Source organism: Paenarthrobacter sp. PH39-S1 (assembly GCF_030063245.1).
Classification (GTDB): domain Bacteria; phylum Actinomycetota; class Actinomycetes; order Actinomycetales; family Micrococcaceae; genus Arthrobacter_M.
In genome coordinates this window covers 114,065-158,293 of sequence record NZ_JASISR010000006.1, presented here as the reverse complement: position 1 = coordinate 158,293, position 44,229 = coordinate 114,065, and the positions used below count along the sequence as shown (strand labels likewise).

Annotated in this window: 38 protein-coding genes and 1 pseudogene (1 of these 39 running past the window's edge); 27 read left to right on the top strand and 12 right to left on the bottom strand. The window is 62.5% G+C overall.

The window, feature by feature from the left end; translation table 11 throughout:
• The 6 genes from QMG52_RS06045 to QMG52_RS06020 form a co-directional block, all read left to right on the top strand.
• Positions 1 to 968, top strand: a 968-nt coding sequence (locus tag QMG52_RS06045) for a hypothetical protein (protein ID WP_283559522.1), incomplete at its 5' end; no start/stop codon positions are given.
• A gap of 648 nt (positions 969 to 1,616) precedes the next feature.
• Positions 1,617 to 2,237, top strand: a complete 621-nt coding sequence (locus QMG52_RS06040; protein WP_283559521.1) for a DUF8453 domain-containing protein — start codon at positions 1,617 to 1,619, stop codon at positions 2,235 to 2,237.
• 21 nt (positions 2,238 to 2,258) lie between these two features.
• Entirely contained in the window at positions 2,259 to 2,867 is a 609-nt protein-coding gene (locus QMG52_RS06035) for a hypothetical protein (RefSeq protein WP_283559520.1), read from the top strand.
• Entirely contained in the window at positions 2,857 to 4,068 is a 1,212-nt protein-coding gene (locus QMG52_RS06030) for an IS4 family transposase (protein WP_283559519.1), read from the top strand. Before QMG52_RS06035 ends, QMG52_RS06030 begins: the two co-directional genes overlap by 11 nt.
• Before the next feature lie 138 nt (positions 4,069 to 4,206).
• Entirely contained in the window at positions 4,207 to 4,890 is a 684-nt protein-coding gene (locus tag QMG52_RS06025; RefSeq protein WP_349361662.1) for an ATP-binding protein, read from the top strand.
• The gene (locus tag QMG52_RS06020) at positions 4,887 to 6,254 is read left to right on the top strand and encodes a DUF6414 family protein (protein ID WP_283559518.1); all 1,368 of its coding nucleotides are present in this window, start codon (positions 4,887 to 4,889) and stop codon (positions 6,252 to 6,254) included. The genes QMG52_RS06025 and QMG52_RS06020 overlap by 4 nt, the downstream gene beginning before the upstream one ends.
• A gap of 443 nt (positions 6,255 to 6,697) precedes the next feature.
• Here the strand turns inward: QMG52_RS06020 and QMG52_RS06015 are convergent, their stop codons facing one another.
• The 5 genes from QMG52_RS06015 to QMG52_RS05990 form a co-directional block, all read right to left on the bottom strand.
• Positions 6,698 to 7,465 (bottom strand): SCO1664 family protein, encoded by a 768-nt coding sequence (locus tag QMG52_RS06015; RefSeq protein WP_283559517.1) that lies wholly within the window; start codon positions 7,463 to 7,465, stop codon positions 6,698 to 6,700.
• On the bottom strand, positions 7,465 to 8,019 hold the full coding sequence (locus QMG52_RS06010) for a DUF3090 domain-containing protein (protein WP_283559516.1): 555 nt from the start codon (positions 8,017 to 8,019) through the stop codon (positions 7,465 to 7,467). The genes QMG52_RS06015 and QMG52_RS06010 overlap by 1 nt, the downstream gene beginning before the upstream one ends.
• Positions 8,020 to 8,043: 24 nt before the next feature.
• Entirely contained in the window at positions 8,044 to 8,736 is a 693-nt protein-coding gene (locus QMG52_RS06005) for an MSMEG_4193 family putative phosphomutase (protein ID WP_283559515.1), read from the bottom strand.
• A 1,012-nt stretch (positions 8,737 to 9,748) separates the two neighbouring features.
• Positions 9,749 to 12,262, bottom strand: a complete 2,514-nt coding sequence (locus QMG52_RS05995) for a YrzE family protein (protein WP_283559514.1) — start codon at positions 12,260 to 12,262, stop codon at positions 9,749 to 9,751.
• Positions 12,263 to 12,872: 610 nt separating this feature from the next.
• The gene (locus QMG52_RS05990; RefSeq protein ID WP_283559513.1) at positions 12,873 to 13,082 is read right to left on the bottom strand and encodes a hypothetical protein; all 210 of its coding nucleotides are present in this window, start codon (positions 13,080 to 13,082) and stop codon (positions 12,873 to 12,875) included.
• Between the two features lie 632 nt (positions 13,083 to 13,714).
• Here QMG52_RS05990 and QMG52_RS05985 point away from each other — a divergent pair.
• From QMG52_RS05985 to QMG52_RS05925, 13 genes and pseudogenes are all read left to right on the top strand, one after another.
• Positions 13,715 to 14,287: a cupin domain-containing protein gene (locus tag QMG52_RS05985; protein WP_283559512.1), complete on the top strand. Its 573-nt coding sequence runs from the start codon at positions 13,715 to 13,717 to the stop codon at positions 14,285 to 14,287.
• A gap of 301 nt (positions 14,288 to 14,588) precedes the next feature.
• Positions 14,589 to 14,840 carry a type II toxin-antitoxin system Phd/YefM family antitoxin gene (locus tag QMG52_RS05980; protein ID WP_283559511.1) on the top strand — a complete coding sequence of 84 codons (252 nt, stop codon included), beginning with the start codon at positions 14,589 to 14,591 and terminating at the stop codon, positions 14,838 to 14,840.
• The gene (locus QMG52_RS05975; RefSeq protein WP_283559510.1) at positions 14,841 to 15,095 is read left to right on the top strand and encodes a Txe/YoeB family addiction module toxin; all 255 of its coding nucleotides are present in this window, start codon (positions 14,841 to 14,843) and stop codon (positions 15,093 to 15,095) included. It begins immediately after the preceding gene.
• 225 nt (positions 15,096 to 15,320) lie between these two features.
• Complete coding sequence (locus QMG52_RS05970; protein ID WP_283559509.1) at positions 15,321 to 15,881, top strand: Abi family protein; 561 nt, start codon at positions 15,321 to 15,323, stop codon at positions 15,879 to 15,881.
• 725 nt (positions 15,882 to 16,606) lie between these two features.
• A pseudogene (locus QMG52_RS22170) lies at positions 16,607 to 16,759 on the top strand (helix-turn-helix domain-containing protein); the annotation flags it as partial.
• 81 nt (positions 16,760 to 16,840) lie between these two features.
• A complete protein-coding gene (locus QMG52_RS05965) occupies positions 16,841 to 17,644 on the top strand; it encodes an ImmA/IrrE family metallo-endopeptidase (protein WP_283559508.1) in 804 nt (267 codons plus the stop codon).
• A gap of 709 nt (positions 17,645 to 18,353) precedes the next feature.
• Positions 18,354 to 20,141 carry an ABC transporter family substrate-binding protein gene (locus QMG52_RS05960; RefSeq protein ID WP_283559507.1) on the top strand — a complete coding sequence of 596 codons (1,788 nt, stop codon included), beginning with the start codon at positions 18,354 to 18,356 and terminating at the stop codon, positions 20,139 to 20,141.
• A gap of 75 nt (positions 20,142 to 20,216) precedes the next feature.
• The gene (locus tag QMG52_RS05955) at positions 20,217 to 21,758 is read left to right on the top strand and encodes an ABC transporter permease (protein WP_283559506.1); all 1,542 of its coding nucleotides are present in this window, start codon (positions 20,217 to 20,219) and stop codon (positions 21,756 to 21,758) included.
• Positions 21,755 to 24,670 (top strand): dipeptide ABC transporter ATP-binding protein, encoded by a 2,916-nt coding sequence (locus tag QMG52_RS21890; RefSeq protein ID WP_349361660.1) that lies wholly within the window; start codon positions 21,755 to 21,757, stop codon positions 24,668 to 24,670. The genes QMG52_RS05955 and QMG52_RS21890 overlap by 4 nt, the downstream gene beginning before the upstream one ends.
• A 182-nt stretch (positions 24,671 to 24,852) precedes the next feature.
• Complete coding sequence (locus QMG52_RS05940) at positions 24,853 to 26,499, top strand: peptide ABC transporter substrate-binding protein (RefSeq protein ID WP_283559505.1); 1,647 nt, start codon at positions 24,853 to 24,855, stop codon at positions 26,497 to 26,499.
• A 125-nt stretch (positions 26,500 to 26,624) separates the two neighbouring features.
• On the top strand, positions 26,625 to 27,551 hold the full coding sequence (locus QMG52_RS05935) for an ABC transporter permease (protein ID WP_283559504.1): 927 nt from the start codon (positions 26,625 to 26,627) through the stop codon (positions 27,549 to 27,551).
• Positions 27,544 to 28,518 carry an ABC transporter permease gene (locus QMG52_RS05930; protein ID WP_283559503.1) on the top strand — a complete coding sequence of 325 codons (975 nt, stop codon included), beginning with the start codon at positions 27,544 to 27,546 and terminating at the stop codon, positions 28,516 to 28,518. Before QMG52_RS05935 ends, QMG52_RS05930 begins: the two co-directional genes overlap by 8 nt.
• The gene (locus QMG52_RS05925; protein ID WP_283559502.1) at positions 28,515 to 30,233 is read left to right on the top strand and encodes a dipeptide ABC transporter ATP-binding protein; all 1,719 of its coding nucleotides are present in this window, start codon (positions 28,515 to 28,517) and stop codon (positions 30,231 to 30,233) included. Before QMG52_RS05930 ends, QMG52_RS05925 begins: the two co-directional genes overlap by 4 nt.
• 187 nt (positions 30,234 to 30,420) lie before the next feature.
• Here QMG52_RS05925 and QMG52_RS05920 read toward each other — a convergent pair whose 3' ends face one another.
• Positions 30,421 to 31,374 (bottom strand): SGNH/GDSL hydrolase family protein, encoded by a 954-nt coding sequence (locus QMG52_RS05920; RefSeq protein ID WP_283559501.1) that lies wholly within the window; start codon positions 31,372 to 31,374, stop codon positions 30,421 to 30,423.
• A gap of 363 nt (positions 31,375 to 31,737) precedes the next feature.
• Here QMG52_RS05920 and typA point away from each other — a divergent pair, with 363 nt between their 5' ends.
• Together typA and QMG52_RS05910 are read left to right on the top strand one after the other, a co-directional pair.
• Entirely contained in the window at positions 31,738 to 33,654 is a 1,917-nt protein-coding gene (typA, locus tag QMG52_RS05915) for a translational GTPase TypA (protein WP_283559500.1), read from the top strand.
• A 45-nt stretch (positions 33,655 to 33,699) separates the two neighbouring features.
• Positions 33,700 to 35,232, top strand: coding sequence for a PIG-L family deacetylase (locus QMG52_RS05910; RefSeq protein ID WP_283559499.1), 1,533 nt, complete (start codon positions 33,700 to 33,702; stop codon positions 35,230 to 35,232).
• 95 nt (positions 35,233 to 35,327) lie between these two features.
• Here the strand turns inward: QMG52_RS05910 and QMG52_RS05905 are convergent, their stop codons facing one another.
• Positions 35,328 to 35,555 (bottom strand): putative acetyltransferase, encoded by a 228-nt coding sequence (locus QMG52_RS05905; protein ID WP_283559498.1) that lies wholly within the window; start codon positions 35,553 to 35,555, stop codon positions 35,328 to 35,330.
• 120 nt (positions 35,556 to 35,675) lie between these two features.
• Here QMG52_RS05905 and fdxA point away from each other — a divergent pair, with 120 nt between their 5' ends.
• From fdxA to QMG52_RS05890, 3 genes are all read left to right on the top strand, one after another.
• A complete protein-coding gene (gene fdxA / locus QMG52_RS05900; protein WP_283559497.1) occupies positions 35,676 to 35,999 on the top strand; it encodes a ferredoxin in 324 nt (107 codons plus the stop codon).
• Positions 36,000 to 36,135: 136 nt separating this feature from the next.
• Positions 36,136 to 37,290: a succinyldiaminopimelate transaminase gene (dapC, locus tag QMG52_RS05895; protein WP_283559530.1), complete on the top strand. Its 1,155-nt coding sequence runs from the start codon at positions 36,136 to 36,138 to the stop codon at positions 37,288 to 37,290.
• Positions 37,291 to 37,477: 187 nt separating this feature from the next.
• On the top strand, positions 37,478 to 38,761 hold the full coding sequence (locus QMG52_RS05890; protein WP_283559496.1) for a citrate synthase: 1,284 nt from the start codon (positions 37,478 to 37,480) through the stop codon (positions 38,759 to 38,761).
• 148 nt (positions 38,762 to 38,909) lie between these two features.
• On the opposite strand, the gene galE is transcribed toward QMG52_RS05890, so the two are convergent.
• On the bottom strand, positions 38,910 to 39,950 hold the full coding sequence (gene galE, locus QMG52_RS05885; RefSeq protein ID WP_283559495.1) for a UDP-glucose 4-epimerase GalE: 1,041 nt from the start codon (positions 39,948 to 39,950) through the stop codon (positions 38,910 to 38,912).
• Between the two features lie 156 nt (positions 39,951 to 40,106).
• Between galE and QMG52_RS05880 the strand changes: the two genes are divergently transcribed.
• Together QMG52_RS05880 and QMG52_RS05875 are read left to right on the top strand one after the other, a co-directional pair.
• Complete coding sequence (locus tag QMG52_RS05880) at positions 40,107 to 40,736, top strand: TetR/AcrR family transcriptional regulator (RefSeq protein WP_283559494.1); 630 nt, start codon at positions 40,107 to 40,109, stop codon at positions 40,734 to 40,736.
• Between the two features lie 73 nt (positions 40,737 to 40,809).
• The gene (locus tag QMG52_RS05875) at positions 40,810 to 41,421 is read left to right on the top strand and encodes a hypothetical protein (protein WP_283559493.1); all 612 of its coding nucleotides are present in this window, start codon (positions 40,810 to 40,812) and stop codon (positions 41,419 to 41,421) included.
• Between the two features lie 71 nt (positions 41,422 to 41,492).
• Here the strand turns inward: QMG52_RS05875 and QMG52_RS05870 are convergent, their stop codons facing one another.
• The 4 genes from QMG52_RS05870 to QMG52_RS22165 all read right to left on the bottom strand — a co-directional run bounded on the left by QMG52_RS05870 (position 41,493) and on the right by QMG52_RS22165 (position 43,939).
• Complete coding sequence (locus QMG52_RS05870) at positions 41,493 to 42,362, bottom strand: hypothetical protein (protein WP_283559492.1); 870 nt, start codon at positions 42,360 to 42,362, stop codon at positions 41,493 to 41,495.
• Between the two features lie 29 nt (positions 42,363 to 42,391).
• A complete protein-coding gene (gene dapD / locus QMG52_RS05865) occupies positions 42,392 to 43,402 on the bottom strand; it encodes a 2,3,4,5-tetrahydropyridine-2,6-dicarboxylate N-succinyltransferase (RefSeq protein ID WP_283559491.1) in 1,011 nt (336 codons plus the stop codon).
• Between the two features lie 164 nt (positions 43,403 to 43,566).
• Entirely contained in the window at positions 43,567 to 43,821 is a 255-nt protein-coding gene (locus QMG52_RS05860) for a VOC family protein (protein WP_349361658.1), read from the bottom strand.
• On the bottom strand, positions 43,715 to 43,939 hold the full coding sequence (locus QMG52_RS22165) for a VOC family protein (protein ID WP_434613927.1): 225 nt from the start codon (positions 43,937 to 43,939) through the stop codon (positions 43,715 to 43,717). The genes QMG52_RS05860 and QMG52_RS22165 overlap by 107 nt, the downstream gene beginning before the upstream one ends.
• Before the next feature lie 89 nt (positions 43,940 to 44,028).
• Here QMG52_RS22165 and dapE point away from each other — a divergent pair, with 89 nt between their 5' ends.
• Positions 44,029 to 44,229 carry the 5' end (the start) of a succinyl-diaminopimelate desuccinylase gene (gene dapE, locus QMG52_RS05855; protein ID WP_283559490.1) on the top strand. Its footprint extends 972 nt past the window's final position, so 201 of the gene's 1,173 nt are visible here — the first part of the coding sequence; its start codon is at positions 44,029 to 44,031; its stop codon lies beyond the right edge, outside the window.

Genomic DNA, 44,229 nt, shown 5'->3' with positions numbered 1-44,229 from the left:
TAAGCGAAAAAGTCACACGTTTATTATCTCACATCGGGGGCATGATTAAAAGACTTGAGCGAGCAAGAATCCCCGGAAACTCAATACATCACCCGCACGGCCGTCCTGTCATGTCAGGAGCCCTGGGCCCGAAGACGGACATTGTTGACCTTAGAGAGGACGGGAACGGCTGGAAGCTCTACACCCGCTTCCACGACGGGAGTGGGATGAAGCCGCGGACTATTCCCGTTCCGTTTGACCTCTTGCCTCGGGTGGGCACTGCGCTCGTCGATGGTGCGATCGAGTGGATAGATGCCGAAGGTGGGGCGCACCGGATGAATGCAGTTGAGATTGCCCGCCAGGTCTTGCAGCGCGAGTGGCGGCCGGGTGAGACGCTCGACAGGTGGCACGCCTGCACCCTGAGGAAGTTCTTCACCTATCGGGTGGAGTACATCGGACAGTCTTACGGGAAAGACGGCGAACGAACCGCTGCTGAGCGCATCGGTGAGGGTCACAAAACGGTCCAGCAGGTTCTGGCTGAGAAGATGGCGCACTATCCCAACGTTGATGTTGCCCTCGTCGTCATGGATGCACACGTTCAGGGACGTGAGGCATCCTTCAGTATCGGTCCCGATAACATTGACGAGATCTCGCAGGTCTTCACCCAAATGATGAGTGAGGCGGACGGTCCGCTCATGGACCGTGCCAAACTCGTTACGGTCGCAGAGGCGATGCTCATCCGGTCCTTCCCCACCACGCGTAACATCCAGTACAAGAACTTTCCTCTCAAGGATGCCCCCACATTGATAAATGAACTGACCGCCGCAGGGATTTCCCACCTTGGTGTTCAGATCGACGTCTCTCGAAGCATGGCCTTGCTGGAGCACCCAGACGAGGGAAAATCGCCCTCCGCTCATCTTCGGTTTGGCGTCAACCTGTCCACGGGCGAGCGGGAGACGCTCTCCACGACATCCCCGTTGGCGTGGTAGGGATGACATGCTCGCTCGGGCATGCCCGTTTCTGAGTCGGGATGATAGTGATGGTGTGCTGCAGTGCTGCAGTGCGGCCCATGTAGCGGAGCGCAGATAGATCGGTCGACGTGTGGGCTCCGCGAATGCATTGCCGCCTTGAATTCCCGATTAGTGGGACTTCCGATGGCAAGGCTGACGGTGTGCAGATGAGCGCGGTGTTGTGGGGGAGGCACCCGGTCGTAAGAGGTTATTCGGCTACGGAATGTGGTGGTGGAGTTTAGGCTTAAGGCTTGAACCAGGCAAAAAGTACGGCCCCAGAGTGACGTACGAGGCGGCATTTCTATTCGCTGTGTGTCGACAGTCTTAGTGCCGGACTTGCTCCGGGGAACCGAGCCCCTTGGCGTACAAAGTATTGGGGGCAGTGGAGGAGGGGTGCCCGTTCGGAATCGGGTAGCCCTTCGGATATGCAGCTGTCACCGATGCGCCGGACGCGGTATGGATGTGGTTGGTTGACAGTCAGGTGGACGCCGAGAACATTCGCCCGGAAGTCAGAAACTCTGAATGTTCGAATCTTTGGAGACTGAAGCTTGCTGGCTCTTGGCATTGCTGATGGTGCAATAGAGGAAGGGTAGGTTTAGCGAGCAAAGAACGAGGAGGAAAGAACCTATGGATATGAACGCGATTGCGGCGATCGTTGCTGCTGTGGGTGCCATTGCGGCCGCGTCCGCTGCATTTGTAGCTCTGAAGCCAGCTCAGCGAGCAGCGACAGCGGCAGAAGACCAAACGGAAATTCAACGTGATCTTATGCGCCAGGCTGCGCAACCCTACGTTTGGGCGGACATACAACCGGACATGCAACAGGGTACGATGCTTCATCTCGTAGTGGGCAATGCCGGTCCGACAACGGCGCGCAACGTTCGGCTTGTGATAGACCCACCCATCCCGGAAAGTCCGGAATACCCAGGAATGACAGCTGCTGCGCAAAGGAGGGTCAGTGACGGCGTGCTCTCGCTTGCTCCGGGACGTGTCATTCGTTGGTCGCTTGGGCGTGGCTTCGACCTGCTTGCGGATGAAAATAGTACGACGACATACCGCCTAAGGGTAACGGCAGATGGGCCGTACGGAGCGCTCCAGCCAGACGAGTTCGAGATTCGGCCTAATGACTGGCGTGAAGCAAGGGATGCGCCGGACGGAAACCTTCACTTCGTTCGTAAGGAAATAGAGAAACTCGCCCAAGAAGCGGAGAAAATCAGAAAGCATATTCAGCAGGAGAACACCGAGGTTTGAGCCAGCTGGGGAGGAATGGTCATGAGTAACCAAGTGTTTGAAGGGCAGCTCTTCAATGTGCTTCGTGTGGATGCGGCCGACGGGACTATTCACTTCCAGACGCAGACTGGAAACCACGGGCGCGCCTCTGGTCTCCAAAACATGGACCGGATCGCCGTAGGCGATGTTTTGTTGGTTGGCCAGAATGGCTGGGAGTTTGCGCCGGACGACCTCTGGCATCAGTCAAACCAGATTACGACTGTCAGGCGAGTGCTTGATAATGGTTCAGTGCTCGTGGATAGCGGCGTTGGTTTTCAGAAGGTGACGAACCCGAGTGCGCTGGAGCTTGCTGCCGGCAATATGGTCGAGTACAACGACGCCCAGGGCGTACTTTCGATCGTGTCTGAGAAGCCTATCAGAAGCGGCATCTTCGGCGATGAGAACGAAAGCGTTGAATCCGAATACCTTATTGACAAAGCAGGGGAAGGGCCGACCTTCGAAGACTTCGGCGGCTACCCGGACGTCATCGCGCGCGCAGAGGAACTCATCGAGACGCAGCTCGAGCGCCGCGAGCAACTAGATGCCATTGGTGCTAGACCCAATGCCGTTTACTTAGGATTTTGTCTGTTAATCTTTTTTTATGGCACGTAGCGGTTGGGTGAAGCCCGAAAGTTCTGAACGGTTGAGTGATCACGTCTCTCTGGGCGTGCTGACGCGTGTCTTCGCCCCTGATGTGGTGGACAAGGTGATCGCCCGGACCGGTGCCGGGCAGCAGCGCACCCGGCTGCTGCCGGCGCGGTTGATGGTGTACTACGTGATGGCGATGGCGTTGTTCTCGGCCGGGTCCTATGAGGAGGTGATGCGGTCGTTGCTGGCCGGGCTGGACTGGATCACCGGGCGCTTCGACGGCTGGGTCATGCCGACGAAGGCCGCTATTTTCAAGGCCAGGACCAGGCTTGGCTCCACGGTCATGATCGAGCTCTTCACCGAGGTCGCCCAACCGCTGGCCGTTGCGGGTGGTCCTGGTTTCTACAAGTCATGGCGGCTGGTCAGCGTGGACGGCACGACCTTGGACATCGCCGATACGACGGTCAATGAACGCGCTTACGGCCGTCCCGGCACCAAATCCGAGGCCAAGAGCGCCTTCCCGCAGGCCAGGGTCCTGGGTCTCGTGGAGTGCGGCACGCACGCTGTGATCGGGGCGGTCGCTGCCAGCTGCACGACCAGCGAGCACGACATGTATCCGGCCCTGCGCCACCGCCTGGATCCGACCATGTTGCTCATGGCCGACCGCGGGTTCTTCAGCTACACGGCGTGGAAGGACAGCGCCGGGGACGGGGCGCAGCTTTTGTGGCGGATGAAGTCCTCGGCCCTGCTACCCGTGGTCCAGGAACTGCCGGACGGGTCATATCTTTCGGTCCTGTATCCCGATACCAGGGGCCGCCGGAACAAAACCGGTGGGATTGAGGTCCGGGTGATCGAATACACCGTCACCACGGGTGAGAGCACGAGCGATTTCCGGCTGATCACCACCATCCTGGACCCTGTCCTGGAACCGGTGGAGGACCTGGCCGAGCTCTACGCAAAACGCTGGGAAATCGAATCATGCTTCGATGAGCTCAAGACCCACCAGCGCGGACCATCGATCGTGCTGCGTTCCAAAACCCCGGACGGAGTGCTCCAGGAAATCTACGGCTACCTGTGCGTGCACTACGCCCTCAGGTCACTGATCGCCGGCGTCGCCCAACACTTCGAGGAAGACCCCCTCAGGATTTCCTTCACCAGGACCCTCCGGGCTGCCAGGCGTTCCCTCGCCGACAGCCCGGCCTTTCCCCCCTCACCATCACGCTAAAAACAGCTTCGTGGCCTTCGCCACCGAAATCCTCCACGAGCTGCTCCCCCCGCGAAGACCCAGAACCAACCCACGGGCCATCAAACGCAAAATGTCCAACTGGCCACTCAAACGAATTCCCAAACCTAAGTAAACGGCATTGGTGCTAGACCCGTCAAGGGTATTCTGTTTACGGGCGCTCCTGGTACAGGTAAGACACATCTGGCTCGAATTATTGCGCAAGAGTCTAAGGCTGACTTCTACCTCATTAGTGGACCGTCAATCGTGAGCAAGTTCGTCGGCGACACTGAGAATACCCTGCGACGGATCTTCGATGCAGCCACGAATGCAACGAGTGGCAGGGCCATCATCTTCTTCGACGAGATCGACAGTATTGCTGAAAAGCGGACCGGCGAGTCGCACGAAGCTTCAAAGCGTCTGGTTGCCCAGCTCCTGACCCTCATGGACGGCTTCGACGACAAGGGTAAGAGCGTGGTGGTCATTGCGGCAACTAACAGAGTCGATGCGCTTGACCCCGCGCTAACTCGGCCCGGTCGGTTTGACTGGGAGATCGAGTTTGGCCTGCCCACCATCGCTGACCGCTACGAGATCCTAAAGGTGCGAGCCCGTCAACTTACGACGTCAGGGGAGCTCCCACTTGAGGACGTCGCTGCACTGTCCGAAGGTTGGTCGGCGGCCGACCTGACTTCGATCTGGACGGAAGCGGCACTCTTGGCCGCTGGCGACTCGCGCGGTGTAATTGTGGCCGAAGATGTTGCTCAGGCGTTTGAACGCGTGGCGCTGAGACCGCGTCGTTCAAACGGAACTGAGCTGAGCGCGTGAGCGCCCCAAAGTGGTGGCGACGGCTGTGGAACGAGCCGATTGCGGTTGAGCCAGGACGTAACGCAACCGACCAAGACAAGCCGAACCTACGCGAGTTTGTGTACCTCGACGAGGTTAGCCTTCGCAGCTTGCTCTCGTCACAAAAGGGTGGGATAACCGACTCAACCTCGGAAGAAGCAACCGATGTACGCGAAGCGGGTCTTTCGGGGACGGTAGGCGTGAGCTCACCGCTCATTGCGAAGGCCGAAATTGAATCTCGGTTTCAAACCAGCAACAGCAGCACGATACAGACCTCGCGTAAAGCTACCGTGCAGTCCTGGTTCCGAGAGTTCCATGAGATCAAGGGATTGCGCCTTATCGAAGTAGTAAAGTCGTCGACCGCTGCCAGAGATTTGGCGGCCCTAAAGGATGTCAACGAGCCCTCTCTGATTGTCGCTGCTGAGAAGCTTCAGCGTGGAGCGCTCGTCGAATATCGCGTGCGATTGTCTGCGGACTCTGTATTTCACCTTGGGACGATGGTTTCCGAAATCACTGGGATGGCCCAAGACTATCCGGAGATGTTTAGCGGAGTTAACGGTATTAATTCACTGCAGGAGGTGCAGCCCATAAATAAGATCCTCCAGAGGTTACTCGCTGGGCTCATACCGATCCGTGCGACTTCGATCGATTACGTTGTGGTCGAGGTGGAAGGGAATGAGTACGTCGCCCATAAACAGCTGATCGAAGGGCTCAATCTGGCGACAAGACCGCTCCAGATCGTGGGAGTTACTGAGCACCTCGCGTACTGGAAAGATATTCGTCGGGTCCTGTTCTCCGACGCAGAGTTCACAATGCTCTGCCGTGTCTCTCGGCCGAGCCTTCATGGCAGCTGGACGCCGGTAAAACTGGCCGACTTATTCCTATCGGTCACGCCAGACTTGGTTGAGAAGATCAACTCGGCTGGGACTGTCCCGTTCGGTACCGTCGGCACGGGTAGTGCCGAGAATGTCAACCAGGCGCGGCTCGGGACAGCTCTTCGAACCTATTGCGACGCAGTTCTAGCCGACATCGGAAAGCAACTGACCGACGATCAGACAGTTGCAGTTGACCAGCTCATTGCAGAACTCAAGCCAGGCGCTACAACAGTTTCTGGGCAACGGGCAGCCTTCGGTGTGCTAACGGACACACTGGAGGAGCTGCTTGGGTGCCGTCCCGAGGCTGCCCGGGCGCTGGTGCTGCGTGACGGGGCCCGGCAGAGCGCAGGGTTGTCGCTGTTTCCATCCGTACCGGCAGCAGCAGTTACGGAAGTTCCGACTCAGACGACTGACGACCCAGCGGATGGACCGCGCCTCCTCGACGTCGATGTTGTCGCCATCTATTGGTAGGTCGAGCGTAAGCGCGCTTTTGATCGCAGGAGCCCGAGCGTGCCTAACAAATGCAGGATCATCATCGAAGTGCAGACCTGAACCGCACTGATGGTACGGAATGGGGACCCTGCCCTGCGTCGCAGGTCGTAAACGTTATTCGGCTACGGAACGCGGTTGAATTTAGGTTCAATGTGTAGGTTCTGACCTCCCGGAAACCTTTTGCGATGGCCGCTAAGAACACGTGTTCTTGGCGGCCATGCGCTTTTGCGGACGCTTGCCTAGTCCAAATGATGCCGCCAACACTTTGCTGCTGAGCCTGCCGGGCTGAAATCGTGGCCGCAATCAAAGTAGGTCAAAAGACTTAAGGCACCGTTCTTGCCTGGCGTTGGATCCGCTCTGCGGGCGCGCCCGCAGAGGACGACTCAACGCGATAGCCTGCGGAGCCCGTAGCCGTAATTCCCTTAGAACAGCGGCCAGGGCACCGCCGACATCTCACCGCTCGGAGCCGGAAACCGCCCTGCCAAGCCCAACCGGGCGCAGCGCGCGGCGAGCGATGCGATTTCTTCGGCGCTGAGCAAGTCCGCCAGGTTTCGGCCCAGCCCACCGTGCAGTCCTTCGCTGACACGATCGATGCCGTCGCGTTCCTCGGCGGTCAGAGCGTCGCCCAGCCATCCCCACAGCACTGTGCGCAGCTGGTGGTCACGGTGAAAGGTGAGCCCATGGTCCACGCCGTGCCGGTGTCCGTCCGTCATGGCAAGAATGTGGTCGCCTTTGCGGTCGGCGTTGTTGACGATGATGTCGAACACCGCCATGCGTCTGAGGGCTGGCGAGTCTTCGTGAACGAGGGCGACCATCCGTCCGTTCTCATCTCGTCCTTCGAGAACGTGTTTCCAGCCCGTCTCCGGCACGTGGTCCTTCGCGACCAGGTTCACGGCGCTTTGGGCGGGGTCTTGCTCCTGCCAGAGCTGCACCATTCCTTCGCCCATCGGACCATCGCGCAGCCAGGTGTGCGGCACGACGTCCCAGCCGAAGACCTGCGAGACGAGGTAGGCGGCCACCTCCCGGTGAGCCAGGGTGCCGTCGGGAAAATCCCACAGCGGACTTTCGCCTGCTATCGGCTTATAGACGACCATCACGTCGCCGATGCTGCCCAGGAATGTAGCGTTTGAAGCCGTCGTGATGCGGCCGGTGAGTGTCAGCTCGGCGGTCACTAGGTCCGGCGCTGGCATTAGACCTCGGGAAGGGTGCAGATGTGCCCGTCGGCGTCTATGGGGTAACCGCAGAGGGAGCACGTCGGACGCCCGGCGCCCACGATCTCACGGGTGCGCTTGGCGAATGCGCGGGCGGTGCCGACCGGCATTCGCACGAGCAGCATTTCGGGCTCGTGAGCACCGTCCTCATCAAGCGATTCGTCGTTGTCATCAGCATCGACATCGGTGATGGGGTGGGCCTCTATTACGACCTGGGCCGTGATTGGGTCCCAACCTAAGCTCATGGCGCCGGCGCAAAACTGTTCCTGGACGGACTCGAGCTGGTCATTGTCGACAAGTTCAATGGGAGTACTCGTGGGAACGCTGAAGGGGTTGCCCTCGACGGTGATGAGCTGGTCGAGAATTTCGTCGATCTTCTCCGCGAGCAGAGCCGACTGCTGCTTCTCCAGGGCAACACTCACGATCTGCGTCCCTGCGCGCACCTGCAGGTAGAACGTGCGCGCCCCCGGAAGGCCAATGGTGCCAATGACGACCCGATCAGGCCAGGCAAACTCGTGAACACGTGTAGGCATGTCAGTATTTTAGGCACATGAGGTTCATGGCGCCTTTTGCCCTGCACCGCCGCCCACCGGCGCATCGCCAGAGTGGATGCCGTTCGACAGCCACGACAGATCACCCGCGTCGGTGTTGGTCGCGTAGACGCTCGGCCGACTGGCTCCGTAGCGCACGATCGATACGGAGGCAGGGCCCACGTTAATGCGCTGGAACAGGTCGAGGTGCATGCCGAGCGCGTCGGCGACAATTGATTTGATGACGTCACCGTGACTCACCGCCACCCACACGGCTCCTGGCCCGTACTCGGCTTCGAAGGCTGCATCGTGGCGGCGAATTGCTGCTACAGCCCGCGCCTGCATCGCGGCCATGGATTCACCTCCGGGAAAGATGACGGAGGACGGCTGAGATTGCACAGCCGACCACAGATCTTCGGTTGCGAGATCACTCAGCGTGCGGCCCTGCCACTGGCCGTAATCGCACTCGGTAAGATCGGATTCCAACGGCGCGTACGGAGTGCCAGCCTGGCGATAAAGGATGAGCTGGGCGGTCTGCTGACAACGCTCGAGAGGGCTCGATACCACCCCAACGACGGGCACGGCCGCGAGCCGCTCTCCGGTCAAAGCCGCCTGCTCGCGCCCGATCTGGTCCAGGCTGACACCGGCGGCCCGACCGGCCAGCAGTCCAGTGGCATTGGCTGTGGTTCGGCCGTGCCGCACGAGAATAACTGTTGCCATCCACCCAGCCTAGCCACCCGGTCGAGGGGGGTGTGAACCGTACAGGGTCGCGCGTCGAACACGCACACAAAGCACTGAACCCTTCAAGCACGCCGACGCGCTCAAAGCCGCCCAGACGGACTCGGCACGCACTGACCAGCTCATGGCCGACGCAGCAAAACCGGAAGAACCGGCACAGCAAGTGCTCCCGACCGAAGTGGCCCCCCCGTATGGAGGACAGGCGGTCGAGGGTGGTCACGACGCGGGTGTCCCCGTTTCGGCAGGCGGCCAGCGCTTCCCCGAGGCCCGGCTGTGCCCGGTTGGCACCGGTGAGGCCCAGTGGACGGCCCCAAGTTCGAGGTTTCGGAACGCTAACCTTGCGGGTTCTGACCCGGCCAGGCCCTCGCACACATCACCGACTCGACCCCGCGGCCCGCCGGGCGTTCCCGAGACGCATCCGGCGTGTCGAGGTTCGCTACGCAAACCTCCCGTCTTGGGGTCTATCGTGTGGGAAGCAGAGGCTATTCCACGACTGAACGTGGTTGAATTTAGATTTAATGTGTAGTTTCTGACCTTCCTGAGGCCTTTTGCGATAGCCGCTAAGAACACTGTTCTGGCGGCTATCGCACTTTTCGGGCCGCCCAGTCAAAGTGATGCCGTCAGCATTTTGTCGCACAAGGAAGTGGCTTGGTGTAATCCTGAGGCGACCGTGCCCCTCCCCCTAAAGTTTGGCGCAGTGTTTTTTGGAGACCCTTATCCTTCCCAGATTCGACCAGGGTTCGTTGCAGCTGGGCCGATGGGCGGCGTGGAGTGGCCATCCATAGAGCGCAAGTTGTACCGCTACGGCCGCAATAACCTCGTCGCCGCAGCCAAGGACGACCAGCGGGACAACGCCCGCTGCGGCCGTAAAGGAACCGCAGCATGAGCTGGCCACAAAGAAGCCCTTCCCGGTGACCCCGGGAAGGGCTTTTTTGGCACTGGCTTACACCGCCACAGGCGTAGTGCCAGGGGCCCGGTCGGGCGATTTGTCGTCCTAATAGTTGCTGTAGGTCAGCTTCACTATGCCGTCCTCCACGGTGACATTGGCACTCATGGAAACCGAGGTTGTGTCAGTAGCGGGCTTCCATTCAGCTGTACCGAAACCGTATGAGTTGTCCCGTTCATAGCTGACTGTGGCTTTCCCGGGTGTCTGCGTACGAAGACGCCACGGGGAAGAACCATAGGGATCCTTGTTCAGGCTGAACGTGGGCTTCGTCGTGAGCGTCCAGTGGAAGTTTCGTGAAGAGCGCGATGAACTGTAGTTGTTGAGCGGGCAATTGGCCGGCTCGGCTTCAGTGGACTTGACGCATTCGGCAAGATGGGCGTCGACCTGTGACATGACTTCCGACTTGAGGGCCTCAGACGCGTCCACCTTGAGGCTGGCGGTGGGCGGGGCCTGAGCACCCCCGATGACTACCAGCGTGGTTGACTTCGGTGCCGTCAGATACTTCTCCGACGACGGCAATTCCACCGTGTACTCCCCAGGCAAAGCAGGCAAATTCACGCTTGAGGAGCCAGTACTGCTGTCGGCCAGGCCGACGTTGAGTTCCTGACCATTGACCAGTACGGTCCGCACCGGGGTGTCCGAGGTGATGCGCAGACTCTGGAGCGGGGACGACTCCATCTTCCAGTGATCGTCCAAGAGTTCAGGGTTCGACTTGCGGAGATTGAACGTCGTCTGCTGCTTACGGCCGTCCTGATGCAGGTCGGCCACTACGGTGGCGTTGTCGTCGGAAACCGTCGTCGACACAATGTCGAAGCCGTCAATCCGCTTGCCGGCTTTGGCGTAAACCTCATCGGTAAGCAGGACCCGCTGATCGTTGGCCAGGCCAGGATCGGACAGAGCCATCGCTTTCGAAGCCTCGCCATTCTGGAGCGCCTGGAGGTAGCTGTTCACGGCTTTATCGGGCCCGTTGCCGCCCTTGATGATGGTGACAGCGATGACTCCACCGACGAGCAGGACAACCACGAGACCGATTGATCCGAGAACGAGTCCAACAGTGCGCTTCGTGCGGGCGGACATCGGCTCCCGCGGTGCCAGCGCGGGATGGTCTCCAGGGGCTGCATAGCCGGTTGGAACAGCAGCTGGCGCAGTCGCAGCCGGCTGCGCGGGAACGATCTTGTGAGCGATGGCCAAGGGGACGTACCTGCTGAGCTGAGGTGCGGCATAGCGCGCTGACGCCTCCGTTGCACCGCCCCAGAGCATCAGGAAGAACGGGGTCCACCACGCCAGCGTCATGCTGCCGGCGCCCGACGCGAGTGAACCGGCGTCGAAGGTTCCGGTAACGCTGCTGAGCCACGTCATCAGCGTCCCGGCAACGAGAAATGCGGCGGGGAGCATCGCCCAGTCCGTGATCTTGTTTCCGACCACCGGTCCGCGGCGCAGGTACCAGAACACGGAGGTTGCCAGGATTGAAATCAGCGCCAAGAGCAGCAGCAACCAGCCAGCCCAACCCGGGATGCCGTACTGGGCCAGGGCACTTCCGAAGCCGAAGCTGATGTCTGAACCTGAAGAATTCGACGATGAAGCCACTGAGGAGCCAAAATTCCAGGTGCGACTGACGGCGCTGAGGTGACCCAGGCCGAACATGAAGAAGCCCGCAGTGGGTGCCCACAACGGAGCTGAGAGCGTGGCCTGCCAGCCGGACTTGATTCCCAGAATAAGCACAACAACGGGGATGGCGATGGCCAGAAAAACGCCGTAGTGCACGGCCACCGCTTCAAAGGAGCGGCGAACTGAGGCGCGTACCCCAACACCGGCACCCGCACGGGGGCGTACTGATGCCCGCCCTGCGAAAGTCGCGAGCGTCCCGATTACCAGCGCAACCAGGACTGAACCAAACGTCACTGCCCCAACCGGGCTGATCTTTACGCTCGGTACAGGCAGCGATATGGCGAAAATCGCCCCGATGATATTGACCAGGAGGGTAAAGACCAGGCCTGTGATGGCCGACTCGATCCAGATTCCGGTGGTTGATTGAGCTGCGGAACGTTTCGCGGCGTACCGCCCGCCCAGGAACAGCGCCACGATCGACACAGCCGTCAGCAGCAAGGGAACAGCGAAGAAGGAAGCCGATCCGTGCACGTTTCCCATGAACGGAATGGTTGCGTCGATGCTCGAACCAAGTGCGCCGAGCTGGCTCATGACGACCAGTTGGACAGCCAGCTGCCCTACCAGGGACCACGGCGACGGCACCGCGCCGCCATTGGGAAGCACTGAACTTGACGGTAGCTCGGTGTTGCCACCGTTACTGGCGCTGATGCCGATCAACGCCAGAATCAAGAAGAGGACCGCGCTGATCAGAACCGCCACATAAGAAATGGCCCCGACCAGGGCCCCGGGGATCAGAGTTTTGTAGTCGAAAGACTTCAGAAGGGTGGACGCTGGTGCAGCGCCCGACCCAGGTTCTATATGGTCACGGTTCCCTGCGCTGCCAGTGATCGGCCTGTCAGGCGCCTCATTGGTTGGTCCGGATGACCCGGTCTGCGGATAATGCGGTTCAGTCACAACAAATTCCCCCTAATTGTTTTTGTACTTCTCATCGTGCCACGGGCTGATTCTTGTTACGCGCACGTCTTATACATTGCGGAATTTCCGCAGCATCTGCCCTTTATCGACGAAGGCTGCGGAAATCCCAACAACAACTCAGACAGCAGCGGCAGCAAATTCCTTGTCTGCCGGCGCAGCACCACGGCCACGGCGCTTGCCGGCGGCCGCCGCGCCGGCCTTGCGTTCCACCGTCTCGGCGGCGATGTAGAGACCCTCGCGGTTCAGGTGCCTGGAGTAGCTCGAATCCAGGTACAGCGTCTAGTGGGGTGGCGCACTCGAAATGGTGGTCAGTCGAGACGCACTCGATGGAGCCCTGTTTAAATGTTCTCCACGGTATTCACCTCATTCCCAGCCTGTCGCTGAACCGGGGAGGCAACGTCGAGTTGGCTACGGGCCTGGGTCGACCAGTTCTACTCGCTCGCAAGCACGGACTGCGCATCCTCAGGATTGACGAGGATGCAGTAACTGCAGCCTTCGCCTGGATGAACGACGCCGACGACCGTTTAGAGTCGCCTCACGATGAGGGTTTGGTCTCATGACCTTTCTACGTGTGGCGACGCGGTGAGTTCTAGTTTTCCTGGCGGTACTTCGCGTCCGAGCTAATCTCGAGGTCTTCGGCGTCGTGGTCGCAACCAGCATCGAGTACCGGTCCCTCGATACCATTCGCCCAATTCACCACCCGTTGACGATTTGAAGGGTGCGCAGCACCCATTGAAGCAAAGCGTTCGACGTATTCCGCCGCCCTGCTCGAATACGCGTCGCTAACAACGTTGACCATGCGTTCGACTCTAGGCAAGCTACGGACAGATGCCCGGTAGCCGATCCCCTAACGAACCATGCCGCAGGGGGTTCCCTTCCTGACTCGGGGTTTCTGTTGGCTTGCCGTTGGCCGTCAACCGCCACAAGCTGACACAGAGCCCAAAAACCGCTCTGCGATTCACACGGGCCGGGGTGCACGCATGGACGGATTCCCCAAGTTCGAGGGCCGGAACGCGAACCTTAGCGGGTCCTGACGCGGCCAAACGAACGCACACATCGCCGAACCAAACCCCGCCCGGCGCGTGTTCCCGAGACGAATCCGGCGTTCCGAGGTTCGCTACGCCAACGTCTCGTCGCGGGGTCTGTCGTGGTGAAACAGAGGTTTTTCCATGACGGAACGTGGTGGTGGAATTTAGGTTTAATGTGTAAAAATCTCCTCTGACCAGGGATTTCTTCCACAGTGACCCCTCTATGCAAAGCCTGACCCAACCTGCTTTCGGTTAGATCTGTCGAACGCCGCGCAGAAGCGCGGACATAGTTGACGCAGAGGTAGTTCGGTCTTGTGCCTCACGCGAGGTCGTCCTACGATTGGGCTACCTGAAATTCAGGTAGCCTGACGATTGACCAGGCTGAGAACCACTGGAGATCGCGATGGAGACTGCGGGATGGGACGTGATCGACAATCCGATCACCGGTGAACGCTTGCGGTTCCTCGAGCGGTCATCGGAACGGGTTGTCATGGAGATAACCTTCCCGGCGGGAGGGCTTCCGGTGGTCAAGCACCGCCATCCGGGATTCGAACGGTTCCAGGTGGAGTCGGGCACCCTCGACCTCACTGTTGGTGACGAGCTGAAGAGACTTGGTCCCGGCGAAGAGTTCACTGTCACGGACGAGTTTCACTTCCCAGCGAACTCGTCCGGTGAGGACGCGGTTGTGCACATCACAGGCGAGCCCGGTGCGTTCATGGAGCGTGGTCTACGCGTCGCATTCGGACTCGCGCGGGATGGTCGCGTACGACCCGACGGGGCACCCCGCGACATGCTGTCACTCGCTCTCGTCAGCGAGCGAGGTAAATACCAAATCGCGGGGCCGCCGCGCTGGCTGTGGGTGAGCTCGATGACGGTGCTCGGGTGGGTTGCAGTACTTGCGGGCCGACGCCGACTGGTTGAGTCCTACTGGCCTCCCGATCTCGAACGTCCTTGGCGCACACGATCGGTCCGGTGACGCAGCGAGTTGCGGCTGCCGATCGACAGCGCCTTGCATCATAGGACTCATGGCACATCGTTCGTGGTCGGTCGGTATCCCTAGCCCAGGAGCTCCGCGGGGTAGTTGAGTTTCGGTCTAACGTCTGACTGCTGATGTCGTAGACAGCCATGACGTCGTCAACCAAGACCGAGGCATCCGGCCTGACCAGCGCAGTCGCTTCCGCTGTTATCAGTCCGACTGTTGACGGTCGACCTTGAGGCACCTCAAGACCAGTGGTACCATATTGTTGTACCACTGGTCTGCGAAAGGGGTCATTGTCATGTCCATTAGTGCAAGCGAGGCGCGCAAGACGCTGTTCCCGCTCATCGAACGCATCAACGAGGACCACGACGCCGTTGAGATCGTTTCCCGCAACGGAAACGCCGTTCTCATGCCGGCCGACGAGTACGCGGCGTGGAAGGAGACGGAATACTTGTTTCGCTCGCCCGCCAATGCCCGAAGGCTGCTCGACGCCTACGAACGCGCCCGTGCGGGGGAGACCGAGGCGCACGAGCTCGACAGGCGCGAGTGAGTGCGTCTGATCTGGGATCGGTCCGCCTGGGAGGACTACCGGCACTGGCAGACGGCGGATCGCAAGGTCGTCAAGCGGATAAACACGCTCATTGACGCGTGTCTCCGGGAGCCGTTCGCCGGCATCGGGAAGCCCGAGCAGCTCAAGTACGGCGCGCAGGGCGCGTGGTCACGGCGCATCACCGACGAGCACCGTCTCGTGTACCTCGTCGAGGGCGACGACCTGGTTATCCTTCAGGCTCGATACCATTACTGACGTCAGGCTACAGGCCACCGGCATATCAAAGGTTCGGTAACCGCGGCGATGTGGTGGAATTTAGATTCAATGTGTAGTCGAGTTCAAGTTCAACCTCTGGCCGTCAGATTCTGTCGGCGGCATCAGCTAGACTGAAATCAATCGACCCCCTTCCAAGCTTCTCGCTGAAGCTCAAATGGAAGGGGCCTCTTTCTTTCCGGGGTGCCTGGGGAGCCGAACCTGTCCGTGGAGGAGCAGGTTGATCTCCTATCCAGTCGTGGCCTTGTTATCGACAGCGAAGACCGCTGTGTGGAGTTTCTGCGCGCAAACACCTACTACCGATTCTCTGGGTACGCGCGGTACTTCCAGCGGGCTCCCCATCTCGGTGACAACGCGTTCGAAGAAGGCATGACCTTTGATGAGATCCGCGCGATGTGCGACAACGACGAGGCGCTGCGCGGCCCACTCACGGAGGCCCTCGCCCGAGCCGAGGTATTGATTCGCACGCACTTTGCCTGTGTCGTCGCTGACGTTCATGGTCCATACGGCCGCTTCCTGGAAGAGGACTCCTATACCGACGTCGGCAGCGAGGAGCCCACCGTCGAAGCATGTCTCCGTGACATCGGCCGGAGCAAAGACCGTCACATCCTCCGTTACAGGACCACCAGCGGTGGCACCCAAGATTTCGGCGAACTGCCTGTTTGGTCCGCCGTCGAGGCATGGTCGTTTTTGGCACGCTCTCGAAGGCCATTGAGCGCGGGGCTGCCGGTACTCTGGCTGATGGAGTCGCCACGAGTATCGGTGTAGCTAAGGCGGGCTTCGCGTATCGTGTGAGGTCGCTGGTTTACCTGCGTAACCGGTGTGCGCATCTCATCCGGCTGTGGCACCATTCGGTCATTGACGCTGGGCCAACGCCGAATAACGTGCGGTTAAAGGCCAAACGGCTTGCAGGACAATTCGAGCCGCGTTCGGTGCTTGATGTCATTGCCTCGCTTGATGACGTGCTGGTCCGGGGTAGAGCTGCAGAACCCGTGCTCCCGCACCTCGTGCGTCAGAATTTACAAGACTCGGTCTACTGGGAAGGGCTGGCCGGCCGCAAAACCCTCGTGACCATCACGCGTGATAGGACAGCATTCCACTAAAGTGCCAATGCGCGAAATATGTGTAATCCTGAAGCTGAGTCCGCGTCGATCGCGCGGCTTCGGACACAGCTTTAGGAGCCTTGTCCATGGTTCCCGAATCACCTGCCGACGCTCTCGGCGATCACGCAGACGCTGTTCGCGACGTGCTCGTCGAGGTCGTTCGATCCCGACATAACAAATCTGCGGAGGCGCATCAGGTGTCAGAGACGCGATATGCCATGGGGTTCGGGAGCCAGTGGCGCGACCTTCTGGATGACGCGAATGACGCGCTGAAGGGACGCGGATTCCCATCGTGTAAGGTGTCTCCTGCCGGCTAAAAGCTTCCAGTCGTCAACAACTGCCTAGTCTACGTTTGGCGGCCAGACGTACGGTCGCTTCGAGCCGGCGCGGCTGACTCAGGCCTGCGTACGCATCGGGGTCAGTAAGACTGACCTTGCTGCCGATGTTGGCGTCTCGGCTGCCGCGATTGGGCAGTACGAAGCCGGAATCAATTCTCCGAAGTCCGAAGTTCCCGACCGTCTGGCACGGGTACTGAAAGTTCGGCCGAGTTTCTTCAGCGCCGGTCGCCCATTGGCGCGCATTGACACCGTGAACGCGCACTTCCGTAGCTTGCGGTCGACGCGCGTGAGTGACCGTCAAAAGGCACTGTCCACCGCGACCATGGTCTGGGAGTTGACGTTTGCGCTCGAGACATTCATCAAGCTCCCTGAGGTTGAACTCCCCGCGTTGGAGCCAGGAACGACGCCCCCCAAAGCCGCCGCGCTCTTGCGAAGGTGCTGGGATCTGGGGGAAGGACCGCTGAGGCACCTCGTTGCCACAGCCGAATCCCGAGGCGTCGTGGTGGTGGTTCGCCCGCTCGGTGAGATCGACTCAGTAGACGCCTTTTCGGTTGTGATTCTGGATCGTCCCATTATTGTTACAACCCCGCGTCGGAGTGAGAACGTCTTCCGGCACCGATTCTCAATTGCGCATGAGATTGGTCATCTACTCCTTCACCGGGACTTGGGAGAACATGGTGTTGCAGTCGAGCGGGAAGCCGATGAGTTCGCTGCCGCGTTCCTTACCCCGGCGACAGCGATGGATGCGGCGCTTCCCCAGCGGCTCGACTTGGCCGCGCTGGACCGGCTGGGAAGGACATGGGGTGTCTCGCCACACTCATTGATCCGACGAATGGTGGAGCGCGGACGAACCACCGAATCATCTGCGCGACGGGCTTACCAGCGCTTGGCGATGGTCGACGATCCATTGGCCGACCCGACGAGCGCGTACTCAGGAGAAGTTCCGACGCTTCTGAGGAAGGCTGCGGAACTGGCTGCGGATCACGGAGGAGGGGTGCCTGCACTTGCTGAAGTCCTCAAGATTAGTTCGGGACAGGTCCGAGACCTGCTTGGCGATGCTGATCAGCGTCCAGTGCTGCGACTGGTCTGAAACCTTCTGGGCATGCTATCGACGTGACCGGCCTCGCCTGCAAAGTAGCCAGCATGAGTGTAACGTCGAGGGATTTGAGGGTCATTCTGATGTGCTGCTTCTTTCTGTTGGAACGTGGTCGAGTTCCGCTTTAACGTCTAGAATCGCCACATCGTCCAAGACCGCCGCATGACCAGACTGCTGCAAAATGTTCTTTGGCGTAGCCGCAGGTTATCAAGGCTCAAGCCGGGGACAATTTGGATGGGCAGCCCCGCTGAGGACGCGGATGGGGCTCCGAGAGATGGGGATTGGCGGCGCTGGTATGCTGCGAGTGTGGGGCAGGGTGATTTTCCCAACCTTGCTCACCCATGAGCCCTTGTTCCCCCATCAGTCTTGGCTCAGCCATGAGTCCTTATTCCCCCAGAAGTCACAGCATGAACTGTTCGGCGGCCCGGGTCAGCGGGCCTAAGAAGAAATCCATAATTTCGGCGGGCTCCCGGTCCGGGAGCCCACCGTCCTGACCTCTCATTCCGTCCATTACCCGATCACGATGGCAGGATGCACTACATCTAGGTAACAACGCCACGGCGCATCATCTTATGGGCCTGCCGAACGGAGAATCCGGTTTAGGCTTTCAGCAGGCGGCAGACGCGAGGTGTCTGCTCGGTATGAGGCTGCCCGGGGTGCACGCCAACCGATCGACGCGATACCAGAATCACAAGGAGGAGAAATGCGTTTCGGACGTGTTTCTAAGGCCGTGGGGGCGGCAGCGGTAACCATGCTCGTTTTGAGTGGATGTACGGCCGCGCCAGGTCCGGTGAGCACCAGCGCGAGTGCCAGCGGCGCAGTGTCAGGCGGGACTGCTGTGGTCGCGGAAACGAATGCGTTTAACTCCTTCAACCCCAACACCGGTACCGGCAGTGCGGACATTAACTCCAAGATCGCCTATGCAACGCACACGGGATTTAACTACATAGACGACAAACTGAACATCGTTAAGAACGAAAAGTTCGGAAAATATGAGAAAATTTCCGACAATCCGCTGACGATCAGATACACCATTAATGACGGCGTTAAGTGGTCCGACGGAGCGCCCGTTGATGCCAATGACCTGATGCTGGCTTGGGCCGCCCAGTCTGGTTATTACAACGACGCGACGATGGACAAAGAGGGCAATGTCCTAGCGGGCAATCACTATTTCGAATTCGGCGGGGACACCGCCGGACTGGCCATGACTGAGTTGCCGGAGATCGGCGACAATGGGCGTTCCCTGACGCTCAAGTACACGAAACCATTTGCCGATTGGGAAGTCGCCTTCGGCTCGCCGGTGGACGTTCCCGCGCATGCGGTGGCGCAGAAGGCCGGGCTGAAGGACGCCGCCGCTCTGAGCAGCCTCCTGAAGACTGTGCCCAAGGGCAATCCGGACGAGCCGGTAACGCCCAACGCCGATCTGCGCAAGGTGGCCGAATACTGGAACACAGGTTTTGATACCAAAACGATGCCCACGGACACCTCGGTTTTCCTCTCCAACGGTCCGTACATCGTCACCGGCATCGTCCCCGACCAGTCGCTGACGCTCAGCCGGAACACCGACTATAAATGGGGACCCGCCGCGAGCCTGGACAGCATTACGGTGCGGTTCATTGCCGACGCGTCCGCGCAGGTCGCCGCCCTGAAGAACCAGGAAGCCGACATCATCGCGCCGCAGCCCGCCGCGGACAGCGCGGTCCAGCTGAAGGCCATGGCCGGTCAGGGCGTTTCCTTCAATCAGTTCGACCAGCTCTCCTATGATCATCTGGACCTTAACTTCACCGGTGTCTTTGCTGACCAGAACGTCCGTGAAGCGTTCCTCAAAACAGTCCCGCGGCAGGACCTGGTCAACAAAATCATCCAAAAACTGGATGCGGGGGCCAAGCCACTGGAGTCCCAGGTCTTCCTTCCGGCACAGCCAAAGTATGCGGATTCGATCAAGAACAACGGCTCGGCGGCATTCGTGGATGTTGACATCGAAGGGGCCAAAAGGCTACTCAACGGGGCCACGCCCACGGTGCGGATTATGTACAGCAAGGCCAACAGCAATCGGGCCGATGCGTTCACGCTGATTAAGGACGCGGCAGCCAAGGCAGGCTTCAACGTCGTCGACGGCGGCCTTGGGGCTGACTGGAACACTCATCTGGGGGACGGCAGCTACGACGCCGCCATCTTCGGCTGGAACAGTCCGGGAGTCGGAGTCAGCCAGATTCCGCAACTATTCCGCTCCGGCAGCGTCTCGAACTACAACAAGTTCTCCAACGCCGATGCAGACAAGCTGATGGATCAACTGATCGTCACCGATGACATGGGAAAACAGGCAGACCTGCTCATTCAGCTCGATAAGATCATTTGGTCCTCCGACTACGGGCTGCCATTGTTCCAGCCACCCGGGGTGGTGGCCTACAGCTCCGCCGTCACAGGGATCAAGCCGATGGCCGGCCAGACGGGTGTCTGGTGGAACTACTGGCAGTGGGCCCGGAAGTAGCGCACCCTGGCTCGGGCCAGCGCGGCGTCAGGAGGGGTTGCCACAACCGCGGATGCAAGAGCAGGGGGCGTAAACATGGTGACGTATCTTGTCCGGCGCGTTTCCGCGGCGGTGCTCATCCTGCTGGGCGCATCCTTCGTCGTGTACCTGCTGACGGCTGCGTCCGGGGATCCGCTGCAGGAGCTTCGGTCCAGCACGTCCGCGAACCGGCCGCAGCTCATCGCGCAGCGCACGGAGCTGCTGCACCTGAACGTTCCGGCGCCGCTGCGGTACTTTATCTGGCTCCGGGGGGCAGCAGGATGTCTGGTTCCGTTCGCCGGGTCCTGCGATCTGGGCAAGAACCTGCAGGGCCAGCCCGTGACAGAACAATTGGGAACGGCCATGGTGCAGACCCTGTCTCTGGTCAGCGCCGCCGCACTGCTTGCCGTGGTCATTGGCGTGACGCTGGGTATCGTCACCGCCCTGCGCCGGCACAGCGCCCTTGACTACGGCGTGACGTTCCTGGCCTTTCTGTTTTTTTCGCTGCCGGTCTTCTGGGCGGCCGTGCTGCTGAAGGAATACGGCGCCATCGGTTTCAACAACTTTCTCAGTTCTCCCCGGATCCCGGCCGCCGCGGTCCTGCTCATTGCCGCAGTGGTCTGCGCCGTCGCCGCTCTCGGTGCCGGCGGCGGTGTCAGGCGCCGGATGGTGGCGGGGGGTTCGGCCGGCGCCGCGACGGCTGCGGTTTTGACCTACGTTTCGGCCGCGGACTGGTTCAGCGCCCCCGGCCTCGGACCCGTTGCGATCGCACTCTCCGGAGCGGGTGCAGCTTTCGGCTTCACCGCGCTGACCGCGGGCCTGCACAACACCAGGGCGCTTTACGCCGCATTTGCCGCCGCCGCAACGGGGGTGGCCTCCTACTTCGCAGTGCAGGGCCTGCTGGATCGGGCGACGCCGCTGATGATCATGCTGCTGGCCGCGGCCACGATTCTGGCCGCTGTTCTGATCGGATTTCTGCTTGGGGGAGACGACCGCCGGGGCAATATCACGGCCGCGTCACTGACGGGTCTGCTGGTGGGGCTGGTGATCCTGATCGACAGATTTATGCAGGCCTGGCCCGCGTACTTCTCCGACAGCCGCATCCACGGCCGCCCGATCGCCACCATCGGTGCCGCGACGCCGGGCTTGGAGGGGGACCTGTGGGTCACGGGCCTGGACCGGATGACTCACCTTCTGCTGCCGACCGCCGCGCTCGTCCTGATCTCCATTGCCTCCTACACGCGCTACGCGAGGTCCTCGATGCTGGACGTCATGAACATGGACTACGTCCGCACGGCACGGGCCAAGGGCCTGCCGGAGTTCACCGTCGTCCTGCGGCACGCCTTCCGGAATGCGCTCATGCCGCTGACCACCATCGCGGCCGTTGATATCGGCGGACTGATCGGCGGAGCGGTGATCACGGAAAGTGTTTTCTCTTACCGTGGCATGGGCTCAATGTTCGTCGACGGTCTGCGCCAGGTGGATCCGAACCCTGTGATGGCGTTCTTCGTGGTTGTGGCCATCACGGCGCTGGCCTGCAATCTGTTGGCCGACCTGGTCTATGCCGCGCTGGATCCACGGGTGAAGGTCGGCGCATGACGGCGAAGCCGCAGGACAGCGGCCGGCACCCAGGCTTCGGTCCAAGTCCAAGTCCAAGTCCAAGTCCAAGTCCAAGTCCAAGCCCAGGTCCAAGTCCGGGACGGCTGGTCCGGCGCAGGTTCTTCGGCAATGTCGGGGCACTGGCGGGACTTACTGCCCTCGCACTGGTCATCCTTCTGGTCTTCAGCGCCGCCGGCATCAGGCTTTGGGGCGTGATCGATATTCCCGGCTGGTGGCACTACCGCTACGACGAGGTATTGCCGATCATCAACGATGCCGCCCCCACCTACCGGTTTCCGCTGGACTTCGGGGACCATCCATTCGGGCAGGACCGCGTGGGCCGCGACATGTTCGCGATGACGATGCGGGGAGCCCAACTGTCGATCATCGTCATGGTCACCATCGGCATTATGGGCACCGCGATCGGCGTGCTGGTGGGGGCGGCCGCGGGCTACTTCAGCGGCGCCATCGGTGCCCTGCTGATGCGGATCACGGACATGGTCATCGTCGTCCCGGGCGTCGTCATCGCCGCTGTGCTCGGTGTGCTCGTGGGGCATGCCGGAACGGGACGGACGGTGCTGGACGCGGATGGGAACGTCACCGTGGTGCGCTCATTTTCGGACGATGTCTTCACCTTCCTGCAGCAGAACCTGGGCGTGGTGCTGCTGGGCATGTTCCTAGGTCTGGTGATCTGGACCTCCATGGCCAGGCTGGTCCGCGCGGAGTTCCTGGTTCTGCGGGAGCTGGAGTTCGTTGACGCCGCCCGGCTTGCGGGCGCCTCGAACCACCGGATCATTACCAGGCATCTGCTGCCCAATGCCGCCGGAGTGATCATCGTAAATGCCACGCTGCTGATGTCTTCGGCGATCCTGCTCGAAGCGGGGCTGAGCTATCTGGGCTTCGGAGTCCAGGCGCCGGACACCTCGCTCGGGCTGCTGGTGGTCGCGAACCAGTCATCCATCTCCACCCGCCCGTGGTTGTTCTGGTGGCCAGGCGTGTTTATTGTGGTGATCTGCCTGTGCATCAACTTCATCGGCGACGGCCTGCGTGATGCGTTCGATCCGCGCCACGGGAGCGCCGCTCCAGCTAGGAGCAGGGAAGCTGCCGGCGGTTCGCGGCCGGTTCCGGGCCGGCCTGGCACCTCATCAGCCGGGTCGGCGGCTGAGCCGTCGGACCCTGCAGAGTCCGCTGGCGCCCCCGTCCTTGCAGTGCGCGGTTTAAGGGTCGATTTCGCTGTCGACCGGCACTGGGTGCCGGCGGTCGTCGGATTGGACTTTCACGTGCATTCAGGCGAGGTGCTGGCCATCGTGGGGGAGTCCGGTTCGGGCAAGACCGCCAGCTCGATGGCGCTGCTGGGACTTCTGGCGGCGAACGGCAGGGCGACAGGCAGCGTGTGGTTCAATGGCGCGGAAATATTGAACGCCACACCCGGCACGCTCCGCCGCATCCGCGGTAAGGATATTGCGATGATCTTCCAGGACCCGATGACGGCGCTGAACCCGGTGTTCACGGTGGGCTTTCAGATTGTGGAGACCCTGCGGCAGCACAGCGCGATGTCGCCGGCGCAGGCCCGCAGCGATGCGCTGCGGATGCTTGCCTCGGTGGAGCTGCCGGATCCGGAAAGAACCTTTGACTCCTATCCGCACCAGCTTTCGGGCGGTCAGCGCCAGCGTGCCCTGATCGCGCAGTCCCTGTGCTGCCGACCCAAGCTGTTGATCGCGGATGAGGCAACCACCGCCCTGGATGTGATTGTGCAGGCGGAGATACTCGATTTGCTGCGCCGGCTGCGGACAGACCTCGATGCGGCGATCGTGCTGATCACCCATGATCTCGGTGTCGTGGCCGACCTGGCCGACCGGGTCATTGTGATGAGCGCCGGCGTGGCCGTGGAGACCGGCACCGCCCACGGGATATTTTCAGCACCGCGGCACGAGTATACAAAGGCACTTCTGCAAGCCGTTCCGCGGCTGGGCAGGCGCCCCGCTACCGCGCCCGCAGAAGACTGCCGCGCGGAAGGGCCGACCGAAGAAGGCCGCGCAGCCGGCGCGGGAGAAGGACGCGGACGTCCTGTCCTCGAGCTGTCCGGAGTGGGCATTGACTACCCCGGCGCACGAGGCGCAGGGGCGTTCCGCGCGGTCGATGGTATCGATCTGACTATCTACCCTTCCGAGCTGGTGGGGCTGGTGGGGGAGTCTGGGTCCGGTAAGACCTCGGTGGGACATGCCGCCGTTGGCCTGCTGCCCGTGACGGCGGGAGTGCTGCGGTTGCTGGATCGGCGACTGGACTCCGTCCGGCCCCGGGAATTGCGCGCCCTGCAGGAAAGAGTCGGCATGGTGTTCCAGGAACCATCGGGCTCGCTCAATCCCCGGATGCCCGTCGCGGCGACCATCGGCGAACCACTTCTGCTGGCCAAGGGCTGGCGCGGGGCCGGCCTGCAGCGCCGCGTCGATGAGCTGCTGGACCAGGTCCAGCTGCCCCGCAGCCACCGCAACCGATATCCGCACGAACTCTCCGAGGGCCAGAAGCAGCGGGTGGCAATTGCCAGAGCGCTGAGCTTATCGCCGGATCTGCTGGTAGCCGATGAGCCGACCTCCGCCCTGGACGTTTCGGTCCAGGCGAAGGTCCTGGACCTGCTGCGGATGCTGCAGCGCGAACTCGGCTTTGCCTGCCTCTTCATCACCCACGATCTGTCCGTGGCTGACTCCCTGGCGGATCGGATCGTCGTCCTGCAGGGCGGCCGAATCGTGGAGCAGGGTCCGCGCGAACAGGTCTTTGGGAATCCGCGCGACGACTACACCCGGCGTCTGCTGGCGGCGGTTCCGGTGCCGGACCCGGACAGCCAGCGGCTGCGCCGGAACCAACGCGCCCGGCCGGGCGTCAACAGGCTCCGGGACAGCTTTCGAGCCCGCTAAAACCCAAGGTTACATCTCGGTAACAAGATGCCCCACGGGCCGCTAGTGTTTCCTATCGGAAACATTCGGGTCTAGGCTCATATCCACGTGATGCTGGCCACATACCCGTGGTGCACGACCCCAGCACCAAAAACCCGGCACTAAAAAATGCCGGAGTCTCTCGCATAGAAATAGGAGGCGGAATGCGTTTTTCGCGTATTTCCAAAGCTCTCGGTGTCGCCACTGTGGTCGCTCTGGCCATGACGGCCTGCAGCGGCGGCAGCACCGGCACCACCAACACTTCAGCTGACACGACGAAGGTCATCACCGCGTTCGGCGGGGAACCGCAGAACCCGCTGCTGCCGGCCAACACCAACGAGGTCTATGGCGGCCGCGTGATGGACCTGATCTTCTCCGGCCTGTTGAGCTACGACGCTTCGGGCAAGACGGTGAACGAAATGGCCGATTCCATCGACTCCACCGACTCGCAGAACTACACCATCAAGATCAAGAGCGGCGAGAAGTTCAGCGACGGCTCGCCCATCACCGCCAAAAACTTCGTTGACGCCTGGAACTTTGGTGCGCTGAGCACCAACGCCCAACTGAACTCGTATTTCTTCGAGTCCATCGAGGGCTATAAAGACGTGAGCGCCATGGCCGCCGATGGCAAGACGGCTGCGCCGACCGCGCAAACGATGTCCGGTCTGAAGGTCGTCGATGACACCACCTTCACGGTGAAACTGGCACAGGCCGAGTCCGACTGGAAGCTGCGCCTTGGCTACACGGCCTTCTTCCCGCTGACCGAAGCCGCTATCGCGGACCCGAAGGCCGCCGGCGAGAAGCCGACCGGCAACGGGCCATACACGCTGAAGACCTGGAACCACAACGCCGAGCTCGATCTGGTGCCGAACCCGAATTACACGGGCCCGCGCAAGCCCAAGAACGCCGGCGTCACCTTCAAGGTCTACACCACGGCCGACGCGGCCTACCAGGACCTGCTGGCGGACAACCTGGACGTGCTGGATGGAATCCCCGCCAGCAGTATCAAGTCCTTCCAGAAGGACCTTGGGGACCGCAGCATCGTCAAGGCCTACGCAGGCAACGCGACGCTGACCATCCCGAGTTACCTGCCGGCGTTCCAGGGCGAAGCCGGCCAGTTACGCCGCCAGGCCATCTCCAAGTCGATCGACCGCAACCTGATCATCGACAAAATTTTCAACAACACCAAGAAGGTCGCCAAGGACTTCACCTCCCCGGTTATTGAGGGCTACAGTGACAGCGTGTCCGGCGCGGACGTGCTGACCTACGACGCAAGCGCGGCCAAGAAACTGTGGGACCAGGCCAACGCCATCACCCCGTGGGACAACTCGACGTTCACCATCGCGTACAACGTGGATGGCGCCGGCAACAAGGAATACGTTGATGCTGCGACGAACCAGATCAAGAACGCGCTCGGCATCCAGGCCGAGGGCAAGCCGTACGCGACATTCAAGGAACTGCGCAACGACGTCAATAAGAAGCAGCTGACCGGAGCCTCACGCGCCGGCTGGCAGGCCGATTACCCGTCGCTGTACAACTTCCTCGGCCCGCTGTACGGCACCGGCGCAGGTTCCAATGACGGGAACTACTCGAACCCTGCGTTCGATGCCAAGCTGAAGGAAGGGCTGAATGCCAAGTCCACCGATGAGGGCAACAAGATCTTCAACGAGGCTCAGCAGATCCTCTTCAAGGATCTGCCGGTGATCCCGCTGTGGTACCAGGCCCAGACGGGTGGCTGGAGCAACAACGTCACCGGCGTCGACTTCGGCTGGAACGGTGTCCCGCTCTATTACAACATCTCCGGCAAATAAACCAGCCGAACATCGATGGGGCCCGGCCTGACGGTCGGGCCCCATCGTCGGGCCGGTAAGTCCTCACCACAAAAGGTATCCATGTCTCTCTTCGTCACTTACTGCGATTCCACAAGGATCTCGTAATGCTGCGGTTCATCTTCCGGCGAGTGCTCCAGGTCATCCCGGTGTTTTTCGGGTCGACACTGATTGTCTACTACCTGGTTTTCTCGATGTCCGGCAGCCCGATCGACGCCTTGTCCGGTGGTAAACCCATCAGCCCGGCCGTCGTAGCCCAATTAACCGCACAATACCATCTGGATCAGCCGTTCTTCATCCAGTACGGCATCTTCATCAAGAACCTCTTCACCTTCAACCTTGGCACCAGCTTTTCCGGCCGCCCCATTGCCGCCATCATTGGCCAGGCATTTCCCGTGACTGCGCGGCTGGCCATCATGGCGCTGGCCATTGAAGCAATCTTCGGAGTCACAGCGGGAGTATTCGCCGGTCTGCGCAAGGGCAAGCTCTTCGACGGCACCGTCCTCATTGCCTCCCTGGTGGTCATCGCCATCCCGACCTTTGTGCTCGGCTTCGTGCTGCAGTTCGTCGTCGGCGTCAAACTCGGCTGGGCAAAACCGACGGTCGGCAGCGCCGCTGACTGGGCGGATCTGACTCTGCCGGCCGTTGTTCTCGGCCTGGTTTCCTTCGCTTACGTGCTGCGGCTGACCCGGACCAGCATTTTGGAAAACATGAACGCCGACTACGTGCGGACAGCCACAGCCAAGGGACTGTCCCGGCGCCGCGTCGTCATGGTCCATATTCTGCGCAACTCCCTCATCCCGGTTGTCACCTTTCTCGGTGCGGATCTCGGTGGCCTGATGGGTGGGGCCATTGTCACCGAGGGGATCTTCAATGTCCCGGGCGTGGGCAATACCTTGTACCGGGCGGTGCTCGCGGGCGAGGGGCCGATGGTTGTCTCGATCGTCAGCATCCTGGTGCTCGTGTTCGTCCTCGCCAACCTGCTGGTGGACCTGCTGTACGCCTGGCTAGACCCAAGGATTCGTTATGCCTGAAAATACCCCCATAAGTAGTACCTCCAGTAACCACCGGATAGAACATTTTGTCGCGGATATCGAACAGACTCCGCTGCAGGCCACCGATTCGCTCAATGAGCAGGCAGCACCGCTGAGCTTGTGGGCCGAGGCGTGGAAGAACCTGCGCCGGCAGCCGCTTTTCATCATCTCTGCGCTGCTGATTCTCCTGACCCTGACAGTGGCTTTCTTTCCCGGTCTGTTCACGCAGACCGTCCCCACGCAGTGCGATCTGATCAACTCCAATGCGGGCCCCGATGGCGGCCATCCGCTCGGCTTCACGCTGCAGGGCTGCGACGTTTATGCTCGATTAATCCACGGCACGCAGGCGTCCCTGGCCGTGGGGGTGTTTTCCACCCTCGGTGTGCTGATTATTGGCGGTACGATCGGTGCCATCGCCGGGTACTACGGCGGGTGGCTGGACGCGGTCCTGGCCCGTCTGGCGGACATCTTCTTCGCTCTGCCGCTGATCCTTGGCGCCATCGTGATCAACTCGCTGCCGGCCGTCCGTGAGCACCGCAGCGTCTGGACCGTGGTGGCAACACTGGTGGTTCTCGGCTGGCCGCAGATCGCCCGCATCACCCGCGGTGCCGTCATCGAGGTCCGCAACGCCGACTTCGTGGTGGCCGCCAAGTCGCTGGGTGTGTCCAGGGTCAAGGCACTGATCACGCATGTCATCCCGAACTCGCTGTCCCCGGTCATTGTGATCGCGACGGTGTCGTTGGGTGTGTTCATCGTGGCCGAGGCGACACTTTCCTTCCTGGGCATCGGCCTGCCGGGGACGGTGATGTCGTGGGGCAATGACATTGCTGCGGCACAGACATCTTTGCGCAATAACCCCTCGACCCTGCTGTGGCCCGCCGTCGCCCTGTCGATTACCGTACTGAGTTTCATTATGCTCGGCGATGCCGTGCGTGACGCTCTTGATCCGAAGGCACGCAAACGATGAGCAAAGACCGAGTGCAGATCACCGAGCAAGACGGCTCGGGGCCGCGGCCCCTGTTGGAACTGCGGGACCTGGCCATCACCTTCACCACCGCGTCCGGAGACGTTCCGGCAGTCCGCAATGCGAATCTGACGATCATGCCCGGCGAAACCGTCGCCATTGTGGGCGAATCCGGCTCCGGAAAGTCGACGACGGCGTTGGCCGCCATCGGACTCCTGCCCGAGAACGGTTACGTCAGTGGTGGCCGGATTCTGTTTGATGGCGAGGACCTGACACAGGCCGACAGCAGGCGGATCCTCGAGCTCCGAGGCCGTTCCATCGGCATGGTTCCGCAGGACCCGATGTCGAACCTGAACCCGGTGTGGAAAATCGGCTTTCAGGTCAAGGAAACCCTTAAGGCGAATAATCTGGCGCGCAAAGACATTCACGTGCAGGTCGCGGAGGTGCTTGCCGATGCCGGTCTGCCGGACGCCGCGCGCCGCGCCAAACAGTATCCGCACGAGTTTTCCGGCGGCATGCGTCAGCGTGCGCTCATCGCCATCGGGCTCTCCTGCAGCCCCCGGCTGCTGATAGCCGACGAGCCCACATCGGCCCTGGACGTGACGGTTCAGCGCCAGATCCTGGACCACCTCGCGACGATGACCTCTGAATTAGGAACGGCCGTTCTGCTGATCACCCACGACCTTGGTCTCGCTGCAGAGCGGGCCGAGAAGGTCGTCGTCATGTACAAGGGGCGAGTGGTGGAATCCGGGCCGGCCCTGGAGATCCTGCGTAACCCGCGGCACCCCTACACCCAGCGCCTGGTCGCTTCGGCTCCGTCGCTGGCGTCGCAGCGGATCAAGTCTGCCAAGGCGGCCGGCATTGAATCCAGCGATGTGCTGACTCTGGAGACGGATGCATCGCTCGCGAAGACCGATGACGTCATCGAGGTCAAAAATCTGACCAAGGTGTACAAGCTCCGCGGTGGCGGGGGTGGCAGCTCGGAATTCAAGGCCGTGGACGACGTCTCCTTCAACATCAAACGCGGAACCACCCTCGCGGTGGTGGGCGAGTCTGGTTCGGGCAAATCGACGGTAGCCAAAATGGTGCTGAATCTGGAAAAACCCACGGCGGGCAACATCATTTTCGACGGCGTCGACCTCACCGCGCTGGACAAGAAGTCGCTGTTCAACTTCCGCCGGCGGGTGCAGCCGATCTTCCAGGACCCCTATGGATCCTTGGACCCGATGTACAACATCTACCGGACGATCGAAGAGCCGCTGCGGGTGCACGGCATCGGGGACAAGAAGAGCAGGGAAGCGAAGGTCCGCGAGCTGCTGGACCAGGTCGCCCTCCCGGCGTCCTCCATGCAGCGGTTCCCGAATGAGCTTTCCGGTGGCCAGCGCCAGCGCGTTGCGGTGGCCAGGGCACTGGCACTTGACCCGGAAATCGTGATCTGCGACGAAGCAGTGTCGGCCCTGGATGTGCTGGTGCAGGCGCAGATACTGAACCTGCTGGCGGATCTGCAGACCGAGTTGGGGCTGACGTACCTGTTCATCACCCATGACCTGGCCGTCGTACGGCAGATCGCCGATCACGTCTGCGTCATGGAGAAGGGCCGGGTCGTCGAAACGGGGACCACGGACGAGGTTTTCAACTCGCCCACGCAGGGCTACACGCGTGCACTCCTGGATGCCATCCCCGGCTCCCGGCTGGAACTGCCGCCCGAGGTTGCGTAGCGGCGCGACCGAAGAACTGCGGGTTCTGAAGAACAGCAGGTCCGAAAAAAACTGCAGAATCAACAACAAGCGGCGCCATCGGATCATCGAATGGCGCCGCTTGCGCCTAGGCTGGCTGGCTGGCTGGCTGGCTGGCTGGCTGGCTGGCTGGCTGGCTGGCTGGCTGGCTCGGCCGCCGGGTGCGCTTTCAGCCCACCTTTGAAAGGCGGGCGACGACGGCGCCGGTGCCCTTGATGGGCGGCGTAACTCCGAGGGCGGTCAATTGCCGGCTGAGGACGTCGGCCAGGACCCTGTGGCCCGCGGCGGTGGGGTGGACGCCGTCGGCCAGTTTGTCACCTACGCCGTATCGGGTGATCCAGTCGCCGACGCTGACGAACGGTATGTGGTTTTGGGTCGCGAACGTGCCCAGCAGCGCATCCACCTGGCTGCGCCGCGCGCCGCCGTACGGGGTGCCCTTGGCCAGGGTGCCGATCATGACGAACTTCGATTCCGGGTAGGTCTGCTTGAGATCCTTGAGCAGCCGCGCGGCGTTGGCCATGATCTGCTCGTCGGTGGCACCACGCGAAGCATCGTTGCCGCCGCCCTGGATCACCACCAGTGGGGCCTGGCCGTAGGGGAGGTACCAGTTGCCGTTTTCCAGGGCGTCCGGGTAGTTGCCGGTCCTGCCGTTGGCCGCAACGAACCCGGTCCCGCCGCGGCCGCGGAATTCCACGTCGTAGCCCAGATTGGCCAAGGCCGTATTGGTCCAGGTGTTTTTCGCGACGACGCCGGCGGCGCCCTCCGACTGCGAGTCGCCGATCAGCACCGCCGTGCGCCCGATATTGGGTTCGACCATTTCCTTCCGGCCGGTCGCCGGATTCAGGTACAAGGCACCTGCGGGCAGAGCCGCGGTGGCATCCGGCTGCCGGCTGGCTGCGTCGGTGGTGGGTGCCGGCGGGATGGTCTCCGCCGTGGTGGGGACTGTGATGGACGGGGTTGTGGTTACCCGCACCGCGGCGGCCTGGGCACCGGGTGCGGCTGCCGCGGCGTGGGGCGCCTCGGCTACCGGGGCGCACCCTGCGCAGAGCAGCATGAGCAGCATGAGCAGCATGAGTACCAATGCCGGTAGGGCCGCACGGGACAGAGCCGTCGATCTGAGCATTCTGACTCCATCTGATTCACGCACGTTACTCCCGCAACTATCCGGCAAGGACGGCGATAAATCCAGTCGTTGGCGGACCGGAATCCGATGGTCGCGTAAACGTTACAGTCCGCTTCCCTGCAGCCTTATCGCCGGTCAACCGGGGTCGGAATCCCCAACCCGGATCCGACCCTCAAAGGCGGTCTGCCTGTGCCGGCGGGAACGCTTAATTTAGGCCATTGATTGCTCCACCCAGTAGAATAAACTCATGTGCCCATTTTGAGGGCCACCAGATGTCCGCGTGTAGTGCTGAGATATCTGGGTCTAACACCGTGATGGCCTACGGGTCCTCCGCCGGGAACATACTGAATCGAGCCTTATCGCATGTCTGAAACCACCGCCAAACTAGCCTCACGCAATGATCTGCGGAACGTCGCCATCGTGGCGCACGTTGACCATGGCAAGACCACTTTGGTGGATGCCATGCTGAAGCAGACCCATTCGTTTGCTGCCCACGGCAACGTGGCGGAACGAGTCATGGACTCCGGCGACCTCGAACGTGAAAAAGGCATCACGATTCTGGCCAAAAACACCACCGTTGCCTACAACGGTCCGTCCTCCAACGGCGAGACCATCACGATCAGCGTCATTGACACCCCCGGCCACGCCGACTTCGGTGGCGAGGTGGAGCGCGGCCTGTCCATGGTTGACGGCGTCGTCCTGCTGGTGGACGCGTCCGAGGGCCCGCTGCCGCAGACCCGCTTTGTGCTCCGCAAGGCCTTGGCCGCGAAGCTGCCGGTGATCCTGCTGGTGAATAAGACGGACCGGCCCGACTCCCGCATTGACGAGGTCGTGCACGAATCCATGGACCTGCTGCTGGGTCTGGCGTCCGACCTTGCGGACGAGGTTCCCGACCTGGACCTGGATGCAGTTCTGAACGTCCCCGTCGTGTACGCCGCCGCCAAGGTGGGTGCCGCGTCGCTTGATCAGCCCGAAAACGGCAGCGTGCCCAATAACGATGACCTGGAACCGCTGTTCAAGACCATCCTCGACCACATCCCCGCCCCCACGTACGACCCCGAGGGGGTTCTGCAGGCGCATGTGACGAACTTGGACGCCTCGCCGTTCCTGGGGCGTTTGGCGCTGCTGCGCATCTACAACGGCACCCTGCGCAAGGGCCAGATCGTTGCCTGGGCGCGCCATGATGGTGAGTTGAAGAACGTCAAGATCACCGAGCTGCTCGCCACCAAGGCACTCGAGCGTGTCTCGGTCGAGTCCGCTGGCCCCGGCGAGATCGTCGCCGTCGCCGGTATTGAAGACATCACCATCGGTGAGACGCTGACCGACCCGGACAACCCGCAGCCGCTGCCGCTGATCAAGGTGGACGATCCGGCCATCTCCATGACTATCGGCATCAACACCTCCCCGCTGGCCGGCCGCGTCAAGGGCCACAAGGTCACCGCCCGCCAGGTAAAGGACCGACTGGACAAAGAACTGATCGGTAATGTTTCGCTGCAGGTGCTCCCCACCGAGCGTCCCGACGCCTGGGAAGTCCAGGGCCGCGGCGAGCTGGCGCTGGCCATCCTCGTGGAGCAGATGCGCCGCGAGGGCTTCGAGCTGACCGTTGGCAAGCCGCAGGTGGTCACCCGGACCATCGACGGCAAGATCCATGAGCCGATGGACCACATGACCATCGACGTGCCGGAAGAATACCTGGGCAACGTGACCCAGCTGATGGCAGCCCGCAAGGGTCGGATGACCAACATGGCCAACCACGGCACCGGCTGGGTCCGGATGGAATTCATCGTCCCCGCCCGTGGCCTGATCGGATTCCGCACGCGATTCCTGACGGATACCCGCGGTGCCGGCATCGCGGCCTCCATTGCCGAGGGCTACGAGCCGTGGCACGGCCCGATCGAGTACCGCACGAATGGCTCCATGATCGCGGACCGTTCCGGCGTCGTCACACCGTTCGCCATGATCAATCTCCAGGAGCGCGGGTCCTTCTTCGTCCAGCCCACCACCGAGGTGTACGAAGGCATGATCGTCGGCGAGAACTCCCGCGCCGATGACATGGATGTGAACATCACCAAGGAAAAGAAGCTCACCAACATGCGTGCAGCTTCCTCGGACACGTTCGAAAACCTGACTCCGCCGCGCAACCTGACGCTGGAGGAATCCTTGGAATTCTCCCGCGAAGACGAGTGCGTCGAGGTTACGCCCGAGACCATCCGGATCCGTAAGCTCATCCTGGATGCCAGCGAACGAGCCAAGGCATACCGCAGCCGCGCCAAGTCATAGCAGCACCGCGTGAGCCGGCTCTGAAAAGTCCGGCAAAATAGAGATATGACTCAACAGCAACCCGCCCCCGACACGTCCAGGGGTGGGTTGCTGCCGTTAACGGGAGCAACCGGATTCCGGCTGCTTTTCGTACACGCGCACCCGGATGATGAAACTTTGGTCACCGGCGCCACCATGGCACTGTATGCCGCGCAGGGGGCCGAGGTGGCGCTGCTGACGTGCACCCGCGGCGAGCTGGGCGAGGTCATTCCGGCAGAGCTGCGGCATTTGGAAGTAGCTCAGCCGGGAAATACCGACGACGGCGACGGGCTGGCCGCCGTGCGCACGCGTGAGCTCGCCGCAGCCCTCCGGGCGCTGGGGGTGCAGCGGAATTTCTGGCTGGGTCAGGGACCTGCGAACGCCGGTCCGGGTCCGGACATGGTCTACCGCGACTCGGGGATGTCCTGGGGCTTTGACGGCCGCGCCCGGGCCGCGGAAACGGTACTCCCCGGTTCGCTCTCTCGGGCTCCGCTCGACGAGGTCGCCGGCCATGCGGCACAGCTCATCCGTACGCTTCGTCCGCACGCTGTCATCACGTATGCCGGGGATGGCGGCTACGGCCACCCGGACCACATCCGCACCCACGAGCTGACCGTCCGCGCCGTGCAACTGGCCGCGGCGGAGGATGGCCGCGGCCGGCTCCCGGGCGGATCCCACGCCGGATACCCGCGCCCGGACAACGACGCTGCCATCGTGGGGCCACGTGACCCGACTGCTGACCCTGCCGGAAGCCCCGTGGAGGGCCCGGCCGGCAGCCCCGTGGAGGGCCCGGCTGGAAGCCCCGTGGAGGGCCGTGCCTGGCGCGTGCCCGCGGTGTACACGATCCTCAGCGACCGTCCGGAACGCCCGGTTGAGGGGAACGCGGCACTGATTGAGGTGCACGGGGACTTTATGGCCAAGCGCGCGGCGATGTCGGCGCACCGGACGCAGGTAACCGTGGACGGCAGCCGTTATGCGCTGTCCGACGGCGCCTGGAAGGACATTTCAGGGGTGGAGACGTTCCAGATCTTCGGGGCGGCGGACGGGGATCGGACATTGTCTGGCCTCGCCCCGGACGGTGCCCCGCCCGCCGTGGCCCCGGAGGGTGACCCGCCCGCCGTCGGCGGAACGGGCGGGACCGATCGGACGACCCCGCCGCTGCGCACAGCGCCCTCCCTCCTGCGCAGGTCCGTCGCAGCCGTTGCTGCCGGCATCGTGGGCGGTCTGCTGGGTACCGCGCTGCATGGCCACGTCCTGCTGGCGGGGGATCTGCTGCTCCCGTGGGGCGCCGCGGCGGCTCTGCTGCTGGTCCTCTCCCTGAGCCTGTTCATCGGGCTGTGGGGGAGGTCTGGCTGGCTGAGCGCGGTCAGCGGATTTGCCGCCTATCTGGTGGCTGGTCTGCTTGCCATTCCACGGGGCGAATACGGATTGGTGATCGGCGATCTGCAGGGCACGCTCTGGCTTTATGGCATCGCGGTGGCGACGCTCGCTGCGGGGCTCGGCTGCGCCTACGTGCTCCGCCACCATCGGAGCCGTCGCCAGGCTCCGGGATTAGGCTGACGGCCGGATACCGGTGGGTGACGGCCGGGATCCTGATGGCGGCCGGCCGGATTCGGGTTGCGACCGGCCCAACCCATATCGGGCGGCGGCGGCTTTTAGCGGGCGGCGGGCCGGCGTTCGGGTGCCGGCGGAACCGGTTTCGCGGCCTGCACGTCCTCCAACGCAATCACCACGTCCCCTGATCTGGTCTGCACGACGCACTGCATCGGATTCAGCGCGCTGAGCAGGCCCAGGGCATCGGTCAGGCCGCCGTTGATCCGGTAGCGTACAACTACGCGGGTGCCCAGGGGTAGGAGCTTGAGTCTGTTCACGGGGGTGTCCACGAGTTCATACTAGGTCTTGAATGGCCGGCAGCTGGCCTGCGGTGGGGGATAATGAAGACAACCCACACCGTTCCCGGGTGCACATTTCCCGGGGCACAATTTCTCCAGGAAGGTCGGGACGTGACGTATGTAATCGCGCAGCCGTGCGTGGATGTCAAGGACAAGGCATGTATCGAGGAATGCCCCGTCGACTGCATCTATGAGGGTGAGCGTTCGCTCTACATCCATCCCGACGAGTGCGTGGACTGCGGCGCATGCGAACCGGTCTGCCCGGTCGAGGCCATTTACTACGAGGACGACACCCCGGACGAATGGGCCGAATATTACAAGGCCAACGTCGAGTTCTTCGACGAGCTCGGTTCGCCGGGCGGGGCCGCTAAAATCGGCAACACGCACCGCGACCACCCCATTATTTCTGTGCTTCCACCGCAGAACCAGGGCTGACGATCGTTTGACGACTCGACCAGCCACGGAACCCGCCACAGACGCTGCGGGGGTGGCCGCTGCCACGGATACGGGCACGGCTGCTGCCACGGATACGGGCACGGCTGCTGCCACGGATACGGGCACGGCCGCTGCCATCGACGCCGGCCCGGGTACCGGACGAGCGGCCTTTGGCCTCGCCCTGCCCGAGTATCCGTGGGACGCCATGGCCCCCTATGCCCGGACGGCATCCATGCACTCCGGAGGGGCCGTCAATCTCTCCATCGGCACACCCGTTGATCCCACCCCTGCCGTGATCCGGCAGGCGTTGTCCGGTGCGGCCGATGCGCCGGGCTATCCCACCACCCATGGCACGTCCGCGCTGCGGCAGGCGATCGTGGGCTGGTTTGACCGACGCCGCGGCGTCCCCGGGCTGGACCCGGCCGACGTTATGCCCACCGTCGGTTCCAAGGAACTGGTGGCGTGGCTGCCTTTGCTGCTGGGACTTGGGGCCGGGGACGTCGTCGTCCGTCCCGCTGTCGCCTACCCCACCTACGATATCGGCGCGCTGATGGCCGGTGCCACGGCTGTTGCCGCTGACTCGCTGGACGAGCTGGACGCGGATACCCGGGCCCGGGTGCGGCTCGTGTGGATCAATTCCCCGGCCAACCCTACCGGGATCGTCCGCACCGCGGAGGAGCTGAAGATCCTGGTTGAGCAGGCCAGGCAGCTGGGCGCGGTCGTTGCCTCTGATGAGTGCTATGCCGAGTTGGGCTGGGGGAAATGGGACCCGCAGCGCGGCGGAGAGGCCGTCCCGAGTGTCTTGGACCCGAGGGTCTGCGGAGATTCCACGGCCAACCTGCTGGCTGTCTACTCACTGAGTAAACAGTCCAACGTTGCCGGCTACCGTGCGGCTTTCGTGGCCGGAGACGCGGCCATTATGGCGAATCTGGTCAACAGCCGTAAACATGCAGGCATGATCGTGCCGTATCCCGTGCAGGAAGCCATGCGCGTGGCGCTGGGCGAGGATGACCATGTCCGTGCACAAAAGGACCTGTACCGCAGCCGGCGCGAACGCCTGCTGCCGGCGTTGGAGGCGTTCGGGCTTACCATCCATCACTCCGAGGCAGGACTGTACCTGTGGTGCACCGCGGGAGAAGACACCTGGCACACCATCTCCCGGCTGGCCAAGCGGGGCATCGTGGCGGGCCCGGGTGTTTTCTACGGTGAAGCGGGGAATGGATTCGTCCGCGTAGCGCTGACCGGAACGGACGAACGTATTGATGCCGCAGCAGCCCGGCTGCGCGCCTAGTTGCACTGCAGCGTGACGGTCGTCTCATTTGGTGCCTTTTAGTGTGCATTTTGTGCTGCAGGATTAGTCCTGATGGCCTGCTGCGAGGTAGTTTCTTAACTGACTGACCCGGCGCACTGACGCAAATGCATGATTTTCTCAATAGGGCCTCTGCGAAGAGGCTGGGCTACCTCATGAAGGGGACTCCATGACTGATTCGACGGGCGCATCCCTGCGCTACGACGGCGGAGAGCTCGCACTGCCGCGGATTGCTGCCGCAGAGGGCAATGACGGGTACGACGTTTCCAAGCTGCTGACGGCCACGGGTGCTGTCACCTACGACCCCGGTTTCATGAATACCGCGGCCACCACCTCGGCCATTACCTACATTGACGGTGACAAAGGCATTCTGCGGTACCGCGGCTACCCGATCGAGGAGCTGGCGGCGCACTCGAACTTTTTGGAGGTTTCCTACCTCCTGATTTACGGGAACCTGCCGACGCCGGCGGAGTACGCTTCCTTCGACCAGCGCATCCGCCGCCACACCCTGCTGCACGAGGATCTTAAGGGCTTTTTCGGCGGCTTCCCGCGCGATGCGCACCCGATGCCCGTGCTCTCCTCCGCGGTCTCGGCGCTCTCCACGTTCTATCAGGACTCGCTGGATCCGTTCGACGACGAACAAGTCGAACTGTCCACCTACCGTTTGCTGGCCAAGATGCCCGTGATCGCCGCATACGCGCTGAAGAAGTCGCTCGGTCAGCCGATGCTCTACCCGGACAATTCCATGAACCTGGTGGAAAACTTCCTGCGCCTGAGCTTCGGCCTGCCCGCCGAGCCGTACGACTTGGACCCCACGGTGGTCAAGGCCCTGGACCTTTTGCTCATCCTGCACGCGGACCATGAACAGAACTGCTCCACCTCGACGGTCCGTCTGGTCGGCAGCTCCAACGCCAACATGTTCGCCTCCGTTTCCGCCGGCATCAATGCGCTGTTCGGGCCGCTGCATGGCGGGGCAAACGAAGCCGTGTTGAATATGCTTCGCCAGATCCAGGCCAGCGGTGAGCCGGTGGAGAAGTTCGTGGAGCGCGTAAAGAACAAGGAAGCCGGAGTGAAGCTGATGGGCTTCGGACACCGGGTCTACAAGAATTACGATCCGCGCGCCAAGATCGTCAAGGAAACGGCCCACGAGATCCTCGCCAAGCTGGGCGGCAATGACGAGTTGCTGGACATCGCGATGCGCCTGGAAGAAGTGGCACTCACCGACGACTACTTCATCTCGCGTAAGCTCTACCCGAACGTGGACTTCTACACCGGCCTGATCTACAAGGCCATGGGCTTCCCGGAGAAGATGTTCACCGTGCTCTTCGCGATCGGCCGCCTGCCGGGCTGGATTGCGCAGTGGCGCGAAATGATGAAGGATCCGCAGACCAAGATCGGCCGTCCGCGACAGCTCTACACGGGCGAAGCGGAGCGCATGTACCCGTCGCGCTAAGAGCGTAGGGCTGGCGACGGCGGTCGGAGACTTTCCCAGCGAAGGTCCCCGGCCGCCGTCGTACTCTTAAATCCATTGTGGTGCAACTGCTCGATTCAGCGTTCATTCGGATCGGCGCAAAGTCGGGCAGCTGCGGCACAGCCGGAGGTCAGGCAGTGGTGTAGCCTTGTGGATTGTTCTTCTGCCAGCGCCAATGGTCCTGGCACATTTGGTCCAGGGTCTTGCTGGTGGACCAGCCCAGATCCGCCAGGGCGGCCGACGGATCGGCCCAGAACGCTGGAAGGTCCCCGGCTCGCCGCCCGGTTATTTCGTGTGCAAGTTCGTGGCCCACTGCCCGCTCAAAGGAGTGTAGGACGTCAAAGACGGAGGAGCCGATGCCGGAACCGAGGTTCCAACGGAACACGCCGGCCTTTTGTGCCACATGATTGACGGCGGCGACATGGCCTTCGGATAAGTCCATGACGTGGATGTAGTCGCGCAGGCAGGTCCCGTCCGGAGTATCGTAGTCACCGCCGAAGATCATCAGCTTTTCGCGCCGGCCGACGGCCACCTGGGCAATGAACGGCACCAGATTGTTCGGAATGCCCAGCGGGTCCTCGCCGATCCGGCCGGATTCGTGCGCGCCCACCGGGTTGAAGTAGCGCAGCAACGCGATGTGCCAGCGGCTGTCGGCGGCGCCAACGTCACTGAGGATATCCTCTACCTGCTCCTTGGTGCGGCCGTAGGGGTTATTCGCCCCGATCTCCATTTTTTCGATGTACGGCACTGGGTTGCTCTCACCGTAGACGGTGGCCGAGGAGCTGAAGACCAGGGTGCGCACGCCGTAGTCATCCATGACGCGAAGCAGATTGATGGTGCCGCTGACGTTGTTGTGGTAATACCGCAGCGGCTGGCTGACCGACTCCCCGACGGCCTTCAACCCGGCAAAGTGGATGACAACATCGATCCGGCTGTGCGAGCCATCCGTACCGCTGTTCCGCGCAAAGACCTCCCGCAGCGCCGGCTCATCCAGCAGATCGACGGCGTGAAAAACTGCTGTCCTGCCGGAGATCTCCTGCACCCGGCTCAGGGACTCCCGGCTGGAGTTAGCCAGATTGTCTACAACGAGTACGTCGTGGCCGGCCTCCAGGAGGGACAGGACGGTGTGTGAGCCTATGTAACCGGTTCCGCCGGTAACCAAAACTTTCATGGTTCCAACCCTACCGGGACGGGAATGGGGACCCGCCCCCGCACCGCTTCCGGTCCGCACCGTGGACCCGCCTCCGGTCCGCCCCGTGGACCCGCCACGGGATCTCGGTGGACCAGTCGTGCCACATGATTTGGACCGAGCGTGCTAAAAAAGAGGATGCCCAAAGTTATCGATCCGCTGATCCGCCGCGAAGATGTGGTGCAGGCACTCTTCCAGGTGGTTGCCGAATCGGGTCTGGAGGCGGCCTCGCTGCGCGCCGTCGCAGCCGAAGCCGGACTGGCGGTGGGGTCTGTCCGGCACTACTTTGACGGGCAGGCGGAGCTGATGATCTTTGCGTTCCGCACGGTGTCTGCACGGATCCGCGGGCGGCTTGAAGACAGGGTCGCGGCACTGGAGTCGGCCAGCGGTACCCGCCGGGCTCCGGGCGACAGACTCAGCGACGCCTGCGCCGAGGTGTTGCTGGAGCTGCTGCCTTTGGACGCGCAGCGGGAACTCGAATCGAGCGTCTGGCTCTCCTTTGTCACGGCCGCCCGCACCGACGTCGTTCTTGCGGCCGAAGCCGACAGCAGCTACCGGGGGACCGCAGGCCTGGTAGGGCGGATCATCATGGTGCTGTTGGCCTCGCCGGCCACGCGGACCGCGCTGGAGCCCGTGGTGGAGGCCGAACGGCTGCTTGCCCTGATCGATGGGCTGTGCCTGCATATGCTGCTCCAGCCGGGATGGACCACGGAGGAGCTCAGCCGGAATGTGCTCCGCGCCCATCTGTCCTCCCTCCGCGGAGCCTGAGCGGAGTATTCTGGAACTGCAGACGACGGTTGCCGCAACTAACCGGCGTTGGCGCGCGCAGAAAGGTAACGCAATGCATCACACTGGCGGTCCCGGCTGGCGAATAACGATGGACACCTCAGGGCCGATGATGATTGCGCTGTATCTAAGGGATTTGGCATCCCTGGCAGGGGCGGGTGAGCCGTCGCTGTGCGCCGCCGAGCCTCCCGCTCATTCCACCGATCCGCACCGGCTCGTGGCCGAATTCGGCGGGACCGCCACCCTTCGCCAGGAATGGGAGCAGTGGTGGACCCTGCTGTTGCGGCATTACCCCAAGATGTATCCCGAGCTCGCGGCGCCGGATTTCCCTGCCTTCAGCGACGTCCCGGCCCTGCAGCGCCTGCTGCAGGCCCACTTCGGTGCCGCGCTGAGCTGGGCCCGGGAGCGGCAGAGCGAGTACACGCTCCTGGCGGCCGGACGCGAGACGCTGGGCGCGACGTCGGTACTGGCGGAGCTGGTGCAGGACCGGGAGATGGAGCTGGGGCGCAATGCCAGGGACTTCACGCTCACGATCGTGGAGCTGCCGCTCGCCGAGCCCAGGGCCTGGTTTCTGGAGCCGGACCGGCTGCTGATGAGTTCGCGGCTGCTGGATGACCAGCTGAATTTCCGCAGCTATGTTCAGCCGGTCGTGGAGCTGCTGGTCTGACCAGCGGGTGCCGCAACCGGCGCCGCGATTGCGCCGGCGTGCGACGCGGTGCAACCGGCACCTGTCGGAGATCACGGCGTTGGCGCGTTGAGCGTAATGCGGACCTGGTCCGCCGCGGCGTTGGAAACCTGCCAGCCCTTGTTGACGCCGCCGGCGTTCTCCGTCCTGATCCACGTCCTGCCGTCGAACGCAACCTCGGTGATATTGAGCGAGTCGGCGTTGGCCACCGCCCACTGGGCATAACCCCAGCCGACCGTACCCGCGGCGCTGATCGTGACGCTGCCGGCACCGCCGGACGCAGGCACCGCGCCATAGGCACGATCCAGCTCGTCAAGTACGGACACCTGGTCTCCCTTCCCCGTGGCCGGATTCAGCGTGCAATTGAGCGCGGCGGGGGAGAGGCCGGACAACGCCGACGCGAAGGCCTTGCCCTGCGGCTCGCGCTGTGCGTAGGCCTCCGGATAGGCCGAACGCTGCACCTGCTGGGCCGCCTGGGTGATGGGCAGCGTTTCGTAGCCGTTCACCGTGATCAGGACGTTGAAAAAGGCATTCGTGGCGTAGACCGGGTCGAGGATCTCCTCGGCGGTGCCCCAATCCTGGGACGGGCGCTGCTGGAACAGGCCCAACGAATCCAGATCACCATGGGTAATATTGCGCAGCTTGGATTCCTGCAGGGCCACCGCCAGCCCGATCGAGGCCGCCCGCGCCGGAAGGCCGCGCCGGACGGAGATGGCCGTGATCAGGGACGCATTCCCCGTCTGGTCGGGAGCCAGCGAATAGGAGCCCGCGCCGGTGCTGGCCGTACAGCCGACGGAAAGCGCACGTGCACCCGGCTTGAAGAAACTCACCGCCCAGAGGCCGGCCGCGACCACCAGAACTATGGCGACCCCGATCGAAAGCAGCCAGATCAGGGCTGCCCGAAGGCTCCGTTGCGCTCTCATGTCAGGACTCCGGGACCGCCGCGGCTGGACTAATTGGCGTGCAGGGCAGCATTGAGCTCCACGCTCTGGCCTTGACGCGGCAGAACCTCGACCTCACCGGTGCCGGAGTTACGGCGGAACAGCAGGTTGGGCACGCCGGAGAGTTCACTGGCCTTGACGATGCGGGTGGTGTCTTCGCCACCGGCGTCCCTCGGCCCCACCAGGCGCACGCGCGTGCCGGCCGTGACGTAGAGGCCGGCCTCTACGACGGAATCGTCACCGATGCTGATGCCCACGCCGGAGTTGGCCCCGAGCAGGACGCGCTCGCCGAGCGTGATTTTTTCCTTGCCGCCGCCGGAGAGCGTCCCCATGATGGACGCGCCGCCGCCAACGTCGGTGCCGTTACCGACCACCACACCGGCCGAAATGCGTCCTTCCACCATGGATTCGCCCAACGTGCCGGCGTTGAAATTCACAAAACCCTCGTGCATTACCGTGGTTCCCTCGGCCAGATGGGCCCCCAGGCGCACCCGGTCTGCGTCTGCCACGCGCACGCCGGACGGGACAACGTAGTCCACCATCCGCGGAAACTTGTCCACGCCAAAGACGGTCACGGGTCCGCGGCGGCGGAGTCGGGCGCGGGTCAGCTCGAAGTTTTCCGGCGCCGCCGGGCCAAAGCTGGTCCACACGACGTTGGGCAGTTTGCCGAAAATCCCGTCCAGATTCATGCTGTTCGGCGCCGCCAGCCGGTGAGAGAGCAGGTGCAGGCGCAGGTAGGCGTCTGCCGTGTCCGCGGGGGGCTGATCCAGGTCGATCTGCGCAAATACCACCTTCTGGCCCACACCGCGGTCGGGATCGTTCCCGAGTTCGGCCAGGGCGGTCAGCTGGGGATCGGCTTCCGGGGCGTCACCGAGAGAGCTGACGGCGGAACCCAAGGCAGGCGCCGGGTACCAGACATCCAGAACTGTCCCGCCGTCGGTCACCGTTGCCAGCCCGAATCCGTGGGCGGTGCGGCCATGATCGGCGGGGGCTGTGGGCCTTACGGCGGCAGTCTCAGTCATAGGCCCAGTTTACCGGGCGGCGCGGCCGTTGCCGAAAACCAGCCCCCGCCTACTGCCGGGAAGGTGATCGGCTGACTCGCCTCGCGATCCGCTGCCGCGGGCCGCCCGGAGGTCCTCCGCTGCGCCGCCACAGCCCGGCCGGACTGTGCCGCTGCCGGCCGGGCTCAAATACCGCTGGCCTGGCTCAGACCAAACTCATTGCCCTCCGAGTCCTTAAACTGCGCCCACCACGCGCCCCAGGCCTCGACCTTGGGAGCCTGGGTGAACTCCACGCCCTTTTCCACCATCTCCCGGTGGGTTTGCGCAATATCCTCACAGGTGAAGACGCATGGACCGAAGGACGGCTTGTGCGCATCGTCCCGAAACAGGACGATGCGGGTCTGTGCACCGGGCGGCGACTTCAATCCACCTGGGTCCATCCGCTTCCCCCATCGGCTGGTCCGTGTGCAGCGTCCACCCCAGAACTTCCGTGTAGAAGGACTCCGCCCGCGGCTGATCGGCCACGTTGATGGTGACGAAGCTGACAGACGAAATCATGAATTCTCCCTGTGTGTCGGAACCGGCATGCTGCAAAGCTACGGCCTCCCGGGCCAGTAGTAAACGCATCGCCCCGCTAGGCTGGAGCGATGACTCATGCATTGGACCTGCACCGCGATGTTGCCCGGTTAACGGCCGACCTGATCGACATCCAGAGCGTTTCCGGTGACGAGGGCCCATTGGCCGACGCCGTGGAAGCTGCCCTGCGCACCCTGCCGCACCTGGAGGTGCTGCGTAACGGAGACGCGATCATGGCGCGGACCCGGCTGGGACGGGCTGAACGGGTTATT

Bases quoted from the DNA above. Each gene is read 5' to 3' on its own strand.
- QMG52_RS06040 (WP_283559521.1), top strand. From the start codon at position 1,617: ATGGATATGAACGCGATTGCGGCGATCGTTGCTGCTGTGGGTGCCATT.
- QMG52_RS06035 (WP_283559520.1), top strand. From the start codon at position 2,259: ATGAGTAACCAAGTGTTTGAAGGGCAGCTCTTCAATGTGCTTCGTGTG.
- QMG52_RS06030 (WP_283559519.1), top strand. From the start codon at position 2,857: ATGGCACGTAGCGGTTGGGTGAAGCCCGAAAGTTCTGAACGGTTGAGT.
- QMG52_RS06015 (WP_283559517.1), bottom strand. From the start codon at position 7,465: ATGCCAGCGCCGGACCTAGTGACCGCCGAGCTGACACTCACCGGCCGC.
- QMG52_RS06010 (WP_283559516.1), bottom strand. From the start codon at position 8,019: ATGCCTACACGTGTTCACGAGTTTGCCTGGCCTGATCGGGTCGTCATT.
- QMG52_RS06005 (WP_283559515.1), bottom strand. From the start codon at position 8,736: ATGGCAACAGTTATTCTCGTGCGGCACGGCCGAACCACAGCCAATGCC.
- QMG52_RS05990 (WP_283559513.1), bottom strand. From the start codon at position 13,082: ATGGTCAACGTTGTTAGCGACGCGTATTCGAGCAGGGCGGCGGAATAC.
- QMG52_RS05985 (WP_283559512.1), top strand. From the start codon at position 13,715: ATGGAGACTGCGGGATGGGACGTGATCGACAATCCGATCACCGGTGAA.
- QMG52_RS05980 (WP_283559511.1), top strand. From the start codon at position 14,589: ATGTCCATTAGTGCAAGCGAGGCGCGCAAGACGCTGTTCCCGCTCATC.
- QMG52_RS05960 (WP_283559507.1), top strand. From the start codon at position 18,354: ATGCGTTTCGGACGTGTTTCTAAGGCCGTGGGGGCGGCAGCGGTAACC.
- QMG52_RS05955 (WP_283559506.1), top strand. From the start codon at position 20,217: ATGGTGACGTATCTTGTCCGGCGCGTTTCCGCGGCGGTGCTCATCCTG.
- QMG52_RS21890 (WP_349361660.1), top strand. From the start codon at position 21,755: ATGACGGCGAAGCCGCAGGACAGCGGCCGGCACCCAGGCTTCGGTCCA.
- QMG52_RS05940 (WP_283559505.1), top strand. From the start codon at position 24,853: ATGCGTTTTTCGCGTATTTCCAAAGCTCTCGGTGTCGCCACTGTGGTC.
- QMG52_RS05935 (WP_283559504.1), top strand. From the start codon at position 26,625: ATGCTGCGGTTCATCTTCCGGCGAGTGCTCCAGGTCATCCCGGTGTTT.
- QMG52_RS05930 (WP_283559503.1), top strand. From the start codon at position 27,544: ATGCCTGAAAATACCCCCATAAGTAGTACCTCCAGTAACCACCGGATA.
- QMG52_RS05925 (WP_283559502.1), top strand. From the start codon at position 28,515: ATGAGCAAAGACCGAGTGCAGATCACCGAGCAAGACGGCTCGGGGCCG.
- QMG52_RS05920 (WP_283559501.1), bottom strand. From the start codon at position 31,374: ATGCTCAGATCGACGGCTCTGTCCCGTGCGGCCCTACCGGCATTGGTA.
- typA (WP_283559500.1), top strand. From the start codon at position 31,738: ATGTCTGAAACCACCGCCAAACTAGCCTCACGCAATGATCTGCGGAAC.
- QMG52_RS05910 (WP_283559499.1), top strand. From the start codon at position 33,700: ATGACTCAACAGCAACCCGCCCCCGACACGTCCAGGGGTGGGTTGCTG.
- QMG52_RS05890 (WP_283559496.1), top strand. From the start codon at position 37,478: ATGACTGATTCGACGGGCGCATCCCTGCGCTACGACGGCGGAGAGCTC.
- galE (WP_283559495.1), bottom strand. From the start codon at position 39,950: ATGAAAGTTTTGGTTACCGGCGGAACCGGTTACATAGGCTCACACACC.
- QMG52_RS05880 (WP_283559494.1), top strand. From the start codon at position 40,107: ATGCCCAAAGTTATCGATCCGCTGATCCGCCGCGAAGATGTGGTGCAG.
- QMG52_RS05875 (WP_283559493.1), top strand. From the start codon at position 40,810: ATGCATCACACTGGCGGTCCCGGCTGGCGAATAACGATGGACACCTCA.
- QMG52_RS05870 (WP_283559492.1), bottom strand. From the start codon at position 42,362: ATGAGAGCGCAACGGAGCCTTCGGGCAGCCCTGATCTGGCTGCTTTCG.
- dapD (WP_283559491.1), bottom strand. From the start codon at position 43,402: ATGACTGAGACTGCCGCCGTAAGGCCCACAGCCCCCGCCGATCATGGC.
- QMG52_RS05860 (WP_349361658.1), bottom strand. From the start codon at position 43,821: ATGGACCCAGGTGGATTGAAGTCGCCGCCCGGTGCACAGACCCGCATC.
- QMG52_RS22165 (WP_434613927.1), bottom strand. From the start codon at position 43,939: ATGATTTCGTCTGTCAGCTTCGTCACCATCAACGTGGCCGATCAGCCG.